Here is a 57,671-nt window from a genome sequence, read left to right as displayed (position 1 = left end):
AAAATAAGTACAATTAAACAATAAGATGTTAAGAAATAAGGAGTAAATTATGATGAATAAAGAAAAAGAATTAAAAGTTATGAATAAATTAAAATCTTTAAAAGAGATTTTACAAAATGAACGTTATTTGCCAAAATAAAAATTGTAATAAAAAATGAACAAATATTATATTATTAGAATTAAAATCAACAACAATTAGTCTTTTTCTTTGTGAAAATCATGCAATTAATTTAGAGCATGAATTATTACCAAAATGATTAAAAACTTGTGAAAAATTAAGAAAAAATAAAAAGGAGAAATTTATTATGAAAACATGAATAAAAACAAATTTAAGTAAAATAACATTAGCATTAGCACTAATTGGTGCTACAACTGGAACAATAGGTTTAATCATGGGGGGGGTGCTTACCCATAATCTTAGTGGACTTAAATATTTTTTATCACCAAATAAAAAACCTATAATGGGTGTTCAAAAAATATGAATGTCAGACATTCATAATATATCAGTTGATATTAAATATGAATTTAAAATATATTTTGCTGATAGTCCTGAAAAATCAAAATTTTATAATGGTGGAGAAAACATTGAAAGAATAGATATACCATGAATTAAAGATTATTATCCTAATGGGTATTTTAATAATTAAATTTCTATATTTATATAAGAAATATTTTCATTATATTTATCAAATAAACTAATATTAGTTAAATTTAATTCTTGTTTATCGGTTATTAAAACTAAGTCATAATTTCCAGCACCAAATATACCACTAATTTCTATTCGATTTAAATTATTAATCGGATTTTCTATTTGTAATTCAAATTCGCTATTATTATCAATTTGTAAAATTTCTTTATAAAATTCTAATTTGGAAAATAATTGAGATTTATTTGAACCATACAAATTTAAAGCATTTTCAATTTTATTTTTATTAATAATTGCTCTTGTAAAATATTTACCATATTCACCATTACCTAATGTTCAATCAGCAGGAATTAAAGAAGTTATATTATTACTTTCTAATTCATTTGTAATTGATAATCAATTAAATTGATTATCATCAAGTTTAAATAATTCGTTTTGACTAATATCATTATTTTTTAATTTAATGTTATTTATATCTGTAAAATCAAAATAAACAGATTTCAATATTACTTTTAAATCTTTAAATTCTCAAACTTTATCAGGTGTAGAATGTATTGGATTTGATTTTAACTCAAAATAATAAGGTAATAGTAACTTATAATCATCATTTAAACCTTTATTAATAGACATTGTTGAATAAATATTATTTGATAACATAATAATTAGTTGTTTAAATATTTTCACTTGTTCTAAATTTATATAATTAGGATAATCTAATTTTCATTGTTTAAACAAATTAGTAATTACTTCATCGGGTTTTTGGCCTTCAAATTTTTGCCTTAATGCACCAATTGGTTGTAATTTTTCATTTTTTGGGTCAAAACCATTAAAATTTCTATTATAACTATATGTATAAGTTAACATATCTAATAATACTTTTTGTAAACTATCAACTAGTGGCTTATCATTTATTTCAAGTTCAACATCATCAAATTTATTTGTTGTAGCAATATTTAAAACTCAATCAGCTGTTGTTCAAGGCAAATGCCATACTTCATTATCTTTTAATTCTTTTTCTTCATTTAATGGTCATAATTGTGGACTCTTAGTAACTTTATAACCTAATTTAGTATATGTAACTCTTGCATTATTAATAATTTCTTTTCTTGTTTCAGTTCCACCACCAATAGCAATTAAATCTAAAACTGATTTTTCTTGTCCTATAAATTGCTTTGCTAAATTTCAAGGTAATATTTGTTCACTAAATCATTGTTGTAATATTCTAACTTTTGGTTGCGTTTCAATAGGCATTGATAATAATGGAAATGCTATCTTATCTTTAACAAATAATTTAGGGTATACTTGCATATTATCAACTTCACCAAGTACCTTTATATTGCCAAAAATCATGCTTCTAGGGGCTTTAATTTTTAAACCCTTAACTTTTATATCTTTATCTAATGGTTTTTGTAATTTAATAATAATTGGATAACCATCACGAGTTTTAAAATCTTTAATTTTAATAATAGTAATACTTTTAGTACTTCTTGTTTTTGGATTTTGATAAGGTTGTGAATAATTATTAATAATATATAAATTATTAATATTATTTTCGGTTAAAGGTTCATTAATAGATACAGCATATAACTTAAATTGATTTAATAATTCTATTTCTTGAAAAATTAAATTCTTAATATCAGTCATACTATATTCAATTGTATTATCATTAATATTAGTACTTGCTCTTTGATTTAATTGCATAGTAAAATCAGATGTTTCAACAGCAGTAGTTTTTAACACTTTTTCAATATCAATAAAACCAATTTTAATAGTATTTGCTGAAAATTTTAAACTATTATTTTCATTATTTTTAAATAAACGTTCAATTTCATAAATATAAATTGTTCTTTTTTTAAATTCATCATATGCTCTATTAATATCTAGGTCACTAGTAGCACGCATCATATTAGTAAAATCATAAGGAATATTATCAATTAAATAATCATTTTCTACATCTGCTTGATTAAGTTTAGTTTGCTTTTGTTTCTGTGGAAACTTCGTTTGTGGTTTGTTGTTGTTTTCCATTGTTATCTCCTATTAATTGGTTATTTTCGGGATTAAATAATTTTAATTTAACTGTTAAATTATTAATATCTTGTTCATCATCAATATTAAATGTTTTACTAGTTAATAAATCTTTATCTATACTTACTAATAATTGGATAAATTTAAGAATATCAATATTAAATTGTCATAATTTTTGCTCAATATAATTAATAGTTGAAATATTAACTGCTGTACTTTCGGGTACTGATTGTTGTGCAGATTTCTTTTGACTTGGTATATGAATACCGCAACGTTTAGATATTTCATTAACTAATCAATCATATATATCAGTTAAATTTTTACCTTTAAAATTACTACTAGTCATATTGACACTTTCGTTTTGTTCATTATTATCACCAGCACTTTTAAATATATAGTTTTTAGTAACTAATGTTCTTACTGCTTCTTCCATTAAAGATTGAACATTACCATAAGTTTGACTAAAAATAAATTTTGGTGAGTTTAAAATAGTATCTAATACAATTTGTTCAAAAATAACATCTAATGCTTTAATTTTATCCATTACTTTATTACAATCTGCTAACTCATTTGCTTTATTTCGCATAATTGCTATTGGTATATAATTAATATTTAATGTTTGCTCTTGTGATAAATTAGGATTATTAATGTATGATTTAAAATCTAATGGAAATTGTTTTTTATTATCACTAATACTATAAATTGTACGATTAATAGTTACTTGTTCATTATTTAATGTATAAACTTCAAATAATCTTACCATTTGTGTATTTTGTTCATAATTATCATAAAAAATAGTACATTGAATTAATTTACCAGTAATATCATAAACTCTTTGTTGTATATCAACGACTTGAAAATATAAGTCATCATTAGCAATAAAAATTAAATAACCACTAATTCCTAATTTACTTAATTTAAAAATAGAATTTCAATTTTTTCTATAAAATTCTTGTTGAATTAAATATTTTTTAATAGTTTCATTATTAATATCTAGTGGAGCATTATATAAATTCGCATTATTTTCTGCTACAAAATCAGTAAAATAAGTTTCATGGTTAAAATTATTAAAACCAAAATAATTTAAAATTGAAGCATGAGTACTTTTATTTTTATTAGTTAAAAATTTTAATTTTTCATTTTGATTATCATTAATATTACTTTTATCTTTTCTTTTAAATAAACTTATCATAATATTCACCACCTTTCTAAAATATTTGATTAATTTTTAACATAATTTTGACAATAATAAATATAACTAAAATTGCTGTTGCTGCTGATAATAATAAACCAATTAAACCTAAAATAATTTTTAAAATTTTAAAAAACATAATCTTATTCCTGTAATTCTTGTAATTTTCATAAATAACCTTGATCAGTTATTAATTTTATTAATTTATTATTTACAATATTAATATATGAAATTCTTTTTAAACTTGGAAGAAAACATACTCAATTTGATGATGTTTGTGGTTGTCAAAATATTTCTATTGTTTGTGTTGGAGTTTTGCCAAATGTACTCGTACTAAAAGGATTCAAATCATAAAATATTTTATAAAATGTATTTGATTTTAATTGATAAGAAGAAATAGAATTACCACTTAATGATATTGCTACATCTTTTCATTTTGGATAAGGTATTGGTGTTGGACTTTCTTTTAAATTTATTTCTCATTCATTTTCTCTAATTTCTTTTGTTAATAAGGTTTTTGAATCAATTTTTATAGGTTTTTCTATATCTACTATTTCTGGTACTTTTATATCTAATGTATTACTTTTTATTTCATATAAATCTTCTGCTTTTAATTCTTCTAATCTATATATTGCTCCCCCAGTATCTCCACCATCTAATTTTAATGTTCATTTTGTATTATCATAAATCATATTTAATGTAGCATCACTATTACTAATTTTTCTTGTAGTAATTCTTCTTGTACCAGTTCCAATTGCTTGTGCTGATGTAAAAAAGATAACTTCTTTATAACCATTTTGTAATGGTACACTTGTTTCAGTAATTAAAAATACACGATAAAGAGCATTTAAACTAGGTGAAAAATTACTTCAAGTTCTATCATCAACTCTTTCACCTATTGTTTTTCATACAACAAGTTTTTTAATTAAATCTTTTATTTTTATAATTTCATCATCAACATATTTTTTATCTGGAATATCTTTATCATCTGTTACATTAGGATTATTTCTATAAATTAAAGTTTTACCACCAACATTTGTTTTAATAATTTCATTAACTAATCTTGTAGTACTATCTTTATCATCTTTATTATTGAAGATTCTATTTTCATCAATATTACCACCATTTGTTTTAATTTCATTAATAGCACCAACAATAGTTTTATCAGTAGTTTCTAAATTAGGATTTTCAGTACCAAGAGCATTTACAGCAAAAGCATATGGAAATTGTTCTACATCCATTTTTTTATCTATATTTACTTTATTTTCATTAATTGCAGGAACAATTTGTTTAGCAACTGTTTGTAAATTATCGTCATTTATATTTTGTTTTTTATCTAATAATTCATTAGTTTCTTGTTTTGTATAATAATCATGTTCTGTACTATCTTCTGCTATAAATTCAGTTGGTGTCCCTTTTCCTATATATTGGTATAATTCAACAGAAATAGGTTGATAATTAGCATCATTAGAAGTTACAGTAATATCATTTCATTCCTGAGTAAATAATAATTGTATTTTAACATTATCATTTACAATTAATTCATCTAATTTAATACTTTTTTGTGTTGTTCTTTGAACTTCTCCACCTAAACTAAATATAGTTTTTTTATTACTATATATATAATTATCAGTTGGATTAGTAGTGGATTGGTAACTATAACCCCATATTGCTAAATATATTTTTCCAAATTCATTACTAGGAATAATAGAAGACATTTTTTTTCATAAAGGACTAGTTGCAATATTAAATCAATTATTTTTAATATCATCAATATTTTGTTTATTAATATCAACTTTATTTTCTAATAATTTAATATTATTTTCATTGGTAGTAATTCTTTTTTGTTGTTTAGCAGAAAAGTCAGCAGTTGCAGCATGAGTAAAATCACCAACTTGTGGATTATTTTGTAATGCTTCTGGTGGTAATGTACCAATTTCATCAGGTCAATCTAAAATCATTGTTTCAGTTTCTTTATCATATTCAGTTGCTACATAACCTTTATTAACAAACTTACTAACAGGACCCCTATATATTTCATTTTCATTATCATCAACTAAATCATCATATAATTTCATTTGCTTTGATAATGTAAATGCTTTTTGTTCTTTAATTAATTCATCAACTTGATTTCTAGTATAGAATGCTTTTAAATCAATTTTTTCAATATCTATTTCATCATTATTATAACTTGAAAATATTTGTTTTAATTCTGTTAATCTTGCTCATATTTTCATTCTACTAGGTGCTAAATCTCAAACATTAATACTAGGAATACTATTTGCACTAAATGATGTACCATTATTAAATTGAATAGTAGCATCAACATTAAACTCAATTGGTGTACGATTAAATACTCAATGTTCAACACAAACATAAACCATATCTCTTAATGTTTCTTTAATTAATTCATCTTTAAAACTATCAAAAGGAAATTTAGATAAAATAAAATTAAGATAAGCATTAATATCATTTTGAGCACGAATAGCAAAAGTTGTAAATCAATCCTTAACATTAGGTCATGTATTTATATATTGTTGTGGTGTTTCTATAATTTTTCCAGTTAATGGATATCAGTTATTATAGTTTTCTAAACTGACATCAGTTCAAAGTTTATTAATCATAATTTATCATTCCTTAAAAAATGCTTTTTTATAATGCTTAGTTTTTGTTTTAGTTTTCCTATGCACTATATGAATAACTTCTTTTTGTAATTTCTTTTTACCTTTTGCTACAACTTGACTATATACAAATTTTTCTAAATGATGTAATAATCCTGTACCAAATAATGTATTAACTGAAAATTTTAAACCAACACTTTTAAATGATTTATTAATATTTTCAATAGGATTATTAATAACATTAACTACTTTATGGTAAGTTCTTACTATTCTAAATATTTCTCTATAAACTTTAAAACTATCTCTAATTACTTGTTGAACAACTGGTGGAGCAAATGCAATTGCTTTTAATCATTTATTACGACTAACTCCATAACCAATGTATCAACCACTATATCAGCGATATCAATGGAATGGATGTATTTGAGTGATAAAAGTTTCTGCTTTAAGAATACTATCAATAACTATAATTGGTTTATATTTAGGATTACGATGATAAATAGTAATTGCACATTTACTTAATGATAAAGGTTGAATTTTGCAACCCATAAATACAGGTGAATTTAATGGGATTAATTGTGCATGTTTAATTGCTTTCTTTTCTGCACTAGTAAATAAATCTGTTGCTTTTTCTTTTAATTTATTAATTTTTTCAAATACTTGTTTTTCTAACTTTTCAAATTTTTCTTGTAATTTATATATACTTTCTCGTAATTTTTCAAAATATGGAGTATCTTTTCAAAATTTATTTAAACCTTTTTTTAAATAAAATCTAATATCAAAATACTTAAAAATTTTATTTGCTTTTAAAACAACCTTATGAATTGAACTCTTTTTAAAATTAAATTTAATAGCATTAGCACGAATTTTTTGTAAATCTAAAATTAAAGATTTACCATATCTATTATCTGTATGTATTGTATGAACTAAATTTAATCAATCATGTTGATTCATTTTTAATACTTCTTTTAAATCAGTATTATATTTTTTAAAAAAATTATTTGCTTTTTCAATATCTTTAATTTTAAACTTTGGAGTTAATTGTGGACTTAATTTTATTAATGTATTTTGTAATAATAAATAATCTTTTAACTCTTGTACTTCTAATTTTTGAAAATTATTTTTATATTGTCTTTCAGCAACATAACCTAAATTTTGGATTATTGTCTCACGATTAGGAGCAAAACTATAATTAAATAAATAACGTTTATTACCAATAATTTTATCTGTTAAAATTTCTTTACCACTTACTTGACTAATAATTTCTTGTAAGTTTTTTGCTTCTTTAATACCAATTTGTTCTAATGTTTTAGTTTTTTGTGCTAATTTAATAAATTTAGTTGTACGATAACCACGACTAATTTTATTAAGTCCAGCAAATGCAGGTAAGATATTAAAAAAAGTATTTAATGGTGTTACATTTCCTTTTAAATAATCATAAACTTGATTAATAGTAAAATCAGTTAAAAACTCTACACCAACAGCACTAATACTAGCAAGTAAATCACTTGCACCTAATCCAAGTGCTATACTTTCACTTAATCCACCAGTAAAAGGAGCAAGTGCTACTGCTATTACTTGTACACCAATCATTTCTAAAATTTCTCATCAAAAACTTTTATTTTCTTGTTGTTTACTTATTCTAGTATGTTTTGGTTTATTGATATTTAAAAGTATTGCTGTACTAGTTGTACCAATTGGCATGATATTAATTTCCTTTATTTAAGAGTTATTTTAATTGGATTTGTTGACCCTTTATAATTTATATCATTAACATTGGCAGTAATAGTTATATACAAGTCACCTACTTTTTGTTTTTGATTACTTACATTAGTTTTTCCTTGGACATCACTAAAATATTTAATATTTGGATTTATTAAATTTGGATTTAATGATTTAAGTTCATTAGTACTTTTTATTTCTGTATCTAATTCATTATTATTTTTATTAACATTTGCAGTAATATTTGTTGTTAAACTTGTAATTTTAGTTTTTAAATCAATTTTATCAGTATTAATAATTCCACATAACATTCAACGTGAAGTTTTTTCTTCATCTGTTATATAAGGTATTGCTTCACCAGTTAATTCTCCACCAACTAAATATCTTCTTCCAACTTTACCATCATTTATGTCTTGTACATATACAACTGTATTTTGTAACATATATCTTTTCATTGCTCTTGGTGTTGCTAAGACAAAAGACATAATTTTAGTTTCATTATTATCAGTAAAAGTCATATAGTCATCCATTACAATTTGACATAATACACCTTTGATATATAAATTTGTTCCATTTAATCTTAATTGTTGTGCTATTTGATTATCAGTAATTAAACCTTTATTATCAGCTAAATAAACTAAACTATCATATAAATTATTAGTAATAAAAAATTGACAATTATTACTATTTCTTAATTGAAATAAAGTATTTCAAGCAGATAACATTGATTTTAAATAGCCTACTGGTATTGTATCAGTAATATCTAATCTAGTTGCATATTTTGCAATTACAGTTGTATCATTATTTGCTAAATAATCTGCTAAATCATTTGCTACTTCATATTGCATTGTATTTAATAAATTTTGTCCATTTTCAGCGTTTAAATCAACATTAGCAATTATTTCACCTGCAACTGCTTCTTGTTTAATTTCTTTTAAAATTTTAATAGTTTCAGCATAACTAACATCTAATCCTTTACTTTTATCATTTCATTTTAATACTTTAATTTCTGAATTTTTTGGTTTTTTAACTATAAATTCAATTTTTGTAGAATTAACCATTTCAATAGGAAAAAAACTTGCTCATGGTGAATTTGATTGTTTATAAAATTCTATAAACTCTGGTGCTTCTACTAATTTTTCGGTATTATCTAAATTTTGATTGAATGGTACTGACATTTTTTCATTTCCTTTCTGTTATAAATTATTTTTCTTTTTATAATCCAATAAAGTACTTTTTATTGAACTTGGTTGATTTGTTATTATTGTTTGTTGTTTACCACCTGTATTTATTATTTCTTTAAATACTGGTTGTTCTTTAATCATTTTTTTAATAGCTTCTTCTATTTTTGAATTTTCTATATTATTAGTTTTAAATTTTAAATAATCATAAAATTCACTTTTAACTTGATATTTTTTAAATATATTAATTATTTCTTTTTCCTTAATTTCGTTATTTAATTTATTTAACTTATTTTCTGCTTCATTAACTTTATTTTCTATTTCTTGTGAAGAATCATTATTTTTAATTAAAGGTTCAGTTGCTTGTTGAACATTATTTTCATTTTCTAACATTTACAGTACCCCATTATTTAATTTCTTTATTAATTTTTTCATTAAGTTTTGCTAATTTTTTTTGATGTTTTATAATTTTATTATTTGCTCTAACATGTTTTGGAGTTGTAATAAATCTTTTTAATAAAACAATAATTTCTCGACAAATTAATATACCTGTACTTATTCCAATTGTTTCAAGTGCTTTTAAAAATTCTTGCATTTCCATATTTTCCTTTCATTTTTTTATAAAGTAAGATTACTATTACTACGTTGTAAAGCATTATTAGCTGTATCATCTCAATCTAATGAAACATTAGAATTATGACTGCCATATTGACTACTTGTTTCACTATTAATAGTAAATCTATCATCATTAATTAATCTTGTTGTTTCATTTGTAAAGGAAGTTTCTTGCATTTCTATACTATGATTTGTTTCCATAGGTAATAAATTATGAATAATTTCACTTATTCCTGCAATAATAGTAGGTATTGCATAAGCATTATTAAAATCATTATTAATCCCCATCGCAACACCACTACTAATTAAACAACCACCAGTTGCCATATTTGCTATTTTTTGTATCATTGCAAATTTATTAGGTATTAACTCAGTTAAACCATTAATAACATTGGCGATACCATAAGCATTTAATGAAATATAAGTATCTCAATCAATTAATGACTGATTTTCTTGTTTATCTAATAATAATCATGGCGGTCCTTCCGTAGTAGTTGGAATTGGTGTTGTTGGAATAATAGGATTAATATTATTTTCAGTTCATTTACTATAATTTGCTAAACCCATTGTTCCTAATCCTAATAATATTTTTTTACTACTATTAATTAATTTAGTTTTAGTAGTTGGTTTTTGGTTCAAGTTTCAGATATCTAAACCTAATTTTTTACCAAATAATAAAGAATTAATACTTCCTAATATTGGATTTGCTATTACTTGCCCATAATATGCACTTGTACCAATCATTGCACAAATAGGACTAATTCACGTTCTTATTAATTTAGTTAAAGTATAATTTGAATGATTTTCTATATTTGGCATTTTAATCTCCTTTAATTTTCTAATTTTTTAATTGTTACTTTAATTCAACCTTGATAAACATCATTATCACCAACTATTAATGCAACATCACTTTCAGGGTCAGAAACAATGATGTGTTTTGATTTAACATTAGGATATTGTCTTAAAATAATTGCTCTAATATCATTACTTGTATGAATTGCTTTGGGAAATGGTGATAATATTTCAATTTCATCTTTATCACCAAATAAAGTAGGTAATATAATCATTAATGAAATTCTCCATTTTCTATAAACTCAATTACTTTATAATAAGCAGTAAGTTTACCTGCTTCTTTTAATGAATCACATAAACAAATACTAATTTGTTTATTTAACCAAATAATTAATTTTTCATTATATTTATTGATTACTTTTTGTTTAAACTCTTCTCTTATTTTTTTTATATTATTCAAATGTTCTTCTGTTATCTCTTTATTACGTTTTTTATTATATTCATTAATAATTTTTTGGTCTTTATTCATTATCAAACTCACCACTTCTTATTTTTTGAACTAAAATATCTAATAATAAGTCTATTTATGTATTCTCATATTCTTTTTGTGATTTTTTAATATAGTTAATTAATTTTTCTTTATTCATTATTATTCTCCTTATTTTTAGTTAAATTATTAACTATTTTTTCTAAACATTTCAAACATCAATTTTTACTTAATCAAATTCTTTTATTACAATATTTACATTTCTTCATTTTTACTCTTTTCATTTTTTAAATCATTTAACATTAATTGAACAAAATGCACGATTTTTAGGAATATTTAAAGTATTAAAGATTTGACCACTTACTATAATTTCATCATTTTTGTTTAATAAAATACATCGTTTATAAAATTTTGGGTTATTAAAAATTAAAGTAACATAGTTTAATCCATTTCATTGTCCACGAACACTATAATATAATTCTTTATTACCTTTTTCATAATGTTTTGCTTCAATAGTGTTACTCAGTTTTACTGTTAATTTCACATAATTTGATTTATCTTTCATTTTTAAAATTCCTTAAACAATATTGAATATGTTTATATGCATCTTCTTCATGTTTTGTTAATTTTATATTTCCTTTATAATTTTCTATTTTGTTTTTATTTTTTGGATGGTTTTCTAAATAATCTCAATTCATAACATCTTGTACTAACACCATTAATGCACCAATAATTTTAGGAGTTGCTAATGGATTAGTTAATAATTGTTTTGCACTTAAAAAGAAATTTTCTACAATAACTAATATTTTTTTATTATTAAACTCTTGTTTAATCGTTAAAAAGTATTCTTTAAACAAATTTTTACTTTCTAAAACAGTTTCTGCTTTAAATGTTTCATTAAAAATAATATTATTAGTTTCATTTGAATATATAATAATTCCATTACTACCTATTCCTGCTGGGTCAATACCAATAATTAATTCATATTGCATTATTTTTTATATCCCCTACTTAATCTAATATTTAAAATACAGTCATAACAAATTGCTTTACCGTTTTTATCTCTTAAAAAATATTTTCTTGTTTTAATATCATTAGTATTAAAAAATAGATAATCTAATTTATATTGTTTACATGTTCAACAAAAATATTTTTTCATTATGAATTAAAATATTCTTAGTAATATTATTTTCATACAGTAAATGCAGTAATTAAAAAAGCAACAGTTATCATTAAAACTATTGTAGATATTATAACAATAGTAGTTAAAGCAAATTTATTATTATAAATTTTATCAATAAATTTTTCTTTCTTTATTTCATGAGTTTTAATATTTTTTGTTTTCATAATTAATTTTATCCTTTAAATATGCCCTGTTTGCTTTTAGCATAAATGGCATATATTTTTGTTTTTTTTATTTATTAATACTATTAATATTATTTTTCTTAGAAAAATGGGCTCAAAAATAAATTGTAAAATTTTAAAAAACATTAAGGCATTCGATTCAATATTTATTTAATTTGCGTTTAACAAATTAATATTTTAATTGAACCGGCACCGCTTAATTTTTTTTACAAGTTTTAAATTTATTTTCTCGCCCAAAAAATTTTAAAAAAAATAAAAAATAAAACCAACACTCGCTCACTAGGGGAGTGGCAAGGTTGGTTAAATAAAAAATAGAATTAATATAATAGGTCCCTACAACAGGTCTATATATACTAATTACTAATTCGCTCCCACCCCAAGAATTACCATTTAATGGTTAGTATAATTTATTAGGTATCACTCCACTTTTTATTTATCCATGCAAGTCCACATGTTTTAGCTACTATTTTTAACAACTGTGGTGTAGTTCACTGTTTTAGTTCCCTAACACGTGTTGATAATAGTGTTAAAGAAGGTTATTAATTATTAACTTTCTCCTACTTGGTCACTGCATGTAGTAGATATTTAAAGCGTGTTAATAATAAAAATTTTAAAATTTTACAATTACAAAAAAAGACAAGATTTTTATTCTCGTCTTTTGTCATTTATTTTAATTTAAGGATTTAAAAAGGAAAGGAGATATTTACACAAAAATATTAGTTATAGACATCTTCGCTAAGCTCCCAAAAATAAAATATGTAATCATATTTAATTTAATTAATATAAAAATACTAATTTATTAAAATTAGTTTTTAAAAATATTAAATTTTAAAAAATTAAATTCTATTATTTAAATAATTAACACGCGAAATTAACATATTATTTAATGTTTTATAATTATAAGTTTTTGCACCTTTAGTTTGAGATTTAACTAAATGAAATATATCACTTTCAGCACTACAACCTATATTTCAACTAGCAGATTGATTAATAATACCTTGTTTATTATTTTTAAAAATATTTAAAGTTTTTTTATTAACTTTTGTTTTAGTTAAAAACTCTATTAATTCATTATATTGACCATTACAAAAATAATTTTTAGCAATTTTATAATTATTATATTTTTCTTTATTTAATGTTAATTTTCTACCTAAATTATTAGGACTATATTCATTTCATAAATATTTTAAAGCATGATATTTATCAAATATATAATATGCTCCTAAATATTTTGATAAAGTTCTAATTCATGAAGCACCATCACCAGCAACTACAAATTTTGGATTATAAAAATCATAATATTTTATTAATCCTTTTCAAGTGCTTTCCACAGTAGAATTATCAATATAATAATCTTCTTTTAAATTAAATTTATAATTAAACATAAAATTATATTTTTTATTTAATAATTTATTACGATTTTTACTTATTTGTTTTTTACCAGTATTATATGAAATACTTCTAATTTTTTGTAATTCTCTTTTTTTATTTTTATTTCAAACTGGAACAAAACAATCATCAACATTAATATAAATATATTCATTATCTTTTACCTTAATTTTTTCTTGTGGTAATATTTCTTTAATTTTTATATTTTTATGAATTTTACTAATTGTTACTTTTGAAACATACGTATATTTTAAAATATCTTGTATATCTTGATAATTTTTCTTTTTTCCCAAATATGATATTATTTCTTCTTTTAATCAATTAATAATTTTTGCTCTTTTATTAATATTAAACTCTTCATAAACGGGATAATAATATTCTTTATTTAATTTATCTCAATAAACTCTGTGATTAAAAATCATTTTACCAAATTCAAAAATAATACTACGATTACATTTTTTAGCAACTTTATATCTATTTTTATCTCTAGTTTGAAAAAAATATTCATTAAAATCATGTATTTTATTAACATGATTTGTTATAATTTTATTAATTTCATATTCTAAATTATTTTTATAATTAAACATTTTAACACCTTTCTATTTATTTTTTATTTATTCCCTATATTATCAAATTTATTAATTTATTGTTGAAAAATTGTTTAATTTAAAGTCTTCTTTTAAAGAACGATTGAAATAACTAGCAAATCTATTGCAACGTTTAAAGATAACTTTTATTAGTTATCTTTTCTTTTTTTAAAAATAATGTACAATAAAGAAAAATGTAAATAGAAAAGGAAAATAAAAATAGGAGCAGTTATTTGAATTTTATTAATACGTTATGGAATTAAATATTGTCTTAAAAATAATGCAATGGGAGTAGTAATATTATTTATTACTTTAAATATATTAGGTTTAGTTCTTGGATGAGCAATTTTATGAAATAATAAAAATATTTTGAAAGGTAATTTTTGACAAAATGCTGAAAAATTATCTAAAATAAGAGAAGAAAGAAAACAATATAAAAAAGCAATAAGAGAAGAACAAAATAAATTTACAGCAAAAAAATATAAAGAATGAAGAGAAAAAAGAATTAAAGAAAAAGAAGAAAAAAAATAGCAAAATAAATGCTATTTTTTGTTATAATTATATTATAAAAATTAAATAAAAAAATATATGAAGTAATTAATAAAGTTAATAAGTTAGTTTTTTCGCTCACTTAACTTAAAGATTATATTAATTATATCATAATTTTTCGTTTTTTAAAGCATATGAAAGGAGATTTTTATGTGCAACAAAAAGAAAAAATAAGAACAATTTTTAATGATGTTAAAAAATTAAGAGACTCATTAGAAAATTATTTTATTCATTGTAATGATAATAAAGAAATTCCTACAAAATTAGGAATGTTAATTTATTTAAATATAACAGAAAGTACTATTAGAAATTGAAAACAAAAGAAAAGAAATACTTTTTTACAACAAATTATTTGAGCATATTCTCAAATAAATCATTTAAATTTACAAAGATTATTAAAATCTAATTCTAGTTATTCTGCGTGATATTTAGAAAGAGCATTTGTTAAAGAATATCATTTATCAACTAAAATTGATATAAAAAATAGTGATAATGTCGCCCCTATAACAATTAATTTAGAAAATAAGAGTAAAAATAAATGTTAAGTAATTTTGGTTATTTATTAGATATTGCTAAAAAAATGTATTTAAAACAATCTTTAAATATTACTAAAATTAAACAATTAGGGTCACGTAAATCTGGTAAAACATTTAGTGATATTGAATTCTTAGGGATTTTATTAATGTTAGATACTATTAATATTCATGCTTATTTAATTAGAAATATGTCAAAACAATTAAATGATAGTTGACAAGAATTAAAACAAATTATTAAAGCAACATACCCAAGTATTAATTTTATTATTAGTGAAACTAAAAAAACTATTGAATTTAATGGTAGTAAAATCACATGTAAATATTTACATTCACAAGATAATAGTAATGTTAAATTAACTGGATTAGCAAGTAATTATTTATATGATTATGTAATTATTTGAAGTGATGAAAGGTATGAAATTACTGAAAATGATTATCAAGATTTAAAGGATGCTATTCGTGGTGCAAATCAATTATTAGAAATAGAAAGTTGTAACCCTTGAAGTATTTTAAATGAATTTATTAAAAAAACAGTAACAATATGCCCCCAAAATGAAAAACAAATTATTAATGAATATGAACAATTTACTATTATTTATAATACTATTTATCATTATCAAAATTGAAAATTAAATACTTATTTAAAAGATACTGATAAACAACAATTATTAGAAATAGAGAAATTAGACCCTATTAGTGCAAGAGTAAGAAGTCATGGTTTAGTTGGTTATGAAAGTGGTGGAATATATTCTCATCTTATTCATAAGATTAGTAGATTATTACAACCAAGTTATAGATTTAGTGCTGGATTAGATTATGGTTTTAAAGATGATGCATTAGCATGTATATTAATAGGTTTTGATTATAATTTTAAATTTGTTAATGTTATTGATTGTTTAAAAATAGAGAATAAGTTAGTACGTTATGATAATAAACAATTAGCAAAATTAGTAGTTGAATTTTATATTAAATTAGCAAAAGAAAATAATTTGTTATATGAATATGGTTTAACTGTATATTGTGATTTTAGTAATTATACATTTATAGAAATGCTTAATGATACAGCAATTAAATATAATGTTCAAAAATGATTATATTTTAAAGATTGTGTGAAATTAAGATTAGAGTTTAGAATAGGTAAAAATGTGGCTTTAATGGCAAGTGAACGCTTAAATATTAGTATAAATGCACAACTATTATTAGATGAATTTAGATTGGCTGTATGAGACCCTAAGAGCATTAAACAAATACCATTAGCAGGTAATGACCATTTACGAGATGCATTTGATTATGCTATTGAACCATATATTAGAAATTTAAGTGCTAATATAAATCCTTATTTTGAAAGGAAAAATAATTATGAATAATCATAATACTGAAATATTAACTTTTAAGTGATGTATGATAGACCTTCAAGAAATAATAGCAAATCATGGTTCAAAATTATTATGAGGTAATGGTTATACTTTAACAAGTGAAGATGAAAAATATAAAATAGCAATTGAAAAATTAAAAGAATGAAATAATTTTGATTCAATTTTTTATCAAGATTGTCATATTAAATCTGGTTATGGTTATAGTATTGTTCAAATTGACCGTAGTAAAACTGGTAGAATAGCACTTACTTTTGCTCAACCGTATGCTCAATCAAGAGTTGCAAGAGTATTAGATACTGAGCAAGGTGCTAGTACTTGGTCAAGGGTACAATATGATGACCAAGCAATTTATGTTAAAACAACATATACAAAAAACCAAATAATAAGATATTTTATTGGTGAAAAATATAGTATAGATGGTTTACAAGAAAAAATAAGTAAAGATTTACAATTACCTTTAATAGAAAATCATAATTTAGGAATAATTCCTGTTAAATTTATGCAAAATTTACCAAAGAAAAATTTTTTTGGTGGTGTTATTGGTGATTATTATCCAGATATGACCCCAGTTAAATCTTTACAAAAATTATTAAATAAAACATTTGAATCAATTGACCATGAATTAGAATGTAATATAACTCGTGTATTTTTAGATATTACAGAACAAGAAATTAATCAATCTAAAACTGCTTTTGATTTAAAAAAATTAATAGGTAAATTTATTTTACAAGCAAATTTAAGAAGTTTAGGTTCAACTAGTGGAACACCACCAATAGCAATATTACAAGGTAATCCAATATTAGATAAATATGCAGAATTTATTCAATTTATTATTGATAAAGCATTTGAAGGTAGTGGATATAGTCCAGTTAATGATACTACTAGTCAAAAAACAGAAGCAGAAGTATTAATTACAAATAGTAGAGATATGGAAACTACAAGAATTAAAAGAACACTTAATCAAAGTGATTGAAATGAAATATTTCAAAGATGTTTTATTTTAATGGGCTTAGATGGTGATAAATCTAAATGAACATTTGAAATTAAAGAAAATACGATTACTGATAGATTAAAATCACTTGAAATTGATGAAGTAGAATTAAGATTAGGAATTACTAATATTAAAAGAATTATTGTAAAAAGATATGGTGTTAGTGAAGAAGAAGCACAACAAATTATTAATGAAAATAGAAAATATCAAAAAGAAGAAATTGAATTTAATAATACTTTTTTAGGAGAAACTAAAAATGGGAATGACACCAAAACAGAATCATCAATTAATTAAAACATTTTGAAAATCAACTGGTGAAATTGAAAAAGATTTTACACAAAATAAAGATTTACAATTTCGTGTATGTCCTTTTACTATTATTTTAGGTGCTATAAATTCAACAGAAACGGGATATAAACCACCAACTAGTATTCCTAATGATTATACTAGTTTTAGTAAAATCTTTACTGGAAGAGAAGCAATATTATCTGTATGAGATAATAGTTTTGATTTAATAGAACCAGATTTAAAAACAATAAATTCTACTGGTAAAAAGGTTTTAAAAGTTGGTGATGTATTTTACGGGAATATTTTAAGTGACCAATTAGGTATTACTTATAGTGCTACACCAGCAAATAATGCTTTTATACAAGAACAAGCAATTAAAAATGTAGTTATTAATATTCCAAATGAAAAAAAGAATTTTAATTTTATTAATAATATTGTTGAAAATCTTTATAAACTTTACATGATTCCAGAAATTAATGCTATCAAAGGTAATAATTCTTATACAGTTGATAGACAATGATATATTCTTGAAGTTGCAAGTAAAACTTATAATAATGAAAATAAAGAATTGGCTTATATTCAATGTACTTTTAGTAGTTTAAATGATAAATTAGCACATAGTGGATTAGCAATTAATCAATATGTACAATTAGGTGCCGTTGGTGAACCAGTTGCATTACCAGCATTGGTTTTAAAGAAAAACATTATTTTAGATAATAATTACTTATCACCTAGACCAGTTACACATGCACAAATTACTTTTTATGGGACAGTAGGCACCATTGCTATTGGATTATGGGGTAGAAATATTAATAAAACTGATAATAAAGAAATTACTATGAATCCTACACATTTAATTTTTCCTTTAAATTATCAAGCATCTACATATGACCCAGTTAGTTTTAGTGCTTTACCAGAAACTAATTATATTTTAACAGTTGGTGCAAAATCAACAGTTGATACTTATCAACAATGACAAGAAATTATTGCACCAAGTTATGATGATGGTGCAAAAAAAACTTTTGAAGGTCATATATTAACAGATGTTGAAAAAACAACCGCAACTAATAAATTAGAAGATAATGGAAAATATACTCCTTATTGAAATAATAATTTTTTAAATGGAGTAAATTTAGATACTGATAAATTTTATACTCTTGGTAATCCATATTTTGTATATTTTAATAAAAAACTTAAACAACCACGCGGTCAGATTAATGGTTATATTATTAATAATTTACAATTTAAAAACTTAAGAAATTTAAATGCTTTAATGTATTTTATTTATAATTCTATGAATGAAATACCATTATCAGTAAGAGAAACAGTTAAAATTCAATTAAATACCATACCAGTATTTGGTAGTTTCTTTAATGGATTTACTGGTGGAATGAATATTGGATTTAAAAAAGTTTCAAATTTATTAATTCCAAAATTTAATATAGTTAACTTTTTAATGAGTGCAGAATTATATAAATTTTATAGTACTGTAATATATTCAAAACAAACTGAAAAAAATATAATTCCTTATGATGTATTTAGAAATGGAACTCCAGATGAAATATCGGCAATTTTAGGTACAACAAGTCATATGACAAGTTTTACATTTAATTTAACTGATAATATTAAACTTTCAAGTTATGATATTGATAATAATAATATTGTTGATACTAAATATATGAATTTAGTTAATATATCACAAAATAATCCAAACAATAATCAACAAATCTATTTATTACCACCAGTAGAAGATTTTGACTTACAATCACCAATTTTTGGTATTGATAATTATAGTGGTTTTTATATAGATATGATTGATATTTTAGTTCAAGGAAAATGTAATTTTAAATTAACATTTTATAGCATGCCAAATGATTATGAAGTTGCTGTAAGTGATGATTTTAGTATTTGGGCGGGAACATACCAAATAGTTGGTAAGGCAAGTGGTAATATAAGATTAATTAAAAATAATTTTTTACTAGCAAATAATACTTATAGTTTTAAAAATAAATATAATTATCCAAAAGCAGTTAATCCACCACCACCAAATGAAATACCACACTCTATTTTTGTAGATTTAAGTAATATAAAATTTTCTAATCAATATTATAATACAGAAAGTAAAAACGGAATGTATTATATAGGTCAGAAACCAAGTAATTATCAATCATGAATAAAAGATATTTCAATTGATATAACTAATTATGGTTATCAATACATAAAAGATTTTATAAATGATTATAAACACTTTCAATTAAATTTAAACTTTCAATTAAAATCTCAGGAAGGTGAAGGATTTATAAATGAATTTAATAGTAGTAATCCTATTATAATTGATGATTTAAGAAATATACCTATAAATAATAATGATAATAATAGATATTTATATAGTAATGAAAATGATTATTTTAATTATAAAGATAATACTGAACATTTAGGTAATAATTGTAAGTATTTGGTTTATAGAGAAACGGTAGAATTATCAAATTATTATATCAATCCTACTTTAAATGAAAATCAATATTTTTATAAAAATTTAGGAGATACGAATTTAAATGTTGATAAACATAAAAAAACAATAACCTTTTTACAATTATGAGTAATTATTAACATAAATGAAAAGACTAACAAAATTAATATAACATTTAATTTTATTGGTTCCTTAATAGCGTTTACTGGTGCAAGTGTTAATTACCAAGGTGAAATTAAATTTAATAATATACAAATTTCACCAAGATTAACTTAAAAATTAGAAAGGTGGTGGTAATTATGTTAAATGAAAATGAAATGAAAGAAGGTAATAATATGGAAGAAAAAGAAAAAGATGAAGAACAAGAAAGTGTAGAAAAAAAGGAAGAAAGTGTTCCAAAAAATGAAGAAAATGTAACAAAATCAGAAGAAAGTGTAGAAAAAGAATCAGAAACTGAAGAATCTAAAGAACCAACTTTAGAAGATAAATATAAAGAATTAGAAGAAAAATATAATGCTTTATATAAAGAAAAAACTGATAAAGATAGAGAAATAAGACATAGTGAAAGTTATAAAAAATATAATTTATCACAAGAAAATATTAATTTATTAAAAAGATATCTTGGTGATAAAGATGATATTGAAGAAGAATTATCATTATTAAATAAAGATTTTCCACATTTATTTAAAAATAATAATAAAGATACAAATATTAATTCTTCATTAGATATAAAAGATAAATTTAAAGAAGATAAAAAAGATGAAATAGATACTAGAAAAATAGGAATGGTAGGTTAAAAATATGGCAATTATTACAACACAATCAACAACAATTAATGACCCAAGTAATCCAATGGGTAAAGCAGATTTATCAGTTAAATATCTTAAAAATTTAAAAGTATTATTATCAAAAAGAGTTGCATTAATTAATGCAACAGTAGAAAATAGAGAACAATTAGATGCTGGTACTGCTATTTATAATGTTACAAAACGTAATATTACACAAGATTATAAACGTGGTGCTGGTGAAAATGATGTAACAGAAATTAGAACAGAACAAATTTTATTAAATAAATCAAAAGAAATTAATTATGAAATTGAAACATTAGATTTAAAAAGATTAGGTGCTAAATATGAAGATGGTGGCATTATTATAAGTGATAGTTATGTTTCTGGTAGCATTGCTGCAAAAGCAAAATCAGTAGAAATATATTTAGTTGCTAAATTACTTCAATTAGCAGTTAAAACAGCTAAAGATAATGGCATTATTAATATTGCATTACCAAGTACTCCTAAAATAGATGATTATCGTATGCTTTTATGATTAAAAATATCAAATACATTAGCAACATTAAAAGCACGTATTAATGATGAATATATTGGTACAGATGAAGAAGATTATGTATTATGAGTATCTAGTTTTTTTAAACCATTAGTATTATTATCAACAACTACATTAGGTAGTGATAGTGCTTCACAAGCATTAAAAGATGGTAAAATTGTAGAAATTGGTGGTATTAAAATTATAGAATGTCCATGATTAGGTAGAAATTATCCAGCTGGAGTTATTGATAAACAAGAATCATTTAATTTTTTAGGATGTGATGCTGTATTAGTACATAAAGAAGCATTAGCATTTCCATTTAATAGAGGACAAGATAATACTTTTGTTTTACAAACTAATGGTAATGTTAAGAATTTTCATAAATTTTTAGTAAGTGATGGTAAAGCATTACGACCAGATTTAGTTAAAGGATTTACTGTAACTTCTAGTATTGATATTGCAACAGCAATTGAATTTACTAATTTAGGTGCTATTACTATGGTTGGAGCAACACCAACAGCAGATGAAGTAGAAAAAGCAATTATTACTAAAAATCCTAATTATCAAAAAGGAAATGCTAATTTTTCAGATTTAACAGCAACAAGTGCTAATGTTGAAGGTAAAACTTTATATGATGGTTCTTTACAAGTAACTTTTACAAAGAAGTAATTAAATGCCTATTATCTTACTTTTAAGAATAATATTAGAAACTGCTGTTAGTGATATACAAACTGCTGAATTAATAGAAAAATTTAAAAAAAATAATTCATTATTTAATAGTTTTTTAAAAAATCCAGCAGGAATATTAAAAAATCAATTAATGTCAAAAATATTAGGACAAGGTAAATCACAAAAAGAATTAAAAGAATTTCAACAAATTTTACAAAAATTAACAAATTTACCAGTAATTCATAAAAAAATCATGACACATATTACTAAAAATAATATTGCTAAATTACAATCAATTCAAAAAACATATTTAAATGGTAAATGATTGATGAATAAAGGTAAAGAAATTATTATGAATGCTTTAACAGAGCAAGATTATGAAAGTATGATTGGCGTTTATGTAAATCTTTCTAGTAGTGCATTAGCAGGTGGTATATGAACTCCAGTAGTACAAGCACAATCTGGTACTTATGGTATTGCTACATTAACATATAGAACTAATTTATCTAAAAGTTATGATTATTTTAATGTTTCAAAAGAAACTTGAATTGATATGTGTAAATCTATGGGTGCTTATGGTACTGGTGCTAATTCAGTTTTTATTAGAGAATATTTAGGTGGAGTAAATAAAACTAGAAAAGAAATGAATGCTATTGTTAGAAAAAATGTTAATCAATTAAATAGAGCAGTAACTAAACCTAATAAATCAGTTATTAGTACAGTTAATAAATCACAAGCAGTACAAGGATATGGAAGGTATAAAGATTATGGAAAACAAAAATAATATTGATTGAAATGTAAATTTAAATTATATTACAAAAGATGATTTAAAAACTATATATGATTTTATACCTGATGCTGATCAAACTACTATTGATAATACTAAAACTGATTTTACTATTATGGCAATTGCAATTAGTAGTGAACGTATAAATAGTATTACTGGTAATTTAATTGAACAAACTGGATTTAATAATCTTAATGAAACTCAACAATTATTAGTTAAAAGAGCAACAGCAAGAATGACTATATATTATTTAACTGATGGAATGGCATTTATAAGAAGTAGTGTATCTATTAGTGGTAATGGTTTATCAAGTAGTATTAGTCCACCAAGTGAACCAGATTATGTTTTAATGGAAGTATATAATTTATTACAACAAGCAAATTTATATACACCAAGAAAAGCACTTAATAATATTATTAATTGTAATAATAATGATTTTAATACACCTAGTATTTGAGATGAAAGTGATAATAGAGTAATAACATGAGACTCTGGAAATAAAACATTTTTACAAAAAATAGGAATAATTGCAGATAAAGGTATAAAAATAAATGATGTTAGTGATACTATTCCTAAAATAAAAATTAGTACTACTAGTGAAGCAATAATACCAAATTATGATAGTCCAAATAAAACTATTGATATTACTTATGATAAAGAAAAAGATATAGTTAATATTGATATTAATAATAAAATTATTGAAAATAGAATATTTAATAATAAAGATGATAAAGATAATACAACAAGATTAGTGAATGAAATTATTAAAACTAATGTTGGTGGTAAAACTTTAATTTATAGAAATAATCCTAATGTAACAGATGATAAAGATATACCTGATAAAAAATATGTAGATAATGAAATTATAAAAATAAAAGATTTAATTAAAAAACTTGTTGTATGAAAAACAATAGGTGAAAGAATTGATGATAGAACTTGAAGTAATTTTTCACCTAGTTTAAATGCTCTTTATCGTGTATTTTTAATTAGTGAAACAAGTGTGCCATTACAAAATGGTTATAAAGAAGTTATCTTTTTTACATCAGCACAAGCAATTGGAACTGGTACAAGAAGAATTACAACAAGAAAAATAGGTAATAGTGATGCTAATTTAAATATGATTTATGATAATACAAAATGAACTTTAAAATTAGATGGTGGCGATACTGGTGGAGCAATATATAGGCTGGAAGAATTAAAAGCAGATGATTTATATGAAATAAAAAGTAATACATTAGATATAAAAGTACCAGAAATAGTAGATATAGAAAAACCTATAAAAATTGATTCAAAAACTTTATTAACAAAAGAAATTAGAGAAAATGAATGAGAAATAAATTTAAAAGAAAGTCCAACACCAACACCTTATCCAAAATGAAAAGATGTAGCAATATCATTAAGTGGTAATTCTATTTCTTCTTATCAATTAAAATCAAATACATTTTATAAAATATTTTATGATTTGAATCCTTTTAGTACGAGTACATTTGGCAAAACTCCAACACAAACAATAGAAATATTTTGACAACCACAAACATCATCAAATTGAGTATGTTTTCTTCCAAGTTTAAAAAGAATTTCATATATTAATATTGTAAATAATAAATTAATAAGATTAATAACAGATCAAGGTTATTTATGAAAATTACAAGAATTACAGGAATAAGATTATGTTTTTTAAAATTTTAAAAATTATTTTAGGTTTAATTGGTTTATTATTATCATCAGCAACAGCAATTTTAGTTATATTTATTATTGTCAAAATTATGTTAAAAATTAATCAAATATTTTAGAAAGGTGGTGATGAAAATGGGTATACATGAAATTTTACAACTAATAGGTGATTGTTTAATGGCAATTGGTGTTTGTTTAGGTGGACATCATACTATTAAATCACATATAAAAAATAAAATTAAAATGTCTAAAAAAGAAAGAAAAGAATTAAAATTAAGACAAAAATTAGAAAAATTAAATTCAAATAAAAAAGAAGAAATAAAAAGTATTTATTAAAAAATGCCTTTAATAGGCATTTTTATTTATTATAAATGATAATAATTTTCATCAAATGATAATTGTGAATTAATATTAATTTCACTCATATTATCACTACCATATTGACTAGTTGTTTCATTATTAATAGTAAATCTATCATCATTAATTAATCTTGTTGTTTCATTTGTAAATAAAGTTTCTTGCATTTCAGTATTATTATGTACTGTTTCCATAGGTAATAAATTATGAATAATTTCACTTATTCCTGCAATAATAGTAGGAACTGCATAAGCATTATTAAAATCATTATTAATTCCCATAGCAACACCACTACTAATCAAACATCCACCAGTTGCCATATTTGCTATTTTTCGTATCGTTGCAAATTTATTAGGTATTAATTCAGTTAAACCATTAATAACATTGGTGATACCATAAGCATTTAATGAAATGTAAGTATCTCAATCCATTAAATGATTATTAGTAGTATTATCATTACTAAATAATAAATCTGGTGGAAAAGGGTCAACAGTAGTAGTTGTTATTGGACTTTCTGTTGGATTAGGATTAATTGAATTATTAGTAAATTTACTATAATTTGTTAAACCAATTGTTCCTAATCCTAATAATATTTTTTTACTACTATTAATTAATTTAGTTTTAGTGGTTGGTTTTTGATTTAAATTTCAAATATCTAAACCTAATTTTTTACCAAATAATAAAGAATTAATTGAACCTAATATCGGATTTGCTATTACTTGCCCATAATATGCACTTGTACCAATCATTGCACAAATAGGACTAATTCCCGTTCTTATTAATTTAGTTAAAGTATAATTTGATTGATTTTCTATATTTGGCATTTTCTAATCTCCTTTTATAAATTTAAATTGCATATTTCCAATAGTATCTCTATTATTTCCACAAATAATTAAATATCCAGTTTGATTATTTTCTAATATTCATGAATAAAAAATATCTTGTGGATATAATTTTGGATATAAATTTAATGCTAATAAATAACATAAAGCATCTTCTTTATTTTTTAATAAAGAAATAGTTGGACATATTATTACTTTTGGACTTTTTTCATTATAAAATCATTCAGTTCTAATATTTCTCATTATTTCACTTCCTTAATTATTTTCAATATTAATATCATCCATATTTATATTAATAGTTAATCCATTTAAGTTTTTTAATTCTTTTAATTTTTCAATAATTTCTAAAATATCTTGTTTAGTCATGTTTACTCCTTATTTAAAAAATATCAACCAATTAATAAACTATCTGCTTCATCATGATTATTAACTTTTATATTTCAATTATTATCTTTAATTAATCTATTTCCTATTATTAATGAATTATTTTTATCTCAATAATTTTCTTTTTTATTACTAACACCATTTGCAAATACCATACCATAAGCATATTTATCATATTTTAAATATCAATTTTGTCATTCACTAGGACTTATTAACATATTTTTTGTTATTAATTTGTTAAATTGACCAGCAATAAATCCCCTAAGATGTTCTTGTGTTGCATAAGTAAAAATTGGTTTTAATATGCCAAGAGAATATTCTTCTTTATTAATAACTAAAACTTGTTACTAAAATTGGTTTTTTATTTTCTCATAAAGTTATTCCAGTATTTGTTATTGAGGGATCAATTGAAAGTAAATAATTAGTCATTATTAATGCTTCTTTCCATGATATTTTATTTTAGTTCGTAAAATTCTTTTATTAATTTTTTCAATTATTTTTATTTGTAGAAGATATGATTTGTGACAAGTTTTTCTAATATAACAACAATAACAATGATATGATTTAATATTAATCATTAATAATACCTTCTTTCATTAATTAATTATAAAATTTCTTAATTCAACTGGTATAGAGTTAATAAAATCCTTATAATCTTCAATTGCTTTTGTTAAAATATCAACTTTTGAAAACTTAAATGTATCACTAACATATAAGTCTAAGTCTCTATCAATATTAATTCCGTATTTCTTATATTTTTCATTAAATTCATGTTTAGTCATTTTTATTCTCCTTATTTTTAGTTAAATTATTAACTATTTTTTCTAAACATTTCATACATCAATTTTCAGTTAATCAAATTTTTTTATGACAATATTTACATTTATTCATAATTTTATATTTCAAAATTTTCTATTATTTTTTCTTCTTTTTCTAATTCTTTTAATTTAGATAAACTTTCTTCAATATTAATATTATTTGGATTATCAATATATATTTTTTCATCATTAATAAGTACTGCTTGATCTGATTCATAAGCAGTTTGTAATTCAGTAGTCATTATTCCCCATCTTCTTAATAATTGAGTTAGTACAGTCTTTTTAGACATATCTTCAAAACTAGCAACAGCAAACTTTTTAGATTTAGCATAAGTTTTTGAATATTTTAAAAAATGTTCTTCTACTTGTTCATTAGTTCAATATAAAGTTTTTTCAAAACCATTTTTTAATTTAAAATAAGCACAATAACCTACTATTTTTGCATTTAATCTTTCTAATGGATTTGAGATAAATTTAAATTTTATTTCATCTTTTAAATAATCTATTTTTTTAATTTCATTTTGTCTTACATCAATAACATTAATTCTTTTATACTGCTGACTACGTAATGCTAATTGAATATAACCTTTATATCCCATTTGAAATTGAGCATTATTTACTTTAGTATTACTATCTCAATATGGAACAACATAACAATATCCAAAGTTTTTTTCTAATGGTAAATTAAGTAATACTGATTGATAACAACTTGCTACTATTGTTTCTGGATTTGCTTTTTCTAATCCAAATTGATTAGCAATTGCTAAAACATTTGACTTAAATTTTTGTATTTCATTATTATTAGTAATACCTTTATTTTTAATAAATTTTTCTACATTTCCATTTTGAATATTTTTAATAACTAATTGATTCATATTTATTCTCCTTTTGCTTTATTAATTCTTATAATTTCTTTTAAGATATAATTTATTTGTTCTTGGTTTTTACAAAGTACTTTTCAAATTTCATTTAATTCTTTATTTTTATTCATGTCACTTTTCCTTTCATAAAGCAAGTGCCATTTCTCACTCATGTAATTTTTCTTTTGTTATTTCTATTTCAATTTCTTTTTGTTCTTTATTATTAATTAAATATATATATGCAATATTTGATAATTTTTGATAACCATTTTTAAGTACTAATCAATAATAAGCAGTTAATTGTAATTTAATTTTTTCTAATTTAAATTTATCTAATTGTGAATAAGTTTTATAATCTACAATAAAATATTTATCTTTTTGTTTATTAAAATAAATTAAATCTAATGTTCCAGCAATTCAATCATATCCAAATGATTTTTCTATAATAAATTCATAATTATTATTTTCTTTAAATTTTTCTTGTAAAAATATTAATGATTTTTGACAATAATTATAATTAATTTCATTTGTTAATGATTTTAATTTTATTAATAAATTATTAATAATATTTTCTTTATTAATATTTTGTAAATATAATTCATTAATTTTATGAACTCATTTACCCCTAACACCAGCATTTTTTAATATTTCTGGTGCTATATGACTATAATTAGAACCTAAATAATTATCAATAATTTTACTAACTGAAATTAATTCTTTATTATCAATAAAATATTTATGTATATCTTTTTTAAAAATTAAATTACTCATATTTTTTACCTATTAATATTCAAAAACATTTATTACAAGTTCTATTTGTAAATGATGAATTTTTATGACAAATATCACATGAACCAAATATTTTTATTTCATTTTTTAAATATATTTTTTTTAAATTAAACATAATTATTTATTCCTTTCTTTTTTGTTTTTTATTATAAAGAATAGCAATTCCTAATAATAAACCTATAAGATTTAAAGTTATAAATAACAATACTATTCCAATTGCATTATTATTAATACACATAAATAAACCTAAAAATGTTAATAATAATCAGAAAAAAACTCCTACGATTATTATCATTATTAATACAAAACTCATTAATACTTCCTTTCTTTTTTTTCATATCAAATTTCTTTTAAATGTAATTCTAATTTTCAACAATAAATACAAATGACTTTATTATTTTTATCGTGTAAAAATATATTTTTAAAATAAAATAAATGTTTCATTCTAAATTTTTCACAATAAGTACAAAAATATCTTTGTTTTTTAAAATTATGTTTCATATTTTTTATTCCTTCTTTAATAAAGTATGTTAATATATACTTGATAAAGTATGTATATATATAACCCCCTTTTTTAATTAATAATAATGTAACAATCAACATGTTAATAGGGTTATTTACTGAGCCAATATGGCTATTCAATTATTAACAACAATTACATTAAGCGATATACTGTTACTTTCTAACTTGCTTAACATTAGAAGCCTTTTATCCTGATATAAGAATAGGACTAAATCCAACAGTGTTTTATTTTTCTTACGACAGTTTATTAAGTTTTAATTAATTAAATTTTTTTATCTTAAAATATTTTGTGGTCAAGAATTTTCTAAACAATATAAATCACAAGACTGATGATTACATTCTTTTTGTATTTCCATTTTTAATTACCTACCTTTCTTTTTTTTAACAAAATTAGATTTCTTTCTTTAACAAAAAAAAGAACGATTAGTTTATCGTTCTTGTTATTTTTAAATCTATCTATTAAGTTAATGCGCCCAAAAATATATTAAATATTTTAAGTAAAAATAAGATATAATAAAAACACTTACTTCGGTAAGTATTAATAATGTATACACTTTCTTTTAGGTTGGCACCTAATTAAAAAATAGTTACCAGAAATGGTAACTATTTTTATATATTTACATTTTTGGTAAATTTACTTTATTTTTACTTGCTAAGGATTAATTTGGTAAATCGATTAAATTACTTTTTAATTTCTGTTGTTGGAAATAATGATTTTTTAAGGTTATTAAATTATTTTTTATTTTTTAATTTTGTTATTTATTACATTAATACTTATATTTAATTTTTTAATGTTACAATATCTTTCTTTATTTTTGTTAAAATACTCAAAAGTAATCAAATTTATAATTGTTCTTTTAATTTGATAGTAATAATTTCTTTTTTTGTTTTTAAATATAAAAAATAACTAGTATTCATAATTTGAAGTTCTCCTTTTAAAATAAAAAAGTCGATTTATGTAAAATAAAATAAAGGCATAAAAACTTATATTAATTTTAATACATAATATCATTAAATTGATAGTACATAGAATATAAATTATTAACATTTTTAATAAAGTTTTATCTTATTTTTTCAAGAAACTAACAAAAATAAGATAAAATATTAATATTAAAGAAAAAAGGTGAATGTATGTCATTTCAACAATTTAATTTACAACCATGACTAATTGCAAATTTAACAAAAGAAAAACTAATTAATCCAACAGCAGTGCAAAATGAAATCATTCCCTTGGCATTAACTAATAAAAATTTAATTATTAAAAGCCCTACTGGTAGTGGCAAAACTCATAGTTATTTAATTCCAATTGTAAATAATTGTCATGCTAAGTTAAAAGTTACACAAGCAGTAATTATTACTCCTACTCGTGAACTTGCGCAGCAAACATTTAATTTCTTAAAATCTTTAATTAACGATCAAAAGATTACCGTTGCTTGCTTAGTTGGTGGCAAAGATATTACTCGTCAAAGTAATAATTTAACTAATAATCAACCACAAATTGTTATTGGTACTCCTACTAGGTTAAAACGGTTATATGAACTTAATAAGTTAGCAATTACTACTACTAAAACTTTAATTATTGATGAATGTGATATGTTATTTGAAATGGGTTTTATCAATGATTTAGATTTTTTAATTACTAAAATTAATAAAAACACGCAAATTATGGCTTTTTCGGCAACAATACTACTTGAATTAAGTAGTTGATTAAAAAAATATATTACTAATGCTACTGCTATTAGTATTGATAATAATAATCAACAAATTCAGCACATTTTTATTAATCGTCATCAGCAAGATATGAAACAACAATTACAGTCATTACTAACGATGTTTGATCCTTATTTATGTTTGATTTTTGTTAATAATAAAGAAGCAATCAATGAAATTGCTGCGATTTTAATTGCGCAAAATAAAAAAGTAGCAATTTTACATGGGGGATTACCAGCACGGGAACGAACACAAGTTTTCAAGCGAATCAAAAATTTTGAATATCAATATGTTGTTTGTTCTGATATTGCTGCTCGTGGTATTGATATTGAAGGGGTATCGCATGTTATTTCTTTGCAACTACCAACTAATAATTTAGAATACTATTTTCATCGAGCAGGACGAACAGGAAGAAATAATTATTCGGGTATTTCTTATGTATTTTATGATAAAAGTGATAACGCTGCTCTTTATAAATTAAAAAAATTAAATATTCCAATAGAATACTATAAAATTAAAGATAATAAATTAATACCAGAAATCACTAGTGGCAACATTAATTATCAACAACGGAAAATAGCAATTAATAAAGATAAACAGCATGTCATTAATCGTTTTAAAAAAAATAAAAAGGTAACTCCTGGTTATAAGAAAAAATTTCAACAACAATTAATAACAATCAAAAAAGAAACAAGAAGACAACACATTAAGGCATCAATTAAAAAAATTAAAAAAGCACAAGCAATTGCTAGAAGAAAAAAATTATTTGAAGAAAACCAATAATGAAAGAGGAACAAATATGAAAAATAACAAATTAATTATTGGGTCACATGTTTCAATGAAAGCACCCAAGTATTTATTGAATGCCCTTGAAGAGGCTTTAAGTTATAATGCTAATACTTTTATGTTTTATACAGGTGCTCCCCAAAATACAATTCGTAAACCAACTAAAGAATTATTTATTAAAGATTTTACCGAACAACTAGTTGCAAAAAATATTGATATTAATAATGTTATTGTTCATGCTCCCTATATTATTAATCTAGCTAATAGCATTAATGATCGTACTTACCAATTAGCAGTAGATTTTTTACAACAAGAAATAATTCGTTGTCAAGATATTGGTATTAAAACTTTAGTTTTACATCCAGGAAGTGCTGTTGGTGCTTTGCCAGAAGTTGCTTTAGAACAAATTGTTAAAGGATTAAATGCCGCATGTTTGCCAGAACAAACAGTAAAAATTGCTCTAGAAACAATGTCAGGAAAAGGTAGTGAAGTCGGAACTACTTTTGAACAATTACAATACATTATTAATCATGTCAAAAAACCTGAATTAATTGGTGTTTGTTGAGATACTTGTCACTTATCTGATGCTGGTTATGATCTCGATAACAATTTAGAACAAATAATAAAACAGTTTGATCAACTGATTGGTTTACATAAACTATTAGTTATTCATATTAATGATTCTAAAAATCCAATTAATTCTCATAAAGATCGTCATGCTAATTTAGGAATGGGTTATCTTGGTTTCCAAACTTTAATTAATATTATTTATCATCCATTATTACTTAACAAAGTAAAAATTTTAGAAACACCATGAATTAATGGTCAGCCACCTTATTTATATGAAATTGAAATGATAAGAACCAAAAAATTTGATCAACAAATTTTAACATCATTAGGAAATAAAAAATAATGAAGCACATTGGCATTTTTGGTGGCACTTTTGATCCCTTTCATAATCAACATTTAAATATTATAAATACTGCCTATCATAAACTAAATCTTGATGAAGTTTGAATTTTACCAACAAAACAAAATCCATTAAAAGCTAGTGTTAGTGCTACTGATCAACAACGAGTTGACATGATTAATTTAGTTACTAAGGATTATTCGTGAATAAAATTAAATGATTATGAACTAACAAGTAAACAACCTAGTTATACCATTAATACTATTAATCACTTTCTTCAAACTTATCCAGATCATAAATTCTTTTTCATTATTGGTGCAGATAATTTATATACGTTAAATAAATGACAAGGCATTGAGCAGTTAATTAACTTAGTAAAAATTATTGTTGTTAACCGACCTCATTATCGGAAAACAATAGCATTAATGTCAAAATATAAATGTCAAAATTTAGTAGTGCGACCAAGTAGTGACATTAGTTCTGCTAAAATTAGAACTGGCGAAGTCATTACTCAACTTGATAGTAAAGTTAATGATTATCTTAATAATAATTTAATCTATAGTAATGAACGCTTACAAGCAAATTTAGATAATAATCGAACGCAACATTGTATCAATGTTGGTCAGATGGCTGCTAAATTAGCAACATATTATCAGCAAGATGCTAATCAAGCACTAATTGCTGGAACTTATCATGATCTTTGTAAACAATGAAGCAAAAATAAAATGCACAAATATTTGCAAAAATATCATAAAGATATTTTACAAGAACCATTTCCGGTTTGACATGGCTATGTCGCTGCCTTATATTTAAAAAATCATTATCAGTATCATGATGACTTAATTCTTAGTGCCATTGCTAAACATACTACTGGCGCTGTTACAATGAAACCATTGGAATTAATAGTGTTATTAGCAGATAAAATCTCAATTGAACGTAATCAATATTATGTTGAAAAACTACGAAAACTTGCCTTTCAAGATTTAACTATTGCTTTTAAATATTATTTAGAAATTTTAAAAAATTATTTACTAGCAGAAAAAAAACCATTAACCAAGAACTTTTTAACAATATATGAGGCATGAAATAAAAAAGATTAAAAAATACTTACTTGTTATTTAAGATATAATTATTACAGAAAAGGAAAGTACATTTGCTTAAATACTATTTATGTATTATTAACGATAATTATAACTAAGGAGTAATAACAATGTGTTTAATAAATAAAGAATTAGCAATTATTAATGATAAAACAATTAAACTTCAAGTAGCTAATCTAAATTCAAAGCAAACTACAAAAATAAATCTTATTTTTGGTGACAGTTTTATTGAAATGAAAAAAATAAAAAATACAGCAATTGATTTTATTTTTATTGATCGATCTTATTTTTTATCAAATAATGGATATAGTAGTGTTAATTCTGACAAAAGAATTTCTGTAAATAAAGGTGAATGAGATAAAAGTAAGGGATTTATTAAAAATTATAATTTTCATTTAAAGTGAATTAAGGAATGTCAAAGAATTTTAAAACCAAATGGCACTTTAATAGTTAGTGGTACTTATCATTCAATTTATATTTGTGGTTTTATTTTACAAGAATTAAATTTTCATATAATTAATGATATATCTTGATATCAACCAAATTGTACCCCTAACATTGGATGTAGAAATTTTACTGCTAGTCATGAAACATTAATATGAGCAAAAACTACTCCTAAACGAGAAGAAAAAATTTATGGTAAACATCCATCACAAAAACCATTAACAAAATTAAGTTTACCTTTATAAAAATAGCAATGAGGAGAGTAAAATATTATGACTAAAAAAAATAAAACAACAATTAATGTTAGTCCGAAAAAAACAAAGAAAACATGTAAAATTAAGAAAAGCATCTCTGATTATAATGAATTAAGAATTAAAAAGAGTGGTTTTTTAAGTGCTGTTATTAAGTATTTTAAAAAATATCCACTACTTTATATCATTGCCATGCTCACAACAATTGCTTCTTCAGTAATTTCAGTAATTATCCCAAAAATTACTAATAGTTTTTTAACTTCCTCTAATGATTTCGAATGAGAAAAAATTACTCATTTAGCTTATATCTTAATTAGTTTACAAGTTGCATCAGGATTGTTTATGTACTTTCGTAATTGGACAGGAGGTGTGATTGGTGTTAAAGTTGAAATTGAATATCGAAATAAAGTTTTAAAACATTTATTAGCATTAGATATGTCATATTATGAAGAGCAAAAAATTGGCGATACCTTAACTAAATTAATTAATGATACTAACGTTATTGGTGAAAATATGCAATCAATTCCGTTAACGATGCTTAGTTCAATTATCACTTTTTTTGGATCAATTTACGTTATTTTTTCTTTAAATTGACAACTATCATTAATTGTTTTAGGTGTTGTGTTAGCAATTTTAATCATCTCAGTATTAAATGTTCAAATTATTCGTTTTTTAAACTATAAATGAAGAAAAGTTTATACTGAAGTTAATGCTGATATTACTGATCGTCTAAATACTATTACTTTAATTAAAAGCAATGCTACTGAAAATATTGAAAATAAAAGATTTGCTAATGAACACGATAAATATTATCAAGCAGCTAAAAAAACTATTATTTTTGATAGTTTTACTAGAGCAATATTAATTACCTTACTAACAGGAATTAACATTGTTGGTTTAGTTGCCGGTTTTTTGTTTGTCAGTAAAGATATTATTACTGTTACTACGCTAATTGCTTTTTTATTAGCAGTTAACACTTTAATTTTCCCCGTTATTCAAAGTATTCAATTTCTAGGAAACTGAGCTAAAACATCAACGTCAATATTAAGAGTTAATGAAATCCTTAATATTAAACCAAAAATAGTTAACCAAAAAAATGCGTTACCAGTAAAAGCAATTACTAATGATATTATTTTTGAAAATGTTAATTTCCGATATAATGAAAAAGAAAATTGAATATTAAAAAATTTCTCTTTTACTTTTGAAAAAGGTAAAAGTTACGCCATTGTTGGGGCAACTGGTGTTGGTAAAAGTACAATTTCTAAATTATTATTACGCTATTATGATCCTGCTGCTGGCAGAATCTTAATTAATAAAAGTACTGATTTACGTGATGTTGATTTAGGACAGTACTTACATCATATTGGTTATATTGAACAAGATCCACAAATTTTATTTGGTACATTTGCTGACAATATCAGTTATTCTAAACAAGGAGCAACATTAGATGAAATTAAGATTGCTGCCATCAAAGCTAATTTACATGATTATATTGAACAATTACCTCATGGTTATAATACAATTTTAGGTGAACGTGGGATTAACTTATCTGGTGGTCAAAAACAACGAGTTGCTATTGCCCGTATCTTTTTAAAAAATCCAGAATTATTAATTTTAGACGAAGCTACTAGTGCTTTAGATAATATTGTCGAAAAAGAAATTCAAGCACAATTTAATAAATTGATGATTGGTCGCACTACTATTATTATTGCCCATCGTTTATCAACAATTAAAACCGTTGATAAGATTTTAGTTTTAGAAAAAGAAAAAGGCTTAGTGCAAATTGGTACTTTTGATGAATTAAAAGTAAAAGCAGGACACTTTAAACATTTATATGAAGCTGGAATTATGGGCTAGCAGTATAAATTTTATTAACTTACGATTTTAAAATGAATTGAGAGGATACAAAAATGACACCAGAAGAATTAAAAAATTTAGAAAATACACTTTGAAAATCAGCAGATAAATTAAGAGGCTCAATTGATGCTTCAAATTATAAAGATGTTGTTTTAGGATTAATTTTCTTAAAATATATTTCTGATAAATTTGAAATTCAATATCAAAAATTAAAGAAAAAATATCCTCATTTCTTAAATGATTTAGATTTTTTTCGCGATTATTGTTCGCAAGATAATGTCTTTTGAGTTCCAGAAAAAGCAAGATGAGAATTTATTGCAAAACAAGCACATAATCCTGAAATAAAAACAATTCTTGATCAAGCATTTTCTTTAATTGAAAAAGAAAATGAAGAATTAAAAGGAATTTTACCAAAAACTTATACTAAAACTGATATTGATTATCACAAGTTATCAGGACTAATTGATTTATTTACAAACCAATTTCCAACAAAAATGACAAGTGATTTACTAGGTTTAGTTTATGAATATTTTTTAGGAGAATTTGCAAGAAATTCAGGTAAAAAAGGTGGCGAATTTTATACTCCGACTTCAATTGTAAAGTTATTAGTAAGTTTAATTGAACCATATAGTGGACGAGTTTATGATCCAGCTTGTGGTTCTGGGGGAATGTTTGTCCAAGCAGAAAAATTCATTACTAGTCATGGTGGCAATCAAAAAGAAATCTCAATCTATGGCCAAGAATTAAATGCTACAACATGACGTCTTGCAAAAATGAATTTAGCAATTAGAGGAATATCAGCAAACTTAGGAGCAACATATGCTGATACTTTTCTTAATGATCAACATAAAGATCAAGATTCAAACATTGATTTTATTCTCGCTAATCCTCCTTTTAATATGTCTGATTATGGAATTGAATCACTACTAGAAGATTATCGTTGAAAAGGATATGCCGTTCCTCCTAAGGGTAATGCTAATTATGCCTGAATATTACATATGATTTCTAAATTAAATCAACGCGGAGTAGCAGCTATTATACTGGCAAATGGCTCATTATCAACTACTGCTAAAAGTGAATTTCAAATTAGAAAGCAAATGTTACAAAATAACTTAGTTGAATGTATTATTTCTTTACCTGACAAATTATTTTATACAACCGGAATTCCAGTTTCAATTTGAATTATTCGTCGTAATAAAAAAACAAAAAAAGTTTTATTTATTAATGCTACTGATTTTGGTGAAATGATTGATCGGAAATTACGAATTTTAAATGCAACACATATTACTGAAATTACTAGTATTTATCATAACTGAAAAAAAGAGGAAAATTATGATGATAACTTAGGAATTAATAAAAGTGTCGATATTGAAGCAATCATTGAAAAAAATTACTCGCTAGTACCTGGGATGTATGTTGGTTATAAAAGTGATGAAAAATCACAAACAGAATTAAAACAAGAACTTAAAACGACAACATAAGAATTATTAAAATTATTACAAGAAAAGAATGAAATTGAAAAAGAAGTAGTAACAGCAATTAAAAAATTAGAAGAAGAAATTGTTTAAATAAAATACATTTCCTTTTAACTTCTAATTTACTAGTTTATTTATTAAATTTGTTATTAAAGTATTTGTCTGCATAATTGTTATTTCAATCTTATTTAATAATGTTATTAATTGTGTTGTTTTAGAAATATTTTCAACTATTGGCCTTTTAATTTTTAAATTATTAAAAGAGCTATTAGTTAAACTTGCCATTAACGTACCGGTTACTAAATTTCCCTTATTTTTAATAAAATCATCACTCAATAAATATCCTAAAATATATGCTTCAAATTTTAGAGGAATTAAATTTAAAAATCCTGTTGAATATACAAAGTTTTTAAAGTATAAATCATAGATTGGAAAAACTTTATTTTCACCAATCATCTTTGAAATGATAAAAGAATCAAGAGTTGGAGTCAAATTTGCTCTTGATTTTAATTTTGTTATTATTTCTTTTCCTTTAAAATTAAGAATGCCAATATTACTTGTATCAACATAATATTTTTGATTATCATATTTTGTTGATGAAATTTTTACTAATTCACTTAAAAAAACTTCCTCCTTTGAAGAAAATATTTTATAAATACATTTTAATAAATTCATTATTTTTTCTTTTTGTTCTTCTAAATTTGATTTTAATTTCTCAAAAGGTTCTATAATGTCAATTATGCGCTGTTGTTTTTCTATTGAAGGAATAAAAATAATTAAATTAGATAATATATAAGAATTAATTGAAGGAAAAGTAGAACCCTTTCTTAAAGAATTAATTTTTCTTTTATTAAAAATAAAATTATAATACAAATATTTTCTTAAAATAATATCTGTATTAACATCAATTTTAGCTATTCCTTGGTTAAAAGAAGAATTTTCAATAGGAATAAAAGGTTTAATATATCTAACCATTGAATAAAGTAAACTGTTATTATTTGTTAGTGGTTGATTATTTTCTTTTATTGCTAAGAAACTTATAAGTTTCTTGGGATATAACAAATTATTAGAAATATCATATACAGTATATCAATACACTTCTCCATTTTTTCAAAATTTACTATTGTTAGTACTTGGAGTTTTTCCAATAGTAATTTTACTTATTTCTTTAATTTTTTTAAACATAATTTCTCCAATTATAATAGTTATATTTTTTAAAATAAAATTTTATAAAATAGATAACTAATTTAATAATATTATATGGAAAGTTGAACATTATGAAAAAATATTCTATTAAAGAAGTAATAATTTTACCTAAATATTTTTATTACTTAACATGTTCTAAAAATTTTAAAAACTGAATAAATAATATATCTAAAAAAGTACTCAACTTGGAATTAGTGCAAGTTTATTTTCAAATAATATTAATATTTTTTCATTACAATAGCAACAACATATAATTGACATTATAATGTCGTAATTAATTATAATACATTATTATTAGTCACTACAATTAATAATAAAATTTTGGATGGGGGAATAAATTATGAGAAATACTGATAATTATCAATTATGATTGAATTACTACAATTATTTACAGTTAAAACTTATACTTATAACATAAAACATTTCTTAAGTTATACAAAAATAGTGTAAATAATATTAAAAAATATATTGAATATCAAATTAAACATAACATTGATGTTAATTCATTTTTTTATGAATAGAAGTAATAAAATCATATTTAAGATTTTTAAAAAAATAATCAAAAAAATGCAGAACATTCAAATTCCAAAATCTTTAAGAAAATTTTTTGATATGATAAATAAAAAAGAATTAATCATTATTAATAATACAAATATATCAAAAAATTTATAAATTAAGCAAAAAAATCAATTATTGTTTAAAATACTATTTTTACTGAAGTTATACTCTATGAAATATTAAACTCAAAATAAACTAAAATTACTATCGTATTTTAATCTTTAAAAAGTACAATGACTAATATTTTTTATATTAATACTAATACTTTAATACTTAATTTAATTCAAGTTTATATCATGCTTCGCATGATATGTCAAATAATAATTATATTTTCATCAAATTATTATAAAAAAAATAACAATTTAATTTAAAATAGAGGGGCTTTGCCCCTCGTTGCTTCGCAACTCACCCCCGTGGGCTAAACCCCACGGACAACCACCCAAGGGTCTGGTTGGCGCCGACCACTAATATAGGTTTATTCTATTTTATTTTTAACATCTTTCTTATTCTTTTTTGAATATTTATTTCTATAATAACAAGTACGGCATTCAGTATTTGCAATTTCTTGCTTTTCAGTCTGCAAGATATTATCCAACTTATCTAATCCTACTGCTCTAATATCAGTTACTGAAAAATCTAAATCTTGTGACTGTTCATAGTCTTTAATACTACTTAATTCGCTCTTTAACGAATGAATATAATTTAAGGCACGACTATTATATCGTTGTAAATAAGACCGCGGAAATCATAAACTAAAAGTCATAGTTTCACCACTATAACTCGGTACTAAGCCACCACGTTTAATTATTCGCTTCGTTTGTCTTTTAGATAAGACAACTTTATTATAATCATCAACATTAGTATAAATATTAAGTTTAAACTTAACTAAAAATAATAAAATACGCATGCTCTTAACTTGCACAATATATTCAACTTTTTCACGGGCTTGTTTTGGTATTCTATCGGGATGTTGTTCAATCATATACATAATTCCATTAAAATTATGACCTATTAACTTACAAAACATACCTAAACTTTCTTGTGTTGCTTTAAATTCGGGTGACAAATCATTACTATTAATTTTTAAACCTAATTCATCAAAAACAAGCATATCGTTTTCTTTAAAAGCATAATTACTATGTAATTGATTAAATTTAAACACATCATCATAAGAACAACGATAACTATATTCATGACGAACTTTAATAGGAATCGGACTTACTACCCGACCCTTATGTTTTTGTGCTAAACAACAAGCAAGGGCAGATTTACCAGTACGTGGTGGAGCTGCAATAATATAACTACCTACCCGTTGTAATATCTTTATATTTTTGCTAGTTATTAAAAACGGATAAAGTATTATTAATAATAAAACTCCTAATAGTAAATAACCATATCAAGGCATAATAAACTCCTAACCGACTAAAAAGCCAACTGCTTTTAAAAATACTCATAATGTTAAAATTTGTTCTAAACCACTAGTAAAATCAACATTTAAAACCGAACTTATGGTATCATCAAAAATACGTCTTAATAATCCATCAAGTTTAGTAAAAAACTCTCTTAATGGTGCTACTGGTAAAACTTTACCAACTACTCCATATAATAGTCACCTAAAAGCATTACGCAAATGACCAAAAACATCATATCAACTAACACGTTCATACTCAGCGTTAAAAGGACTATTTGGTGGTACTGGTGTTATGTTTTCACTTGAAAAAATATTAATTTGACCAAATTGAACATCTGATGGCACAGTTGAAGTTGTAGTACCATGAATATCAAAAAATACAGTTAAATGTTTTAAATTAGGAACACGAACCGGCATAGTAACAAAATTATACAAATCTTGCATATAAACATCATTACCAACTGTCCCTTTAAAAACATATTTTGTTTTGCCCTCATAATCTAAAAAACTAAAAGCAAAATCACCGGTAAATGTTGAAAAACCCTCATACATAAAATAAAACACAAAACCTTGAATATAAAAACTCAATGATTTATCAATCTCAAAATTTAATTCAAAACGTAAATTTAAAGGCTTAATGCCAAGATTTGTATTATAAACCATAAAGCGATTTTTTTTACCATACTCAACAAAATTATGATTAAACATAATCCGTGAAATATCATCTAATTGATTACTATTAAATTCATAAACACCAGTTCCTGTATCAAGTATTTTCTTGTTAACACCTGCAACATCACTTTGATAATCAATATTCAAATGATTATCATAACCACCGATAATGTCACCACTAACTAATTTTAAATCTGGTTGGTCAACATCAAAATAAGCAGAATTTCACGGAATGGTAGCTCAATCATCAAATTTATTATACTTTACATGTTTAATCATATTTTTAGTAATATCATAATTAACAACATTAGGGTCATTTGAAACAAGTAAAGAAGTTGGTGCTTGGAGAGAAGTATTTATAGTAAAAAATAATTTTGCAAACTTAAATCACATAATTATTTACCAAATAAACATTTTAAAATTCACCATGAACCATAAAACAAAACAAATCCAATAAAAAACTGGGTTCCATAAACTACTAAATTTCATAAAATAGTAGTAAAATCATCAACTGGACTGCCGATAAACATAGTTCAATAATCAACTATACACTGATGTATTTTATTGTAAATTTCTAAAACACTCATATTTAACACCTACCCAAACAGTGATCTAAAAACAAATTTAATAGCACGATAAATAAAATTAAAAAATACACCTAATACCAATCAAAAAGTCAAATTAAACAAAATATAAACTTCATCAGTAATATTATTTTGATTAAAAAATATAGCAATATCATTACTAGAAAATATAAAAATAAAATGCAAGATATTAAGAACAAAATTAGACATTATTACTTACCTACATTTATTCCAGTAACATCTTGTGTTTGTTTATGACCCTTAGCAATTACTTTACCAACTGAAACAGAAGCCTTACCAATTTTCTTAACACCATAACCTAATTCTAATGTTGGTAACATTAATTCGGGTAAAATTACCCGAAATGCAAATCGAAGCAAAATCAAAAATATCATTAATGTACCTAAATTAAAACCTAAATCACCAAGTGGCAAACTAAAAAACTTCATAAAAATTGAAGCAAATAATTGCATAACAGTTGTAATAAAAGGTATAAACATAATTCCACATCCTAATGTTTTGTAAATCTAAATAATCCTAAAATTAAATAAAATACAAAACTAACATTTATTAAAGCAAGAATAGGCAAAGGTAAAGTGTACAAACTATCATAAAAAAACGACTTAATAAAAAGGGTTACCGTATGTAATCCAGTAAAAGAACCTAAATATTGCAGATAAATAGTTTGTATCAAAGTATTAACAACTGGTAACAGTTTACCCAACAAAGGCAAAACAAAAACCAAACTAAAAAATAACTTTACCATTTGCTTACTCCTTCCTAATTGCTAATGAGTTCCATGAATAATATGACCGACAAATTGTTTGATAAATACTAATACCATAAATACAATTGAAATTAACACTGGTCAATTTGTCAGTGTTCCACCATCGCCAGTAGCAAATACTCAACCAAAAATATAAGTAAAGGCATTTAATAATTGTTGACCAACACCACCAATCATATTTAATAATGCTAATAGTCCAGCAGGCATATTAATCACCCCCTTTCTCTAATTCTTTTTGTTGTTTTTCCATTTCTAATTTACGCTTTTTCTTTTACAAATCTTTACGACAAAAAATACAATCAGGGTCATTTTCATTTTCTTTTATATGTTTTTTATGTCTAAATTTCTCGATACCTTCACGTATTCAATTACGAGAAAATCAAAGTATAAGGCAAAAACCACCAATATATAACGCATATTTTATAATTTCCTTAAAATCCATTATTGTTTACTTCCTATCTTTGCTCAAAAGTTCTTTTTAATTTTTTTCACTTTATCTTTTTCATTTTAAACACCACCTAATGTATAAGTATAAGAATAATCTCAATTTAAACTTGCTCTATCTAAATTAATCTCCGATATACTATCAATGTCAACCATACTGTTATCTGTACTTTGATAATCACTAATAGTAGCATTAATTAATCTTGTTGTTTCATTTGTAAATGGTGTTTCTTGCATTTCAGTATTATTATGTACTGTTTCCATAGGTAATAAATTATGAATAATTTCACTTATTCCTGCAATAATAGTAGGTATTGCATAAGCATTATTAAAATCATTATTAATCCCCATCGCAACACCACTACTAATTAAACAACCACCAGTTGCCATATTTGCTATTTTTCGTATCGTTGCAAATTTATTAGGTATTAATTCAGTTAAACCATTAATAACATTGGTGATACCATAAGCATTTAATGAAATGTAAGTATCTCAATCGACAAAAGGTACAGCAACTATTGGTTTAACTGTTGTAAATGGTGGCGATGTTGGTCTTGGTCTTTCAGTTGGACATGGTGGTCAAAAACAAGGTTCATCACGTAATAAAATCACAGAATTATCGACATACTGCACCAACTTAACATAATTTACTAACCCCATTGTGCCTAATCCTAATAATATTTTTTTACTACTATTAATTAATTTAGTTTTAGTAGTTGGTTTTTGGTTCAAATTTCAGATATCTAAACCTAATTTTTTACTAAATAACAAAGAATGAATACTTCCTAAAATTGGTTTTTTTAAATATTGCCCATAATATGCACTAATTCCTATCATAGCACTTAATGAACTTAATCCCGTTTTTAAAATTTTAGTTAAAGTATAATTATTTGATTGTACAACCACAATATTACTTACCATAATTAGTTTCTGCTTCTAATTTTTATTAAATTTAGTACTGATATCAGTGTTTAATTGAACTTTAACTGTTCCTAGTATTTTCACAATAACATTTTCTAATTTTCCTGATAAATCAAAGTACATTTCATAAACACCATTAATTTCAACTTTATTATAAGTTTCTTGGTCTACTCATTTATCATAAGATTTTTCACCAGTTAGTTTTGTTTCATTACAAGCAATAACAGTAATTATAAAGTATTGCTTATGTTCTCCATTTTTATTACTTGCAAAATGTTTTTTATTTAATATATAATATAAACTTTTCATAATATACCTTCCTTAAATTAAATTATTATTAATAATTTCATATATTTTTTGTTGAGTGTAAACATCAAAACTTCAATTATGTTTAAATAATTTTTCAGCTTCCTTCTTAAAAACAGTTAAATAGTCAAGAGTTTTTAATTTGTGGAAATAATAACTAAGTCAATTATATTTTTCTACTGTAACAAATCAAAATATTAAAATTTTAATTTTTTTATAAAAGCAATCAAATTTTTTATGAATACAAGGCTCACGGCCATAAAAACAATCATTAGGTAAGTTACTTTTAATTTCAATTTCTTTTCATTCATAACGGTCACAATTAGTAAAAAAATCATAAATAAAAGTATCAGCAAATGTCACATCAAAAGTACCATTTTTATATTCACGTTTTTCAGTAATAGTAGTACTAACAAATCTAAATGTTGAAATTGGAACATTCTCACATGAGTGACTAAAGCGATATGCTTTTTTACTTCTACCTAAAATTTTAAATGCTTTACTCATATACTTTGCCATATAACTGGCAAAGTGATTACCATTTTTTATCTTAACTTCTTTCTTTTGACAATAACCTATTTTTCATAATTGTGCCAGTCGATAATTACAAGTGAGACAACCACTAGTACGACCATGATAATATTTACCAATTGGACAATTTTTATGGTCTGGTAGGAATTTATTTGCTACAAAGTGGAAATGTCAGACACCACGTTTTTGTCTTTCTGCTACTACTGACCATTTAAAGTCAGTAGCAAGATTATATTTTTTAATTAAACGCATGATAAATAACTTTCACTGATGGTTTGCTCATTCTAAATTACTAGCATTCTCCATTGCGACACGCTGGATTTGGAATGGTTTACCACCCTTAGTAACTCATACTGGTTGCTTACTATCATTAGTAGCAATCGTAAGCGTACAAAATAATATATTTTGTAATTGGTAGAAGTTATAGGCAAATTTGTCTTTAAAATTAGATACCGATTTAGAGTAATTATAAATAATATTTTTATTCTCTAATTTTTCAATATCTTTCTTAAAAAAAGCATTTAATTCTAATTTGTTATAAGTAAGTTTTGCCTTATCACGAAAAAACTTTGCTTTTAAATTATGTATTAACATAAATTAACTCCAAATCACAAGATATCACTCCTTTATTTTAAGATGTAATTAAGCATTGCTGAAAATGTTACACCTTAATCAAATTTATTTAATCCAATCAATAAAGAAGTATTTAATTCATATACAATAGGAACTACTATTAAACATGGAACTAATAATGGCATAAAAAAATAAAATATTTTAAGTATGATAAACATATTAAAGTATTAGCTAAATTTTGATATGAAAATTTAACAACTTTGCAAAATAATTTAACAAAAGTCATTATTATTAAAAACCTTTTAATTAATAGAATAACTAATATTTTATTTAACATATTAGTTATTTTTTTGTATAATGATAGTATCTTTATACACTATAAGTATAGTAGGAGAATTTTAATGAACAATTGCATTGATGAAAAATCATTACAAATTCATTTTGGAAAACAATTAATATCATTAGGTTGACAAGAAATAAAATTTAATGACATTATTCGTACTCGCAATGATGAAGTAGTTTTGAAAGAGATCTTAAAACAACAATTAGGAAAAATAAATCCCAATATTAATGATAATATTTTACAATGAGCTTTAATATCACTAATAACTGAAAGTTATTCAAATTTATTAGAAAATAATTATGATTTTAACAAGAAAATAACTGATGGTGTTTTTATTGAAGATAATACAAATGATAAACTAAATCCACATCTTCAATTTATTGATTTTAAAAATATTAATAATAATAGTTTTACTTTTATTCATGAATATTCAATTACTCAAAATAACTATACTAAACGTGCTGATACCATTTTATTTATCAATGGTTTACCACTAATTTTAATTGAATTTAAATCACCAACAAATACTAATATTTCTATTGAAAATGCCTATCAACAATTAAAAAATTATAGCTATAATACACCGAATTTATTTCTTTATAATCTATTTTCAATTATTAGCGATGGGCATCTTGCAAAATATGGTTCAATTACTGCTAGCTTTGAACGATTTATGACTTGAAAAAAGAAAAGTATTGACAACAATCCAAAATCTAATAATGAAAAATATGAATTAGATACATTAATTGAAGGTTTATTAAATAAAAATACTATTTTAGACATATTAAAAAATTTTACCATTTTTACTAAAAATAAAGAAAAAATTATTCCTGCTTATCATCAATATTATGCTACTAAAAAAGCGATGCAAAGTATTGAAACAGTTAATGATGGAAGAGCAGGAGTTATTTGACATACCCAAGGTTCAGGAAAATCATTATCAATGGTATTTCTAAGTCGACAAATAATTAATAATATTAATGGTGTTACGATTTTGATTATTACTGATCGTAATAATCTTGATGAACAACTGTATAATACTTTTGCAAAAGCTTTTGAATATCTAAAATTACCTCATGAACCACAGCATATTGACTCAAATCAAGAACTTATAAAAAACTTAAAAAATAAACAACAAGGTGGTATTATTTTTACCACAATCCAAAAATTTAATGAATCTGTATCTTTATTATCAACTCGTAAAAATATTATTGTTATTGCCGATGAAGCCCATCGTAGTCAATATAGAATTAATGGCAAGTTTAAAACCAACGAATTTAACAAAGAAATTCATGAGCATTTTGGATATGCTAAATATATGAGAAATGCTTTACCTAATGCCATTTTTATCGGTTTTACAGGCACACCAATTGATAATAAAGAAAAATCAACTTATAAAATATTTGGTAAAACATTGATACTTATGATATGTTACAGTCAGTAAATGATGGAAATACGGTACCAATTAAATATGAAGCCCAATTAATTAAGGTTAAATATGATGAAGAACTTATTGGTAATATTTTATATGATGGAAAGGTTTTCACCAAAGTAAGTGATTTTATTGATTATAATAAAGAAAAATTTGGGGAAACAATATTAGATAAAACTACTGATGAAGTTATTAATTTAGAAACAATTATTGGAGATAAAGACCGATTAAAAGAAGTAGTAAAATTATTTATTAGTCATTATAATAATCGTAAAGAACAATTATATGGGAAAGCAATGTATGTTGCTTATTCGCGAAAAATAGCATATGAAGTTTATCAACAATTAATACAAAATGAAGAATTTAAAAATAAAGTTCGTATAATTATGACTCCTAATAATCAAGATACTGTTGCAATGAGTAATATTGTTGGTAATAAACATGATCGTAATAATTGAATTAAAGAATTTAAAAATAACAATTTAATTTAAAAATAATTATTGTTGTTGAAATGTTATTAACTGGCTTTGATGTTCCTTGTTTAGATGTAATGTATATTGATAAGCCTTTACGGATGCATAATTTAATGCAAGCAATTGCTAGAGTTAATCGTACTTTTCAAGAAGGACAATTAATTAAAAATTATGGTCTAATAGTAGATTTTATTGGACTTGGTAAATATCTTAATGAAGCAATTGCAACCTATACAACTATTGTAAAAAATCATCCAACAATAGAATATATTAATATCGTAATTGAACGTTTAAAAAATCAATATGAAGCATTGTGCAACATGTTTCATAAATTTAATTTTACTAATTTTACTAAATCTAATAGTAGTGAAAAATATGTAATTATAAAAAATGCTTATGAATTTATTTTAGAAGAAGATATAAAAAATAATCCAACTGAAAAAATATTATTAAATCGATTTATGAAACAAACAAAATTGCTTGAAGAAGGATATAAATATGCTATTAATCAATTAGAGCCAGATTTAAAAATAAAACTATCTTTCTTTATTGCACTACGTGGATTTATTAATAAAAATCTTTATAATCAAGCAATTGTTCCAGCTATTAATTTTAAAAATGCCCTAAAAGATATTTTAGAAAGTGCTATTGTTAGTAAACAGCTAATTACCATTACTGATTTAGACAATGAAAATAAAATCGATATTCTTGATCAAAAAAGTATTGAAAAATTAAAAACAGATTATCCACCACGAACTTTAATCGAGATGATGACTAATTGATTACAAAAAGAAATAAAATTATTAGCAACAAAAAATATTATTAAGTCAGAAATATTTCAAGAGAAATTAGCAGCAATTATTGATTCATATAACAAAGTTTCTGATCCAGAAGCTATGTTACACACTATTATTCAATTAGCAAAAGAAATAAATTCGTCTAAAACAAGTAATATTAATCTAGGATTAAGTCCAGAAGAAGAAGCATTTTATGATGCACTATGTAGACCACAAAATATTACTCGTGAATATGATAAAAAAATTTTAATTACTATGGCTAAAGAATTATTAGCAAATGTTAAAATAAATGCTACTGTTGATTGATATAAAAAGAAAGATGCTAAATCAAAAATGTTGGTGGAAATTAAAAAGTTACTTTATAAATATAAATATCCACCAGAATATTATAAAAATGCTACCAAAGGTATTATTGAACAAGCAGTAAGATATGCAAATACTAAATGATAGTCATAATAATATATGTAAATAAATTAAATAATTTTAAAACAAATTAATATTCCACTGTAGAAAAATCTAAAAGTACTATAATAAATAACGATATTACATTATTGTTATAATTTTAATGATGATATATTTTTTATATCTTTATTAAAAGTGTAAATTAATTTTAAATAATGAGAAAATAAAAATAATAAAATTAAAAGAAGTAATAAACTAAGGGAATCACAACCACCACAAATATTATCTATTGAAAAATGTATAAAATTTTAAAAAAATAAAGGATTATTGATTGTTACAAATAGAATTGCTTCATGAGATAAAAATGATAGTATGGGAGTTTTTGAAGAATAAATAAGTATAACTAATAAATTGATTTAAACTTAAAAAGTCACCACTAATTGAGATGACTTTTTAAGTTTAAAATTAATATTAGTTAATAATTTTAAAAGAATTTAAAATAAAAAAGAGAGTTCATGCTGGAAGAAAAAAAATTAGAATGTAAAAATTGATTAAAAGAAAATAATCTAAGTAATAAATGCAATGTTTATTTTATTGAGTAGAATTTAATTTTAGTTTTTCAAGTTTGAAATTTAGAACAACAAATTAGTGAAAGTGTAAATTAATTTTAAATAATGAGAAAATAAAAATAGTATATTAAAACTTTAGGTGAAAAATCTCATATTTCTTTTTCATTTAGTAAAATTTTAGCTATTGAAAAGAAATTTGTTTTAAAACAAATCTAGTTGGTAATGATTTAATAAAAATGTATAATAATCATGTTTATGTATAGAGTTTAAACAAGATAAAACGTTGAAAATAGAGTTTATGAATAGGTGTTGTGTATTCATAAACTCATACAACATTAAAAATGGCAAATATGAGGATTAAAGGAGTGGTAAATATGAACGAAAATATTTCTGAAAAAAATATTATTTTATTGGAAAATATAATTTTAAAAATTATTGGCTATGGTGTTGGTGGTGTTTTGTGTTTACTTGGAATTATTATTATGGCAACTCATGTGTATTTAAAATTACCTTATCCTGATTGACTAATTGTTGGTTTAGTTTCTACAATAATTGGATTTATTTTAGTTATGACACATACGATTTTTAATTTTAATAATAAAATTAAAAAAAATAAAAAATTAAAAAAATGGGGAGAGTAATAAAGTGAAAAAATATTAAGCGTGATTGTTCTAGCCATATTATCAATAACTAATACAAGTAATATATCAATTAGTAAAAATTATAATTTTAATACTCCACTTTTTTCTAATAAAGTTAAAGTTGCTGAATCCAGAATAAATATAAAAGCATTAAATAAAAATGGTAATTTTTATTCTTTTTCAAATAAAATGGGAATTTTAAGTTCAATAGGAGACAAGGAAAGAAAACCAACTTGTGTTTATTTTGTAGATAATAGAGGAAATTTACAACTAATACAATTAAATGGTAAAAATATTAATAATCTTGTTGAATTTTATTGTATGTCAGATACTCTAGGTATATGATTAACAAAAATTTTATCATTAATTAATTTCTGAATAATTCTTTCAGCATCATCATTATATAAAGTTATGTTATTTTTTGAGAATTTTTCTCTTGTTAGTTGTGAAATAATACTTTTTGCAATAGCTTCACTTAAAAGTGGAGGTACTGCATTTCCAATTTGTTTACATCTTCTGTTTTATTACCTAAAAAAATAAATTTATCTGGAAAACTTTGAATTCTTGCAGCTTCTCTAGGAGAGATAGCTCTGTTTAATTCAGGATGAGAATTTTTCCGTTAGAAGAAGTATCAAATCTTGTATCAATTGTAGGACTCTGATTATTTCATTCTAATCTAGATCATGTAGTATTAAACTTTTGTTTTCCTAATAAATGTTTTGGCAAATATTTCTTACCTTTTTCCGATGATATTAAAGATAATTTATATAATGCCATAAAATTAATTATGACATGTTGCTTTGTGGTTAAATAAAAGTTATGGAACTAAAACTTTAAGAACAAGACAAAGAAAATTGAAAAAAAAATTAAATTTCAAGAAAAAAGAATAATAGAGGTTTTATTGAGGTTTGAGACTTTTATGTAATCATTAATAAACTTTTGATTTGACTATCGATAAATAATTTTTTTAAATTTAAATCATTTACAATTTTATTATTTGAAACTATTATAACTTCGTCACCGTAAATTAAAAAATGTGGGTGAAATTCATTTTCATTATTTTTAATTACAAAACATAATCATTCATTAAAATCTTTATTATTATCAAATATAATAAAATTATCAGAATATGAATTAAAAATAAAGTGCAAATTGATTCAATACTGTAAGGCTTTATTAATTTCACTAATTTTAATATTAAAAGTTATTTTTTTACTAAAACATTCAATATAATTTACTGCTTTTTTATGATCTATACTATTATAAATATTAGCATAAGATATTATTAAAAAATTTCTTCAATTTTCTAAATTATTTAAAAAAAAATTATGAACAATACAAAGCATAATTTCTGGCGATATATACATATTTCAAGTATAAAATATGTCATTTCTCCATGAAGTTTTACAATAATTTGTATCAGTTAATAACGACATATTTTTGTTGGTTTTAAATATAAAAATTTTAAAATTTTTAATAAAAAATAATAAACCATTAGCAATTGATATCTTACTACTTTGATCTATTAAATTGGTAATTTCTATATTGTATTTAATAAAAAGAGTTCTTGCAGCTTTAAATTTACAACTTCTTCATAATTTATCTATTTCATTTATATAATCTTCTATTTTTTGTTCTCTTTTTACCATATTTTTTTCATAAAAAAGAACTTCATTTATTTTGCCATTTATATAAATTTCTTTATATAAAAAATTATAAATATTTATTATATATAAATTGTACTTTATTAAAATATCTTTTTCTTTATTTTTTAAAATATAATCAACATGGTCTTTATTAACATAATTTATTAGACAACATGTTTTAATAAATTTTTCAAATTCTGGTTTATTATTTTTTTTCGCCATCAATCTGACCTTAATTCTTGAATTACTCTTCATATATATATATATATATATTAAAGTGATTTGTTTATAACTAAAATTATAATTATTAGTATTATTCTCAGAAATTTTTTTTATTAAATTATTGATAAATTCAGAAAATGAACCTTCTATTTTAGATAAAATATTTTCAACTTCATTTGATGAATTTAATTCATCTTCATATACATTTTCTATTATAAAAGGGTTATTTTTACTATTTAATGATATTGTTTTAACTGCTGAATAATTTTTATTTCAAATATTAAAATGATTATTGCGCTCATCTTTTTATCATAAATTAAGTATTACATGTTGTTTTATTTTCATAATTTTAACTTTCTTTATCAGTTGGTAGTATTTTACTATCATTTATTATTTCAATTTTATGAATATGATATTAATAAATGTTTTTCATATTAACAATTCCTTTAAACTTATTTACATTAAAATTAAATTAAATAAATAAGCCTTGCAAGAAGTCTAATGAACAATGAAGAAGTTAAATATTATAAATACTATAAAAATTAACTTCTTTTATTTTTGTTGAAACATCATATGATGTTTCAACATCATTATTATCATCATCATTCAAATCAGGAAAATAAGCATTAATATAAAATTTACAATTGATATTATTATTATCATGTCAAATTTGTAATGACAAATTACAATCTCATTGTGGAGATTGTTCATCATCAGGATTATAATTATTATCTATTACTTCTGCTTTAGCAATTTCTTGAAAATTATTACTAATTAATGATGTTTGAAAACTATTATCAATTTTATTAATATCTACTGAACCAACTTCATCATATTTAAGTTCAATAAAAGCATCTTTATTAAATTCAAATTTTGGATAAATTGTTATAAATTCATTTCAAGATTTAGCATATTTAGATCAGTTTAAAAGTTTAAAATTTAAAACATCATCTGAATATTCAGTTCAAACGTCTCCTGTTCATCTTTGATTAATAATTTCTCCATTAATATCAATTTTATTAATATTAATATTATTTCATTTATTATAATAAATTTCAATTAAATTATTATCATTATCAAAAACAAAGTTTAATGAATAATTTTTATCATTATTAGTAAATATAATTTTGTCTTCTTTTTCTCCAACATTAAAAATCAATTTATATATTTCATTATTATCAATAATTAAATCAATAATTTTAATAACTGATTCATTATTAGTTTGTTTTTTTAAACTACTTTGATTAATAAAATATTTGCTTAATTGTTCTGCAATGGATTTATCAATTTTATTATTTATTTCAGCTTTAGCAATATAATATAAACCTAGTGACTCACTTAAATTATTACTATTTTCAATTTTATCAGCACCTGCTTGGCTTGAAATATCAATATGTTTTTCAATACCACCAAATTGAATATATTGTCAATTATTATCACCACTAAAATATGTATTAGAATATTGACTTTTGCTATATGGATTATATGTATCTTTAATAGTAGTTATTTTTTTGTCATTAATCATTTCTTGCTTAGTATTATTAACATCAAGTTTATCGCTTTCTGGTATTACAGCATCTTTTTTATAAATTAATTCACCTTTATGATTAACAATAAATAATGTTCGTGCTGATGTCTTACCATCACTTAATAAATAATTAGCATGATTTGTATCATAACTGTAAAACTTTTGATCTGAATCTGATTGATTAGTAATTCAATCACTAGTACTTAAATAACCATATTGATTATTAAATAATGAAGTTTGATTATCATTATTGTTATTTGTTTGTAAATTGTTAGTAAAAGTAGTATTTTGATTAAAAATAGCAAATGTATTACTTGAAATTGTTAAAGTTGTAATACTACTTAATAAAATTAAAAATTGTTTCATATTTTTACACTCTTAAAATTAATTTATAATTTTAATAAAGATATAAAAAATATATCATCATTAAAATTATAACGATATTGAATTATCGTTATATATAATTATATTATTTTTATATTATTTCTGCAAGAAATAATATAAAAAAGAAAAAATAATCATAACTATCAAATTTTTCTTTATGGAAAGGCAACAGTTTTTCAGACTATTTTTTAATAGACACTATATTCTTATATTCAATAGGAGTTAAATAACCTAAACTTCCATGAATACGATGTTTGTTATACCAGTTAATGTAATCAAAAACTTTGATTTTTAATTCAAATAATGAGTTAAATTTTGATGGTTAATTAATTCAGTTTTAAATATTTTATAAGTTGCTTCAGCAACAGCGTTATCTTAGGGACATCCTTTTTTACTTAGGGATCTAGTAATATTAAAAAACTGTAATGTTTCAACAATTTTATAGTTTTTAAATTCACTACCTCGATCGGTATGAAAAAGTTTAGTATTTTTTAAAGGTCTAGTCACTGATAATAATGCTTCACTTACTAGTTTAGCATCTTTGTTACTTCCATACACTATGACCAATTATTTCACGGTTAAATAAGTCAAAAATTAAGCAAATATAGTTTCAAGCATTTCCTACTCTAACATAAATTAAATCCGACACAATAACTTCTCCTAATCCTTTATTATTGAAATTTCTATTTAAAAGATTATTTGTTTTTTCTTCGTTAACTTTACTTATATTTATCTTATATTTAGCGCTTATATATTTTGATATTAAGCCATATTCTTGCATAATTAATCTAATTTTACGTCGTGAAATAATAATATTTTGTTTACATAAAACAGCTTTGATTTTTCTAGAACCATAAACTGAATAACTTTTGTTAAAGACGTTGATAACTGCTCTAGTTTTTACTAAATTTTGTTTATCTAGTTTATTCTTTTGACTTTTATAATAAAAAGTTGCTTTACAAATTTTTAAAAACTTACACATTTTAGTAATAGAATATTTATTAATATTCTTTTTAATGATAATTATTTTCTGCCAATTATCAGCGTCACTTGCTTTAAAAGATCGTTCTCCATTAGTAATTGTTTGTTTTGTTTTCTTAATTCAAATAACTCTTTTTGTTCGAAAGAAAGATTATCTTTAACTTTAAAACTTCCTGAAATATTATCGATTTTTATTCAAGAATAAATTGTTGAACGTTTTATTTGATATTATTCAACAATTGTAGTAATACTTTTACCATTTTTGTAAAGAGCAACAATTTGTTGCTTGAACTTGTCTGAATAAGTAGTATATTTTGCAATAATAATAGTTGACCTTTCTTTTTAATTAATTAAATCGTGTCTATATAATTATGGTTCTAAAAATTGTAACCTTTCCAAAAATATAATTTGATTGTCTGATGTACATCTATCTAAATCATCAAAAATAACTACAATTTCTTCTTTAATATTATTTTTAATTTTTTGAACCCAGTTATCTATCTTATCATTTAAACTAGAAATTTGTTTAGTTACTTTATACCCAATTGTATGAGAAAAATCATGATGTGTGAGTGTATAATAAATATTATAATCAATCATTTGCCGATTTATTTTTTAATTTCGATTTCATATTTTTTTTCATCATTTTTTCTTTGTTTTTAAATTATTATTATGAGGAAAGATTTCATAAAAAACATTTTTTAATAATTCATCATAAGGATTAGGACAAGTTTCATATTCTCATAAATTAAAAATTAAAATTTTTGGTTTTTGATTATTATTTTTACATTGATAATAATTTTCTAAGTTATTTATAATTGTACTTTTACCACTACCTCATGAACCATTTATATTTAATATATTTTTTCCAAGATCATTATCATTTATTATATTTTGATTTTCTTTAAATTCATTAAAAAATGATTTAATAAATTCATTAATTGGGTTAATAGCAATATCAATCATTTTCACTTGTCAATTGCATAATTTTTCTCCTAAATTTTGTTTATAAATATTAAAAATTTTAAAATAAAACTTGAGTTATTAATAGTCATATATAAAATAAACTACTCAAATTGCGTTCAATTTGAGTAGTTTTGAAGTATTTAATATTTTACATTTTTTGTGATTTACTACTAGAACTTTGGCCTTTACTTGTTGAAGCTTCACTGTTTATTTTTAATTTATCTTTTTCAAATCCAAGAGCATTAGCAACTCTTTCTCTTCTTTCACGTTCGTTTTTTTCCCCTCAAGCTTTGTTTATTCTATCAGCATTTTTGTCATGTGCATCTTTTGTTGCTTGACTTCATTTTTCACTAGGTTCTCACGGCATGATTTGTTTTTTCCTCTCTTTATTATTTTTGAATATTTTTTTCTACCCTTAAAATATCCAATAAAAATTATATATTTTTAAAACGAAAAATGTATAAAAAATAATAAAAAATCAGTATTTTGAAAAATAGTGATTTGAAATAAAATAAACTATAACATGGAATTTGAATGATATATTGTACTTGTTGAAGGTTGTGGATCTTGCTGATTTACTGTATTTCGTATAGATGAATCAAAATTATTGACATTTAATGGTTCAATATTTGAACTATTATTTATGATTTTATTATTTAAGAGTTCATTTATAGTTTCATCTTTTCTATTATCTAATTCTTGTTTTAAAATATCATATTGTGCTTGTAATTTAGTTTCTAGTTTATCATTTGTTAAATGTTTAATTATTGATTGACGTTCTTTTTTTTCTTTCACTTTTTTTTCATTATTTTTGCATAATTTATTATATCATCAAGATTCTACTTTTTTTGTTGCAGGTGAAAATATTGATGTAAATCCTTTAAATATTGCACCAAGTACAGCA

At 22.8% G+C, this 57,671-nt stretch carries 62 protein-coding genes and 2 pseudogenes (1 of these 64 only partly in view); 23 read left to right on the top strand and 41 right to left on the bottom strand.

Features of this window, described 5'->3' with window-relative positions; all coding sequences use genetic code 4:
• The first annotated feature begins 116 nt into the window (after nucleotides 1-116).
• Entirely contained in the window at nucleotides 117-647 is a 531-nt protein-coding gene (locus ACQH25_RS04650; RefSeq protein ID WP_425380904.1) for a hypothetical protein, read from the top strand.
• On the opposite strand, the gene ACQH25_RS04645 is transcribed toward ACQH25_RS04650, so the two are convergent.
• The 15 genes from ACQH25_RS04645 to ACQH25_RS04575 form a co-directional block, all read right to left on the bottom strand.
• Nucleotides 644-2,671 (bottom strand): hypothetical protein, encoded by a 2,028-nt coding sequence (locus ACQH25_RS04645; protein ID WP_425380903.1) that lies wholly within the window; start codon nucleotides 2,669-2,671, stop codon nucleotides 644-646. The genes ACQH25_RS04650 and ACQH25_RS04645 overlap by 4 nt on opposite strands.
• Nucleotides 2,616-3,863: a hypothetical protein gene (locus ACQH25_RS04640; protein WP_425380805.1), complete on the bottom strand. Its 1,248-nt coding sequence runs from the start codon at nucleotides 3,861-3,863 to the stop codon at nucleotides 2,616-2,618. The genes ACQH25_RS04645 and ACQH25_RS04640 overlap by 56 nt, the downstream gene beginning before the upstream one ends.
• 16 nt (nucleotides 3,864-3,879) lie before the next feature.
• Complete coding sequence (locus ACQH25_RS04635) at nucleotides 3,880-4,002, bottom strand: hypothetical protein (protein WP_425380902.1); 123 nt, start codon at nucleotides 4,000-4,002, stop codon at nucleotides 3,880-3,882.
• Between the two features lie 4 nt (nucleotides 4,003-4,006).
• A complete protein-coding gene (locus ACQH25_RS04630; RefSeq protein ID WP_425380803.1) occupies nucleotides 4,007-6,487 on the bottom strand; it encodes a hypothetical protein in 2,481 nt (826 codons plus the stop codon).
• Nucleotides 6,488-6,490: 3 nt separating this feature from the next.
• Nucleotides 6,491-8,188 (bottom strand): hypothetical protein, encoded by a 1,698-nt coding sequence (locus ACQH25_RS04625; protein ID WP_425380802.1) that lies wholly within the window; start codon nucleotides 8,186-8,188, stop codon nucleotides 6,491-6,493.
• Between the two features lie 14 nt (nucleotides 8,189-8,202).
• A complete protein-coding gene (locus tag ACQH25_RS04620) occupies nucleotides 8,203-9,384 on the bottom strand; it encodes a hypothetical protein (RefSeq protein ID WP_425380801.1) in 1,182 nt (393 codons plus the stop codon).
• A gap of 18 nt (nucleotides 9,385-9,402) precedes the next feature.
• Nucleotides 9,403-9,780 (bottom strand): hypothetical protein, encoded by a 378-nt coding sequence (locus ACQH25_RS04615; protein WP_425380725.1) that lies wholly within the window; start codon nucleotides 9,778-9,780, stop codon nucleotides 9,403-9,405.
• Nucleotides 9,781-9,793: 13 nt separating this feature from the next.
• Nucleotides 9,794-9,988: a hypothetical protein gene (locus tag ACQH25_RS04610; protein ID WP_425380726.1), complete on the bottom strand. Its 195-nt coding sequence runs from the start codon at nucleotides 9,986-9,988 to the stop codon at nucleotides 9,794-9,796.
• Between the two features lie 17 nt (nucleotides 9,989-10,005).
• Nucleotides 10,006-10,821, bottom strand: coding sequence for a hypothetical protein (locus ACQH25_RS04605; RefSeq protein ID WP_425380800.1), 816 nt, complete (start codon nucleotides 10,819-10,821; stop codon nucleotides 10,006-10,008).
• A gap of 11 nt (nucleotides 10,822-10,832) precedes the next feature.
• On the bottom strand, nucleotides 10,833-11,069 hold the full coding sequence (locus tag ACQH25_RS04600) for a hypothetical protein (protein ID WP_425380728.1): 237 nt from the start codon (nucleotides 11,067-11,069) through the stop codon (nucleotides 10,833-10,835).
• A complete protein-coding gene (locus tag ACQH25_RS04595; protein WP_425380729.1) occupies nucleotides 11,069-11,323 on the bottom strand; it encodes a hypothetical protein in 255 nt (84 codons plus the stop codon). Before ACQH25_RS04595 ends, ACQH25_RS04600 begins: the two co-directional genes overlap by 1 nt.
• Nucleotides 11,324-11,552: 229 nt before the next feature.
• The gene (locus ACQH25_RS04590; protein WP_425380730.1) at nucleotides 11,553-11,846 is read right to left on the bottom strand and encodes a hypothetical protein; all 294 of its coding nucleotides are present in this window, start codon (nucleotides 11,844-11,846) and stop codon (nucleotides 11,553-11,555) included.
• Complete coding sequence (locus tag ACQH25_RS04585; protein WP_425380731.1) at nucleotides 11,836-12,273, bottom strand: hypothetical protein; 438 nt, start codon at nucleotides 12,271-12,273, stop codon at nucleotides 11,836-11,838. Before ACQH25_RS04585 ends, ACQH25_RS04590 begins: the two co-directional genes overlap by 11 nt.
• A 193-nt stretch (nucleotides 12,274-12,466) precedes the next feature.
• Nucleotides 12,467-12,628 (bottom strand): hypothetical protein, encoded by a 162-nt coding sequence (locus ACQH25_RS04580; RefSeq protein WP_425380799.1) that lies wholly within the window; start codon nucleotides 12,626-12,628, stop codon nucleotides 12,467-12,469.
• 854 nt (nucleotides 12,629-13,482) lie between these two features.
• Nucleotides 13,483-14,622 carry an Mbov_0401 family ICE element transposase-like protein gene (locus ACQH25_RS04575; RefSeq protein ID WP_425380901.1) on the bottom strand — a complete coding sequence of 380 codons (1,140 nt, stop codon included), beginning with the start codon at nucleotides 14,620-14,622 and terminating at the stop codon, nucleotides 13,483-13,485.
• Nucleotides 14,623-14,907: 285 nt separating this feature from the next.
• Here ACQH25_RS04575 and ACQH25_RS04570 point away from each other — a divergent pair, with 285 nt between their 5' ends.
• The 11 genes from ACQH25_RS04570 to ACQH25_RS04520 all read left to right on the top strand — a co-directional run bounded on the left by ACQH25_RS04570 (nucleotide 14,908) and on the right by ACQH25_RS04520 (nucleotide 25,621).
• Nucleotides 14,908-15,153 (top strand): hypothetical protein, encoded by a 246-nt coding sequence (locus ACQH25_RS04570; RefSeq protein ID WP_425380900.1) that lies wholly within the window; start codon nucleotides 14,908-14,910, stop codon nucleotides 15,151-15,153.
• 170 nt (nucleotides 15,154-15,323) lie between these two features.
• Nucleotides 15,324-15,716: a terminase small subunit gene (locus ACQH25_RS04565; protein ID WP_425380899.1), complete on the top strand. Its 393-nt coding sequence runs from the start codon at nucleotides 15,324-15,326 to the stop codon at nucleotides 15,714-15,716.
• On the top strand, nucleotides 15,710-17,074 hold the full coding sequence (locus ACQH25_RS04560; protein WP_425380898.1) for a phage terminase large subunit: 1,365 nt from the start codon (nucleotides 15,710-15,712) through the stop codon (nucleotides 17,072-17,074). The genes ACQH25_RS04565 and ACQH25_RS04560 overlap by 7 nt, the downstream gene beginning before the upstream one ends.
• On the top strand, nucleotides 17,067-18,368 hold the full coding sequence (locus tag ACQH25_RS04555; protein WP_425380897.1) for a hypothetical protein: 1,302 nt from the start codon (nucleotides 17,067-17,069) through the stop codon (nucleotides 18,366-18,368). The genes ACQH25_RS04560 and ACQH25_RS04555 overlap by 8 nt, the downstream gene beginning before the upstream one ends.
• Nucleotides 18,331-21,108 carry a hypothetical protein gene (locus ACQH25_RS04550; protein ID WP_425380896.1) on the top strand — a complete coding sequence of 926 codons (2,778 nt, stop codon included), beginning with the start codon at nucleotides 18,331-18,333 and terminating at the stop codon, nucleotides 21,106-21,108. Before ACQH25_RS04555 ends, ACQH25_RS04550 begins: the two co-directional genes overlap by 38 nt.
• A 23-nt stretch (nucleotides 21,109-21,131) precedes the next feature.
• Nucleotides 21,132-21,629, top strand: a complete 498-nt coding sequence (locus ACQH25_RS04545) for a hypothetical protein (protein WP_425380895.1) — start codon at nucleotides 21,132-21,134, stop codon at nucleotides 21,627-21,629.
• Between the two features lie 4 nt (nucleotides 21,630-21,633).
• On the top strand, nucleotides 21,634-22,824 hold the full coding sequence (locus ACQH25_RS04540; RefSeq protein ID WP_425380894.1) for a hypothetical protein: 1,191 nt from the start codon (nucleotides 21,634-21,636) through the stop codon (nucleotides 22,822-22,824).
• 4 nt (nucleotides 22,825-22,828) lie between these two features.
• Entirely contained in the window at nucleotides 22,829-23,608 is a 780-nt protein-coding gene (locus ACQH25_RS04535; protein WP_425380893.1) for a hypothetical protein, read from the top strand.
• Nucleotides 23,592-25,277, top strand: a complete 1,686-nt coding sequence (locus tag ACQH25_RS04530) for a hypothetical protein (RefSeq protein ID WP_425380892.1) — start codon at nucleotides 23,592-23,594, stop codon at nucleotides 25,275-25,277. Before ACQH25_RS04535 ends, ACQH25_RS04530 begins: the two co-directional genes overlap by 17 nt.
• A 4-nt stretch (nucleotides 25,278-25,281) precedes the next feature.
• A complete protein-coding gene (locus ACQH25_RS04525; RefSeq protein ID WP_425380804.1) occupies nucleotides 25,282-25,404 on the top strand; it encodes a hypothetical protein in 123 nt (40 codons plus the stop codon).
• A 16-nt stretch (nucleotides 25,405-25,420) separates the two neighbouring features.
• Nucleotides 25,421-25,621 (top strand): hypothetical protein, encoded by a 201-nt coding sequence (locus ACQH25_RS04520; protein ID WP_425380891.1) that lies wholly within the window; start codon nucleotides 25,421-25,423, stop codon nucleotides 25,619-25,621.
• 29 nt (nucleotides 25,622-25,650) lie between these two features.
• On the opposite strand, the gene ACQH25_RS04515 is transcribed toward ACQH25_RS04520, so the two are convergent.
• The 8 genes from ACQH25_RS04515 to ACQH25_RS04480 form a co-directional block, all read right to left on the bottom strand.
• Complete coding sequence (locus ACQH25_RS04515; protein ID WP_425380890.1) at nucleotides 25,651-26,466, bottom strand: hypothetical protein; 816 nt, start codon at nucleotides 26,464-26,466, stop codon at nucleotides 25,651-25,653.
• 3 nt (nucleotides 26,467-26,469) lie between these two features.
• Nucleotides 26,470-26,727 (bottom strand): hypothetical protein, encoded by a 258-nt coding sequence (locus ACQH25_RS04510; protein ID WP_425380889.1) that lies wholly within the window; start codon nucleotides 26,725-26,727, stop codon nucleotides 26,470-26,472.
• A 125-nt stretch (nucleotides 26,728-26,852) separates the two neighbouring features.
• A complete protein-coding gene (locus ACQH25_RS04505) occupies nucleotides 26,853-27,086 on the bottom strand; it encodes a hypothetical protein (RefSeq protein ID WP_425380888.1) in 234 nt (77 codons plus the stop codon).
• A gap of 378 nt (nucleotides 27,087-27,464) precedes the next feature.
• Entirely contained in the window at nucleotides 27,465-27,650 is a 186-nt protein-coding gene (locus ACQH25_RS04500) for a hypothetical protein (RefSeq protein WP_425380887.1), read from the bottom strand.
• Between the two features lie 113 nt (nucleotides 27,651-27,763).
• The gene (locus ACQH25_RS04495) at nucleotides 27,764-28,561 is read right to left on the bottom strand and encodes a recombinase RecT (protein WP_425380886.1); all 798 of its coding nucleotides are present in this window, start codon (nucleotides 28,559-28,561) and stop codon (nucleotides 27,764-27,766) included.
• Between the two features lie 108 nt (nucleotides 28,562-28,669).
• Nucleotides 28,670-29,317, bottom strand: a complete 648-nt coding sequence (locus ACQH25_RS04490; protein ID WP_425380885.1) for a PD-(D/E)XK nuclease family protein — start codon at nucleotides 29,315-29,317, stop codon at nucleotides 28,670-28,672.
• Nucleotides 29,310-29,450, bottom strand: coding sequence for a hypothetical protein (locus ACQH25_RS04485; protein WP_425380884.1), 141 nt, complete (start codon nucleotides 29,448-29,450; stop codon nucleotides 29,310-29,312). The genes ACQH25_RS04490 and ACQH25_RS04485 overlap by 8 nt, the downstream gene beginning before the upstream one ends.
• A 6-nt stretch (nucleotides 29,451-29,456) precedes the next feature.
• Complete coding sequence (locus tag ACQH25_RS04480; RefSeq protein ID WP_425380883.1) at nucleotides 29,457-29,648, bottom strand: hypothetical protein; 192 nt, start codon at nucleotides 29,646-29,648, stop codon at nucleotides 29,457-29,459.
• A gap of 1,340 nt (nucleotides 29,649-30,988) precedes the next feature.
• Here ACQH25_RS04480 and ACQH25_RS04475 point away from each other — a divergent pair.
• The 6 genes from ACQH25_RS04475 (at nucleotide 30,989) to ACQH25_RS04450 (ending at nucleotide 38,396) form a co-directional block, all read left to right on the top strand.
• A complete protein-coding gene (locus ACQH25_RS04475; RefSeq protein ID WP_425380882.1) occupies nucleotides 30,989-32,350 on the top strand; it encodes a DEAD/DEAH box helicase in 1,362 nt (453 codons plus the stop codon).
• Between the two features lie 16 nt (nucleotides 32,351-32,366).
• On the top strand, nucleotides 32,367-33,266 hold the full coding sequence (locus ACQH25_RS04470) for a deoxyribonuclease IV (RefSeq protein ID WP_425380881.1): 900 nt from the start codon (nucleotides 32,367-32,369) through the stop codon (nucleotides 33,264-33,266).
• Nucleotides 33,266-34,363, top strand: a complete 1,098-nt coding sequence (locus tag ACQH25_RS04465) for a nicotinate-nucleotide adenylyltransferase (RefSeq protein ID WP_425380880.1) — start codon at nucleotides 33,266-33,268, stop codon at nucleotides 34,361-34,363. The genes ACQH25_RS04470 and ACQH25_RS04465 overlap by 1 nt, the downstream gene beginning before the upstream one ends.
• A gap of 110 nt (nucleotides 34,364-34,473) precedes the next feature.
• Nucleotides 34,474-35,052: a DNA methyltransferase gene (locus ACQH25_RS04460; protein WP_425380879.1), complete on the top strand. Its 579-nt coding sequence runs from the start codon at nucleotides 34,474-34,476 to the stop codon at nucleotides 35,050-35,052.
• Between the two features lie 27 nt (nucleotides 35,053-35,079).
• The gene (locus ACQH25_RS04455; RefSeq protein ID WP_425380878.1) at nucleotides 35,080-36,915 is read left to right on the top strand and encodes an ABC transporter ATP-binding protein; all 1,836 of its coding nucleotides are present in this window, start codon (nucleotides 35,080-35,082) and stop codon (nucleotides 36,913-36,915) included.
• A gap of 32 nt (nucleotides 36,916-36,947) precedes the next feature.
• Nucleotides 36,948-38,396, top strand: coding sequence for an N-6 DNA methylase (locus tag ACQH25_RS04450; RefSeq protein ID WP_425380877.1), 1,449 nt, complete (start codon nucleotides 36,948-36,950; stop codon nucleotides 38,394-38,396).
• Between the two features lie 111 nt (nucleotides 38,397-38,507).
• Here the strand turns inward: ACQH25_RS04450 and ACQH25_RS04445 are convergent, their stop codons facing one another.
• The 10 genes from ACQH25_RS04445 to ACQH25_RS04400 all read right to left on the bottom strand — a co-directional run bounded on the left by ACQH25_RS04445 (nucleotide 38,508) and on the right by ACQH25_RS04400 (nucleotide 46,404).
• Nucleotides 38,508-39,575 carry a restriction endonuclease subunit S gene (locus tag ACQH25_RS04445; protein ID WP_425380876.1) on the bottom strand — a complete coding sequence of 356 codons (1,068 nt, stop codon included), beginning with the start codon at nucleotides 39,573-39,575 and terminating at the stop codon, nucleotides 38,508-38,510.
• 1,054 nt (nucleotides 39,576-40,629) lie between these two features.
• Nucleotides 40,630-41,559, bottom strand: coding sequence for a hypothetical protein (locus tag ACQH25_RS04440; RefSeq protein WP_425380875.1), 930 nt, complete (start codon nucleotides 41,557-41,559; stop codon nucleotides 40,630-40,632).
• Between the two features lie 9 nt (nucleotides 41,560-41,568).
• Entirely contained in the window at nucleotides 41,569-42,630 is a 1,062-nt protein-coding gene (locus ACQH25_RS04435; RefSeq protein WP_425380874.1) for a hypothetical protein, read from the bottom strand.
• Nucleotides 42,631-42,632: 2 nt separating this feature from the next.
• Nucleotides 42,633-42,824, bottom strand: coding sequence for a hypothetical protein (locus tag ACQH25_RS04430; RefSeq protein ID WP_174481173.1), 192 nt, complete (start codon nucleotides 42,822-42,824; stop codon nucleotides 42,633-42,635).
• Nucleotides 42,825-43,033: 209 nt separating this feature from the next.
• Nucleotides 43,034-43,321: a hypothetical protein gene (locus tag ACQH25_RS04425; protein ID WP_425380873.1), complete on the bottom strand. Its 288-nt coding sequence runs from the start codon at nucleotides 43,319-43,321 to the stop codon at nucleotides 43,034-43,036.
• Nucleotides 43,322-43,608: 287 nt separating this feature from the next.
• A complete protein-coding gene (locus tag ACQH25_RS04420; RefSeq protein WP_425380872.1) occupies nucleotides 43,609-43,815 on the bottom strand; it encodes a hypothetical protein in 207 nt (68 codons plus the stop codon).
• Between the two features lie 64 nt (nucleotides 43,816-43,879).
• Complete coding sequence (locus ACQH25_RS04415; protein ID WP_425380871.1) at nucleotides 43,880-44,050, bottom strand: hypothetical protein; 171 nt, start codon at nucleotides 44,048-44,050, stop codon at nucleotides 43,880-43,882.
• A gap of 65 nt (nucleotides 44,051-44,115) precedes the next feature.
• Nucleotides 44,116-44,958 carry a hypothetical protein gene (locus tag ACQH25_RS04410; protein ID WP_425380870.1) on the bottom strand — a complete coding sequence of 281 codons (843 nt, stop codon included), beginning with the start codon at nucleotides 44,956-44,958 and terminating at the stop codon, nucleotides 44,116-44,118.
• A gap of 30 nt (nucleotides 44,959-44,988) precedes the next feature.
• Nucleotides 44,989-45,282 (bottom strand): hypothetical protein, encoded by a 294-nt coding sequence (locus tag ACQH25_RS04405; RefSeq protein ID WP_425380869.1) that lies wholly within the window; start codon nucleotides 45,280-45,282, stop codon nucleotides 44,989-44,991.
• A gap of 12 nt (nucleotides 45,283-45,294) precedes the next feature.
• The gene (locus ACQH25_RS04400) at nucleotides 45,295-46,404 is read right to left on the bottom strand and encodes a rolling circle replication-associated protein (RefSeq protein WP_425380868.1); all 1,110 of its coding nucleotides are present in this window, start codon (nucleotides 46,402-46,404) and stop codon (nucleotides 45,295-45,297) included.
• A gap of 380 nt (nucleotides 46,405-46,784) precedes the next feature.
• On the opposite strand from ACQH25_RS04400, the gene ACQH25_RS04395 reads away from it, so the two are divergent.
• The 4 genes from ACQH25_RS04395 to ACQH25_RS04380 all read left to right on the top strand — a co-directional run bounded on the left by ACQH25_RS04395 (nucleotide 46,785) and on the right by ACQH25_RS04380 (nucleotide 51,040).
• Nucleotides 46,785-48,170 (top strand): type I restriction endonuclease subunit R, encoded by a 1,386-nt coding sequence (locus ACQH25_RS04395; protein ID WP_425380867.1) that lies wholly within the window; start codon nucleotides 46,785-46,787, stop codon nucleotides 48,168-48,170.
• Nucleotides 48,155-48,649, top strand: a complete 495-nt coding sequence (locus tag ACQH25_RS04390) for a hypothetical protein (RefSeq protein WP_425380866.1) — start codon at nucleotides 48,155-48,157, stop codon at nucleotides 48,647-48,649. The genes ACQH25_RS04395 and ACQH25_RS04390 overlap by 16 nt, the downstream gene beginning before the upstream one ends.
• A 20-nt stretch (nucleotides 48,650-48,669) precedes the next feature.
• Nucleotides 48,670-49,878 (top strand): type I restriction enzyme endonuclease domain-containing protein, encoded by a 1,209-nt coding sequence (locus ACQH25_RS04385; RefSeq protein WP_425380865.1) that lies wholly within the window; start codon nucleotides 48,670-48,672, stop codon nucleotides 49,876-49,878.
• An 895-nt stretch (nucleotides 49,879-50,773) separates the two neighbouring features.
• Nucleotides 50,774-51,040, top strand: a complete 267-nt coding sequence (locus tag ACQH25_RS04380; RefSeq protein ID WP_425380864.1) for a hypothetical protein — start codon at nucleotides 50,774-50,776, stop codon at nucleotides 51,038-51,040.
• 434 nt (nucleotides 51,041-51,474) lie between these two features.
• On the opposite strand, the pseudogene ACQH25_RS04375 reads toward ACQH25_RS04380, so the two are convergent.
• A pseudogene (locus ACQH25_RS04375) lies at nucleotides 51,475-51,854 on the bottom strand (DNA cytosine methyltransferase); the annotation flags it as partial.
• A gap of 103 nt (nucleotides 51,855-51,957) precedes the next feature.
• Nucleotides 51,958-52,908: a hypothetical protein gene (locus tag ACQH25_RS04370; RefSeq protein ID WP_425380863.1), complete on the bottom strand. Its 951-nt coding sequence runs from the start codon at nucleotides 52,906-52,908 to the stop codon at nucleotides 51,958-51,960.
• A gap of 121 nt (nucleotides 52,909-53,029) precedes the next feature.
• Here ACQH25_RS04370 and ACQH25_RS04365 point away from each other — a divergent pair, with 121 nt between their 5' ends.
• Entirely contained in the window at nucleotides 53,030-53,173 is a 144-nt protein-coding gene (locus ACQH25_RS04365; RefSeq protein WP_425380862.1) for a hypothetical protein, read from the top strand.
• Between the two features lie 252 nt (nucleotides 53,174-53,425).
• Here ACQH25_RS04365 and ACQH25_RS04360 read toward each other — a convergent pair whose 3' ends face one another.
• The 6 genes and pseudogenes from ACQH25_RS04360 to ACQH25_RS04335 all read right to left on the bottom strand — a co-directional run.
• Entirely contained in the window at nucleotides 53,426-54,802 is a 1,377-nt protein-coding gene (locus tag ACQH25_RS04360; RefSeq protein ID WP_425380861.1) for a hypothetical protein, read from the bottom strand.
• 199 nt (nucleotides 54,803-55,001) lie between these two features.
• A pseudogene (locus tag ACQH25_RS04355) lies at nucleotides 55,002-56,128 on the bottom strand (IS3 family transposase).
• 42 nt (nucleotides 56,129-56,170) lie between these two features.
• Nucleotides 56,171-56,401 carry a P-loop NTPase fold protein gene (locus ACQH25_RS04350; RefSeq protein ID WP_425380860.1) on the bottom strand — a complete coding sequence of 77 codons (231 nt, stop codon included), beginning with the start codon at nucleotides 56,399-56,401 and terminating at the stop codon, nucleotides 56,171-56,173.
• 15 nt (nucleotides 56,402-56,416) lie between these two features.
• The gene (locus tag ACQH25_RS04345) at nucleotides 56,417-56,773 is read right to left on the bottom strand and encodes a P-loop NTPase fold protein (RefSeq protein ID WP_425380859.1); all 357 of its coding nucleotides are present in this window, start codon (nucleotides 56,771-56,773) and stop codon (nucleotides 56,417-56,419) included.
• 142 nt (nucleotides 56,774-56,915) lie between these two features.
• Nucleotides 56,916-57,134 carry a hypothetical protein gene (locus ACQH25_RS04340; RefSeq protein WP_425380858.1) on the bottom strand — a complete coding sequence of 73 codons (219 nt, stop codon included), beginning with the start codon at nucleotides 57,132-57,134 and terminating at the stop codon, nucleotides 56,916-56,918.
• Between the two features lie 149 nt (nucleotides 57,135-57,283).
• Nucleotides 57,284-57,671 carry the 3' end of a hypothetical protein gene (locus ACQH25_RS04335; protein ID WP_425380857.1) on the bottom strand. It continues 1,328 nt past the right edge of the window, so only the last 388 of its 1,716 coding nucleotides appear in the window; its start codon lies beyond the right edge, outside the window; the stop codon is at nucleotides 57,284-57,286.

It is taken from the genome of Spiroplasma endosymbiont of Polydrusus pterygomalis, from assembly GCF_964030825.1.
GTDB lineage: Bacteria > Bacillota_I > Bacilli_A > Mycoplasmatales > VBWQ01 > Spiroplasma_E.
Note: the sequence above shows the minus strand (reverse complement) of the source record. Positions and strands in the feature narration are given on the sequence as shown.